38 protein-coding genes and 1 other RNA gene (1 of these 39 running past the window's edge) are annotated in these 45,127 nt (G+C 55.0%); 17 read left to right on the top strand and 22 right to left on the bottom strand.

Annotation, left to right across the window (positions count from 1 at the left end; all coding sequences use genetic code 11):
* The first annotated feature begins 718 nt into the window (after nt 1-718).
* The 4 genes from ACQR3R_RS16900 (at nt 719) to ACQR3R_RS16885 (ending at nt 6,040) form a co-directional block, all read left to right on the top strand.
* Nucleotides 719-2,164, top strand: a complete 1,446-nt coding sequence (locus tag ACQR3R_RS16900) for a SulP family inorganic anion transporter (protein WP_428273419.1) — start codon at nt 719-721, stop codon at nt 2,162-2,164.
* Between the two features lie 188 nt (nt 2,165-2,352).
* Nucleotides 2,353-3,702, top strand: a complete 1,350-nt coding sequence (locus ACQR3R_RS16895) for a GntT/GntP/DsdX family permease (RefSeq protein WP_428273417.1) — start codon at nt 2,353-2,355, stop codon at nt 3,700-3,702.
* Nucleotides 3,703-3,717: 15 nt separating this feature from the next.
* Nucleotides 3,718-4,578: an SIS domain-containing protein gene (locus ACQR3R_RS16890; protein ID WP_428273415.1), complete on the top strand. Its 861-nt coding sequence runs from the start codon at nt 3,718-3,720 to the stop codon at nt 4,576-4,578.
* A gap of 1 nt (nt 4,579) precedes the next feature.
* On the top strand, nt 4,580-6,040 hold the full coding sequence (locus ACQR3R_RS16885) for an amidohydrolase family protein (protein WP_428273413.1): 1,461 nt from the start codon (nt 4,580-4,582) through the stop codon (nt 6,038-6,040).
* A 260-nt stretch (nt 6,041-6,300) separates the two neighbouring features.
* Here the strand turns inward: ACQR3R_RS16885 and ACQR3R_RS16880 are convergent, their stop codons facing one another.
* Nucleotides 6,301-8,220 carry a methyl-accepting chemotaxis protein gene (locus ACQR3R_RS16880; RefSeq protein WP_428273411.1) on the bottom strand — a complete coding sequence of 640 codons (1,920 nt, stop codon included), beginning with the start codon at nt 8,218-8,220 and terminating at the stop codon, nt 6,301-6,303.
* Between the two features lie 264 nt (nt 8,221-8,484).
* Between ACQR3R_RS16880 and ACQR3R_RS16875 the strand changes: the two genes are divergently transcribed.
* Together ACQR3R_RS16875 and ACQR3R_RS16870 are read left to right on the top strand one after the other, a co-directional pair.
* A complete protein-coding gene (locus ACQR3R_RS16875; RefSeq protein WP_428273409.1) occupies nt 8,485-9,156 on the top strand; it encodes a lipopolysaccharide core heptose(II)-phosphate phosphatase PmrG in 672 nt (223 codons plus the stop codon).
* 34 nt (nt 9,157-9,190) lie between these two features.
* A complete protein-coding gene (locus ACQR3R_RS16870) occupies nt 9,191-10,048 on the top strand; it encodes a phosphatase PAP2 family protein (RefSeq protein ID WP_428273407.1) in 858 nt (285 codons plus the stop codon).
* Between the two features lie 513 nt (nt 10,049-10,561).
* Here the strand turns inward: ACQR3R_RS16870 and ACQR3R_RS16865 are convergent.
* The 9 genes from ACQR3R_RS16865 to ACQR3R_RS16825 all read right to left on the bottom strand — a co-directional run bounded on the left by ACQR3R_RS16865 (nt 10,562) and on the right by ACQR3R_RS16825 (nt 21,318).
* A complete protein-coding gene (locus tag ACQR3R_RS16865) occupies nt 10,562-12,001 on the bottom strand; it encodes a glycosyltransferase family 39 protein (RefSeq protein ID WP_428273405.1) in 1,440 nt (479 codons plus the stop codon).
* Between the two features lie 130 nt (nt 12,002-12,131).
* Nucleotides 12,132-13,154: an ATP-binding protein gene (locus ACQR3R_RS16860; protein ID WP_428273403.1), complete on the bottom strand. Its 1,023-nt coding sequence runs from the start codon at nt 13,152-13,154 to the stop codon at nt 12,132-12,134.
* A gap of 6 nt (nt 13,155-13,160) precedes the next feature.
* The gene (locus tag ACQR3R_RS16855; protein ID WP_428273401.1) at nt 13,161-14,621 is read right to left on the bottom strand and encodes an ATPase domain-containing protein; all 1,461 of its coding nucleotides are present in this window, start codon (nt 14,619-14,621) and stop codon (nt 13,161-13,163) included.
* On the bottom strand, nt 14,618-15,250 hold the full coding sequence (locus ACQR3R_RS16850) for a hypothetical protein (RefSeq protein ID WP_428273399.1): 633 nt from the start codon (nt 15,248-15,250) through the stop codon (nt 14,618-14,620). The genes ACQR3R_RS16855 and ACQR3R_RS16850 overlap by 4 nt, the downstream gene beginning before the upstream one ends.
* Nucleotides 15,251-15,303: 53 nt before the next feature.
* A complete protein-coding gene (locus ACQR3R_RS16845; protein ID WP_428273398.1) occupies nt 15,304-17,730 on the bottom strand; it encodes a TonB-dependent siderophore receptor in 2,427 nt (808 codons plus the stop codon).
* Nucleotides 17,731-17,816: 86 nt separating this feature from the next.
* Nucleotides 17,817-18,779, bottom strand: coding sequence for a FecR domain-containing protein (locus tag ACQR3R_RS16840; RefSeq protein WP_428273397.1), 963 nt, complete (start codon nt 18,777-18,779; stop codon nt 17,817-17,819).
* On the bottom strand, nt 18,776-19,297 hold the full coding sequence (locus ACQR3R_RS16835) for a sigma-70 family RNA polymerase sigma factor (RefSeq protein WP_428273396.1): 522 nt from the start codon (nt 19,295-19,297) through the stop codon (nt 18,776-18,778). Before ACQR3R_RS16835 ends, ACQR3R_RS16840 begins: the two co-directional genes overlap by 4 nt.
* A 90-nt stretch (nt 19,298-19,387) precedes the next feature.
* Complete coding sequence (locus ACQR3R_RS16830; RefSeq protein ID WP_428273395.1) at nt 19,388-20,794, bottom strand: DUF2252 family protein; 1,407 nt, start codon at nt 20,792-20,794, stop codon at nt 19,388-19,390.
* 209 nt (nt 20,795-21,003) lie between these two features.
* Complete coding sequence (locus tag ACQR3R_RS16825) at nt 21,004-21,318, bottom strand: DUF2388 domain-containing protein (protein ID WP_428273394.1); 315 nt, start codon at nt 21,316-21,318, stop codon at nt 21,004-21,006.
* A gap of 745 nt (nt 21,319-22,063) precedes the next feature.
* On the opposite strand from ACQR3R_RS16825, the gene dcm reads away from it, so the two are divergent.
* Nucleotides 22,064-23,356 (top strand): DNA (cytosine-5-)-methyltransferase, encoded by a 1,293-nt coding sequence (dcm, locus tag ACQR3R_RS16820; protein ID WP_428273393.1) that lies wholly within the window; start codon nt 22,064-22,066, stop codon nt 23,354-23,356.
* Nucleotides 23,353-23,784 carry a DNA mismatch endonuclease Vsr gene (locus ACQR3R_RS16815; protein WP_428273392.1) on the top strand — a complete coding sequence of 144 codons (432 nt, stop codon included), beginning with the start codon at nt 23,353-23,355 and terminating at the stop codon, nt 23,782-23,784. The genes dcm and ACQR3R_RS16815 overlap by 4 nt, the downstream gene beginning before the upstream one ends.
* On the opposite strand, the gene ACQR3R_RS16810 is transcribed toward ACQR3R_RS16815, so the two are convergent.
* On the bottom strand, nt 23,771-25,150 hold the full coding sequence (locus tag ACQR3R_RS16810; protein ID WP_428273391.1) for a type II restriction endonuclease: 1,380 nt from the start codon (nt 25,148-25,150) through the stop codon (nt 23,771-23,773). The genes ACQR3R_RS16815 and ACQR3R_RS16810 overlap by 14 nt on opposite strands.
* 195 nt (nt 25,151-25,345) lie before the next feature.
* On the opposite strand from ACQR3R_RS16810, the gene ACQR3R_RS16805 reads away from it, so the two are divergent.
* The 4 genes from ACQR3R_RS16805 to ACQR3R_RS16790 are packed head-to-tail and all read left to right on the top strand — an operon-like array spanning nt 25,346 to nt 30,050.
* Nucleotides 25,346-26,974: an ATP-binding protein gene (locus ACQR3R_RS16805; protein ID WP_428273390.1), complete on the top strand. Its 1,629-nt coding sequence runs from the start codon at nt 25,346-25,348 to the stop codon at nt 26,972-26,974.
* A gap of 1 nt (nt 26,975) precedes the next feature.
* Nucleotides 26,976-27,800 carry an HNH endonuclease gene (locus tag ACQR3R_RS16800; RefSeq protein WP_428273389.1) on the top strand — a complete coding sequence of 275 codons (825 nt, stop codon included), beginning with the start codon at nt 26,976-26,978 and terminating at the stop codon, nt 27,798-27,800.
* Nucleotides 27,793-29,613, top strand: coding sequence for an SNF2-related protein (locus ACQR3R_RS16795; protein ID WP_428273388.1), 1,821 nt, complete (start codon nt 27,793-27,795; stop codon nt 29,611-29,613). The genes ACQR3R_RS16800 and ACQR3R_RS16795 overlap by 8 nt, the downstream gene beginning before the upstream one ends.
* The gene (locus ACQR3R_RS16790; RefSeq protein WP_428273387.1) at nt 29,610-30,050 is read left to right on the top strand and encodes an EcoRII N-terminal effector-binding domain-containing protein; all 441 of its coding nucleotides are present in this window, start codon (nt 29,610-29,612) and stop codon (nt 30,048-30,050) included. The genes ACQR3R_RS16795 and ACQR3R_RS16790 overlap by 4 nt, the downstream gene beginning before the upstream one ends.
* A 77-nt stretch (nt 30,051-30,127) precedes the next feature.
* Here ACQR3R_RS16790 and ACQR3R_RS16785 read toward each other — a convergent pair whose 3' ends face one another.
* A complete protein-coding gene (locus ACQR3R_RS16785) occupies nt 30,128-30,376 on the bottom strand; it encodes a hypothetical protein (RefSeq protein ID WP_428273386.1) in 249 nt (82 codons plus the stop codon).
* A gap of 79 nt (nt 30,377-30,455) precedes the next feature.
* A complete protein-coding gene (locus ACQR3R_RS16780) occupies nt 30,456-31,253 on the bottom strand; it encodes a hypothetical protein (RefSeq protein WP_428273385.1) in 798 nt (265 codons plus the stop codon).
* 678 nt (nt 31,254-31,931) lie between these two features.
* Between ACQR3R_RS16780 and ACQR3R_RS16775 the strand changes: the two genes are divergently transcribed.
* Together ACQR3R_RS16775 and ACQR3R_RS16770 are read left to right on the top strand one after the other, a co-directional pair.
* Nucleotides 31,932-34,565, top strand: coding sequence for an AAA family ATPase (locus tag ACQR3R_RS16775; protein ID WP_428273384.1), 2,634 nt, complete (start codon nt 31,932-31,934; stop codon nt 34,563-34,565).
* 536 nt (nt 34,566-35,101) lie between these two features.
* Nucleotides 35,102-35,758: a YagK/YfjJ domain-containing protein gene (locus ACQR3R_RS16770; protein ID WP_428273383.1), complete on the top strand. Its 657-nt coding sequence runs from the start codon at nt 35,102-35,104 to the stop codon at nt 35,756-35,758.
* A gap of 110 nt (nt 35,759-35,868) precedes the next feature.
* On the opposite strand, the gene ACQR3R_RS16765 is transcribed toward ACQR3R_RS16770, so the two are convergent.
* The 3 genes from ACQR3R_RS16765 to ACQR3R_RS16755 form a co-directional block, all read right to left on the bottom strand.
* Nucleotides 35,869-36,348 carry a hypothetical protein gene (locus tag ACQR3R_RS16765; RefSeq protein ID WP_428273382.1) on the bottom strand — a complete coding sequence of 160 codons (480 nt, stop codon included), beginning with the start codon at nt 36,346-36,348 and terminating at the stop codon, nt 35,869-35,871.
* A gap of 155 nt (nt 36,349-36,503) precedes the next feature.
* Nucleotides 36,504-36,653, bottom strand: a complete 150-nt coding sequence (locus ACQR3R_RS16760; protein ID WP_428273381.1) for a hypothetical protein — start codon at nt 36,651-36,653, stop codon at nt 36,504-36,506.
* 49 nt (nt 36,654-36,702) lie between these two features.
* Nucleotides 36,703-37,242 (bottom strand): GYF domain-containing protein, encoded by a 540-nt coding sequence (locus ACQR3R_RS16755; RefSeq protein WP_428273380.1) that lies wholly within the window; start codon nt 37,240-37,242, stop codon nt 36,703-36,705.
* A 136-nt stretch (nt 37,243-37,378) separates the two neighbouring features.
* Between ACQR3R_RS16755 and ACQR3R_RS16750 the strand changes: the two genes are divergently transcribed.
* Nucleotides 37,379-37,723, top strand: coding sequence for a helix-turn-helix domain-containing protein (locus ACQR3R_RS16750; RefSeq protein WP_218175716.1), 345 nt, complete (start codon nt 37,379-37,381; stop codon nt 37,721-37,723).
* A gap of 415 nt (nt 37,724-38,138) precedes the next feature.
* Here the strand turns inward: ACQR3R_RS16750 and ACQR3R_RS16745 are convergent, their stop codons facing one another.
* A complete protein-coding gene (locus ACQR3R_RS16745; RefSeq protein WP_428273379.1) occupies nt 38,139-39,107 on the bottom strand; it encodes a DUF932 domain-containing protein in 969 nt (322 codons plus the stop codon).
* 34 nt (nt 39,108-39,141) lie between these two features.
* Nucleotides 39,142-39,465: a hypothetical protein gene (locus ACQR3R_RS16740; protein WP_428273378.1), complete on the bottom strand. Its 324-nt coding sequence runs from the start codon at nt 39,463-39,465 to the stop codon at nt 39,142-39,144.
* Nucleotides 39,466-40,335: 870 nt separating this feature from the next.
* On the opposite strand from ACQR3R_RS16740, the gene ACQR3R_RS16735 reads away from it, so the two are divergent.
* On the top strand, nt 40,336-40,566 hold the full coding sequence (locus tag ACQR3R_RS16735; protein WP_428273377.1) for an AlpA family phage regulatory protein: 231 nt from the start codon (nt 40,336-40,338) through the stop codon (nt 40,564-40,566).
* 8 nt (nt 40,567-40,574) lie between these two features.
* The gene (locus ACQR3R_RS16730) at nt 40,575-42,074 is read left to right on the top strand and encodes a DUF3987 domain-containing protein (RefSeq protein WP_428273376.1); all 1,500 of its coding nucleotides are present in this window, start codon (nt 40,575-40,577) and stop codon (nt 42,072-42,074) included.
* 61 nt (nt 42,075-42,135) lie between these two features.
* On the opposite strand, the gene ACQR3R_RS16725 is transcribed toward ACQR3R_RS16730, so the two are convergent.
* From ACQR3R_RS16725 to ACQR3R_RS16710, 4 genes are all read right to left on the bottom strand, one after another.
* The gene (locus ACQR3R_RS16725; protein ID WP_428273375.1) at nt 42,136-42,831 is read right to left on the bottom strand and encodes a hypothetical protein; all 696 of its coding nucleotides are present in this window, start codon (nt 42,829-42,831) and stop codon (nt 42,136-42,138) included.
* A gap of 168 nt (nt 42,832-42,999) precedes the next feature.
* Nucleotides 43,000-44,235, bottom strand: a complete 1,236-nt coding sequence (locus ACQR3R_RS16720; protein WP_428273374.1) for an integrase domain-containing protein — start codon at nt 44,233-44,235, stop codon at nt 43,000-43,002.
* A gap of 182 nt (nt 44,236-44,417) precedes the next feature.
* Nucleotides 44,418-44,815: a transfer-messenger RNA gene (ssrA, locus tag ACQR3R_RS16715) on the bottom strand.
* 96 nt (nt 44,816-44,911) lie between these two features.
* Nucleotides 44,912-45,127: the 3' portion of a hypothetical protein gene (locus ACQR3R_RS16710; RefSeq protein WP_428273373.1), read on the bottom strand. Its footprint extends 60 nt past the window's final position; 216 of the gene's 276 nt are visible here — the last part of the coding sequence; its start codon lies off the right edge, out of view; it ends in the stop codon at nt 44,912-44,914.

The raw sequence follows: 45,127 nt of genomic DNA, 5'->3' as shown, positions 1-45,127 counted from the left end.
TGGGGCCTGTTCCAGCCACAGATTCCGTGTGCGCCAGAGATCCCCTGTGGGAGCGAGCCTGCTCGCGATGGCGTTAACTCAGTCAACATCATCGTCGCTATAAGACCGCTATCGCGAGCAGGCTCACTCCCACATTGGGGCCTGTTCCAGCCACAGATTCCGTGTGCGCCAGAGATCCCCTGTGGGAGCGAGCCTGCTCGCGATGGCGTTAACTCAGTCAACATCATCGTCGCTATAAGACCGCTATCGCGAGCAGGCTCACTCCCACATTGGGGCCTGTTCCAGCCACAGATTCCGTGTGCGCCAGAGATCCCCTGTGGGAGCGAGCCTGCTCGCGATGGCGTTAACTCAGTCAACATCATCGTCGCTATAAGACCGCTATCGCGAGCAGGCTCACTCCCACATTGGGGCCTGTTCCAGCCACAGATTCCGTGTGCGCCAGAGATCCCCTGTGGGAGCGAGCCTGCTCGCGATGGCGTTAACTCAGTCAACATCATCGTCGCTGTAATACCGCTATCGCGAGCAGGCTCACTCCCACATTGGGGCCTGTTCCAGTCACAGATTCCGTGTGCCACGTAAATCTCCTGTGGGAGCGAGCCTGCTCGCGATGGCGTTGGACCAGTCAACATCAGTATCCCTGGAGCCGATTGACGATTGGCCGCGTCGGTGCAAATTCCGTAACATCCGCTGTCTTCTTTCCTGCTGTGTCTAATCATCCATGAAACCACAACGCCTGCGCGCCGATGTCCTGGCAGGGCTCACGACTTCTTTTGCCTTGTTACCCGAATGCATCGCTTTTGCGCTGGTGGCTCATCTCAATCCATTGATGGGCCTTTACGGTGCTTTCATCATCTGCACACTGACCGCCCTTTTCGGCGGGCGGCCGGGCATGGTGTCTGGCGCGGCCGGTTCGATGGCGGTGGTGATCGTGGCGTTGGTGGTGCAGCACGGCGTGCAGTATTTGCTGGCGACGGTGTTGCTCGGCGGGCTGATCATGCTGGCGTTCGGCTTGCTGAAACTCGGCAAACTGGTGCGCATGGTGCCGCACCCGGTGATGCTCGGTTTCGTCAACGGCCTGGCGATCATCATCGCGCTGGCTCAGCTCGAACACTTCAAGATTGGCGACACCTGGCTCAGCGGCACGCCGTTGTACGTGATGAGCGGGTTGGTGGTGTTGACCATGGCCATTGTCTATCTGCTGCCGCGCCTGACGCGCACTGTTCCACCGGCGCTGGTGGCGATTCTTGGCGTTGGGCTGGCGGTGTATCTGCTCGGCTTGCCGACGCGCACCTTGGGCGACATGGCGCACATCGCCGGTGGCCTGCCGACACTTGCCCTGCCCGATATTCCATGGAGCCTGGACACATTGCGAATCATTGCGCCCTACGCAATGGTGATGGCGCTGGTTGGTCTGCTCGAAACCCTGTTGACGCTGAACCTCACCGATGAGATCACCGAGAGCCGAGGCTTCCCGGATCGCGAGTGCGTGGCACTGGGTGCGGCGAACATGGTCTCCGGTGTGTTTGGTGGCATGGGCGGTTGCGCGATGATCGGGCAAACCGTGATCAACCTCAGCTCCAGTGGTCGTGGTCGCCTGTCCGGTGTGGTAGCCGGGGTGATGATTTTGCTGTTCGTGCTGTTTCTATCGCCGTTTATCGAGCGCATTCCACTCGCCGCGCTGGTAGGCGTGATGTTCGTGGTGTCGCAGCAGACGTTTGCCTGGGCTTCATTGCGAGTGCTGAACAAAGTCCCGCTCAATGACGTACTGGTCATCGTCGCCGTGACGGTGATTACGGTGTTCACCGACCTGGCGACCGCAGTGCTGTGCGGGATCATCATCGCGGCGCTCAACTTTGCGTGGCAGCAGGCTCGCCAGCTCTATGCCGACAGTCACCTGGAAGCCGACGGCAGCAAACTCTATCGCGTACACGGCACGCTGTTTTTCGCCTCGACCACACCTTTTCTGAATCAGTTCGACCCGGCCAGCGACCCGCCCAACGTGACGCTCGATTGTCGCCACCTGAGTTTCGTCGACTACTCGGCAATCGCTGCGCTGAACGCCCTGCGCGAGCGCTATACCAAGGCAGGCAAGCACCTACGGGTGCTGCATTTGTCTGAACGGTGCAAGAAATTGCTCAAGCGCGCCCGCGTCAATCACGACTGATGCCCGATTGAGGGCAGGCGCGATGTAAATTCGCCTGCCCGATTTTCATATTCCCCGACCGCGCATACCTCCTGGCGACAACTCTTATCCCTGCACGAAAATTACTTTCACCTCGTTTGAAAATCACCTCTCGAAATGATTTATGAGTTTCACAACCCATTCGACGTGACCCTTTCGAGGAGTACCGCATGACCGCCACTTTCGGCTATTGGCTGCTTGTGTATGCCGCCGTCGCCATCATCGCGCTGATCGTTCTGATCGCTCGTTACCGACTTAATCCGTTCATCGTCATCACCCTGATTTCCATCGGCCTGGGCTTGTTGGCCGGGATGCCGGCGTCCGGCGTGGTGGGGGCTTTCGAGGCGGGCGTTGGCAAGACACTTGGCCATATCGCATTGGTGGTCGCGCTGGGCACGATGCTCGGCAAAATGATGGCCGAATCCGGCGGCGCCGAGCAAATGGCCCGTACGCTGATCAATCGCTTCGGTGAGAAGAACGCACATTGGGCGATGGTTTGCATTGCCTTCCTGGTGGGTTTGCCGTTGTTCTTCGAAGTCGGTTTTGTGTTGCTGGTGCCGATTGCCTTTACCGTGGCGCGACGCGTGGGCGTGTCGATTCTGATGGTCGGTTTGCCGATGGTCGCTGGGCTGTCGGTGGTCCATGCGCTGGTGCCACCGCACCCGGCCGCAATGCTGGCGGTGCAGGCTTATCAGGCATCGGTCGGGCAGACGCTGCTGTATGCGATTTTGATCGGCATTCCCACCGCGATCATCGCCGGGCCCTTGTACGCCAAATTCATTGTGCCGCGTATTCATTTGCCGGCTGATAACCCGCTGGAGCGGCAGTTCCTGGACCGCGAGCCGCGTGCGCGTTTGCCGGGGTTTGGCATCACCATTGCCACCATTTTGTTGCCAGTGGTGCTGATGTTGATCGGAGGCTGGGCTAACCTGATTTCCACGCCGGGCAGTGGCTTCAACCAGTTTTTATTGTTCATCGGCAATTCGGTCATTGCCTTGCTGTTGGCCACGCTGCTCAGTTTCTGGACCCTCGGTATCGCCCAGGGTTTCAGCCGTGAATCGATCCTCAAATTCACCAACGAATGCCTGGCGCCGACTGCCAGTATCACCTTGCTGGTCGGCGCGGGTGGCGGCTTGAACCGGATCCTGGTGGACGCCGGCGTCACCGACCAGATCGTCAGCCTGGCCCACGAATTCCACTTGTCACCACTGATCATGGGCTGGCTGTTTGCCGCGTTGATGCGCATTGCTACCGGCTCTGCCACCGTGGCGATGAGCACCGCTTCTGGCATTGTGGCGCCGGTGACCATTGGTCTGGGTTATCCGCATCCGGAGTTGTTGGTACTGGCGACAGGCGCGGGGTCGGTTATCTTTTCCCATGTGAATGACGGTGGCTTCTGGTTGATCAAGGAATACTTCAACATGACCGTTGCCCAGACCTTCAAGACCTGGACGGTACTTGAGACATTGATCTCAGTTGTTGCGTTCGGTCTGACCGTGGGCCTTTCCTACCTGATTTAGCCGGAGCAGACAGCCATGGACATCCTCTACCAGATTCGCGTTCGCCAGGATTCCTTCAGCGCCGGCGAAGGGCGCATCGCTCGGCTGATGCTGGACGACACCGGATTTGCCTCTTCGGCGAGCCTCGACGAGTTGGCGCTGCGAGCCGAAGTCAGCAGTGCCACGCTCTCAAGGTTTGCACGCACAGTGGGTTGCCGCGACTTGCGTGACTTGCGCCTGCAACTGGCTCAGGCCAGTGGCGTCGGCAGCCGCTTTCTCGACCCGACCGGAACGCCCGAGCAATCGGCGTTTTACGGGCAGATTCTCGGGGATATCGAGTCGACGCTGCGCAAGCACCTGTCAGCATTCGATGAGTCACGCTTCGCCGACGCCGTAAAACTGCTGAGCAAATCGCGGATGACCCACGCGTTCGGCATGGGCGGCTGTTCAACCTTGTGCAGCGACGAATTGCAGGTGCGCCTGGTGCGCTTCGGCTACCCGATTGCGGTGTGCCACGACCCGGTGATGATGCGCGTCACCGCCGCCAGCCTCGGTCCGGAAAATGCTGTCATCGCCTGCTCGCTGACCGGCCTGACGCCTGAGTTGCTGGAAGTGGTGACGCTGGCCCGCAACTACGGCGCACGCATTCTGGCGATCACTCGCGCCGACTCGCCGCTGGCGCAATTGGCCGATGTGCTGTTGCCGCTGCAAGGCGTCGAAACCTCGTTCATCTATAAACCCACGGCGGCGCGCTACGGCATGTTGCTGGCCATCGACGTGCTCGCCACCGAGCTTGCACTGGTCAATCCTGAACACAATCAAGAGCGTCTGCGGCGGATCAAACTCGCCCTCGACGATTACCGCGGCGGCGACGATCACTTGCCGCTGGGAGACTGACATGAAGTACGACACGCTGATCCGCAATGCCCTGATCATTGACGGTAGCAACACCCAAGGTTATCGCGCTGACATTGCACTTCTGAACGGGCGCATCGAGCGCATTGGTGATCTGCACGACGCCAGCGGCAGCGATGAAGTCGACGCCGCTGGCCGGGTCTTGGCGCCTGGGTTTATCGACGTTCACACCCACGACGACACAGTGGTCATCCGCCAACCGCAGATGCTTCCCAAGCTCAGCCAAGGGGTCACCACGGTGATCGTCGGCAATTGCGGGATCAGTGCCTCGCCCGTCGAATTGCGTGGCGATCCGCCAGACCCGATGAACCTGCTGGGCACTGCGGCGGCGTTTGTTTACCCGCGCTTCAGTGACTACCGCGCCGCCGTCGAAGCGGCGAATACCACGCTGAATGTGGCCGCACTGGTCGGCCACACCGCGTTGCGCAGCAATCACCTCGACGACCTGTTTCGCACGGCCACGCCGCACGAAATCAGCGCGATGCGCGAGCAATTGCGCGACAGTCTGCAGGCCGGTGCATTGGGGTTATCCACAGGCCTCGCTTACGCCAGCGCTTTCTCGGCTTCCACCGATGAGGTCATGCAATTGACTGAAGAGCTGACGGCATTCGGCGCGGTCTACACCACACATTTGCGCAGTGAGTTCGAGCCGGTGCTGGAGGCCATGGACGAGGCGTTTCAGATCGGGCGTCATGCCAACACCCCGGTGATTATTTCCCACCTCAAATGCGCCGGCGCTGGCAACTGGGGACGCAGTCCGCAACTGTTGGCATCTTTGGAACAGGCCGCGAAAACCCACCCCGTGGGCTGCGACTGCTATCCGTATGCGGCGAGTTCTTCAACGCTGGACCTCAAGCAAGTCACCGACGCGCATCGCATCACCATCACCTGGTCCACGCCGCACCCGCACATGGGCGGTCGGGATCTGATCGACATTGCTGCCGAATGGGGCGTGTCGTTGCTCGATGCGGCCAGCCGATTGCAACCGGCCGGCGCGGTGTATTACGGAATGGACGAAGCGGATGTACGACGGATTCTCGCGCACCCGTTGTCGATGGTCGGCTCTGACGGCTTGCCCGAAGACCCGTTTCCGCATCCACGGTTATGGGGCGCATTCCCCCGGGTACTCGGGCATTTCAGCCGCGATGTCGGGCTGTTTCCGCTGCACACGGCCGTGCACAAAATGACCGGGCTCTCGGCTGCGCGATTTGGCTTGAAGGGCCGTGGTGAAATTCGTCAAGGCAACTGGGCGGATCTGGTGATGTTCAACCCGGCGACCATCCGTGATGTAGCGGATTTCAACAATCCGCAACAGTCGGCCGAAGGCATTGACGGGGTCTGGGTCAACGGTGTGCTGAGCTACAGCCAAGGCCAGGCGAACGGCAAAAGGGCAGGGCGGTTTTTGGCGCGTGAAGGGGATTTGCGCCAAGGGTTTACCCAGTGAACTGTCGAGTACACAACGCTGCTGGCGAGTGCTGAAGCGCAGTGGCGAACAGCGTCGATGGCTGATGCACAGATTGCCGCCATTTGTCGAAGACATGGCGCGCCGATTGCGACCTGCAATGTGCGGGATTTCGAGTTTTCGGGGGTAGAGGTAATCAATCCCTGGGATGCCTGATGTTGTCGGTGAGCTGCTCCAGGTAATCAAAAAGCGTCAGCCCATCGTTCAGAAGGGCTGACGCTAATTTGAAGGGCTTCGACGGTTTATACCCGGAAGTGGCTGACCATCATCTGCAACTGATTGCCCAACCTTGCCAGTTCAACACTGGATTTAGCGGTTTCGTCGCTGGCGGCGGCGGTCTGTTCGGACACATCGCGCACGTTGACGATGCTGCGGCTGATCTCTTCGGCCACAGCGCTTTGCTGCTCGGCGGCAGCAGCGATTTGCTGGTTCATCGACTGGATGTTGGACACCGTACGAGTGATGTTTTCCAGCGACACGCCAGCCTTGCGGGTCAACGCCACGCTGCTGTCGGTGAGGGTGCGGCTGTTGTTCATCACCAGTGACACTTGTTGAGTGCCGTTCTGCAAACCAGCCACCAGGCCTTCGATTTCCTCGGTGGATTTTTGCGTGCGCTGGGCCAGGCCACGGACTTCGTCAGCCACCACCGCAAAGCCACGACCCGCCTCACCCGCGCGAGCCGCTTCAATGGCGGCGTTAAGGGCCAGCAGGTTGGTTTGTTCGGCGACGGCTTTGATCACGTCCATCACGCTACCGATCTTGTCGCTTTCCTGTTGCAACACGCTCATGGCTTCGGTGGACCGCGCCACCTCGCAGGCCAGGCGTTCGATCTGGGCAATGGCTTCGTTGACGACTTTGTCACCCGCGCGAGCTTCGCCGTCGGCGGCAGCTGCAGCCTGGGAGGCCTGTTCGGCATTACGCGCGACTTCTTGCACCGTGGCGGTCATCTCGTGCATTGCGGTGGCAACCTGATCGGTTTCAATCTTCTGGCTGTTCACGCCGGCGCTGGTTTGCTCGGTCACGGCGGACAGCTCTTCGGCAGCGCTGGCGATCTGGGTGACGCCGTCACGAATGCCGCTGATCAAGTCTCGCAGGGTCACGCCCATGCGTGCGATGCCTTGTTGCAATACGCCGAGTTCGTCGCGGCGGGTTACCTGAACGTCCTGGGACAAATCACCACTGGCGATGCGTTCGACTACCGCTAACGTGTCGCGCAGCGGGCGGGTGATTTGACGGGTGATGATCACGGCAGCGATCACGCCCACCAACAAAGCGAGCAAGGTGCTGATCAGTTGCAGTGTGCGGGCCTGGGCACTTTCGGCATCGCGGCGGTCGAGCTGAATCTGATACAGCTGATCGCTCAGGGCAACGATTGTGTTGCCTTGGTCCGTCATTTCCTTGCGCGCCTGCACCGTGTCGTTGCTGGCGGTTTTGTACGCCTGCAGAGCGTTGCGGTAGTTGCTCAGCGCGGTTTCCAACTGGCGCAACGCGTCCAGTTGCGTATCAGCGAATTGGGCATTCAATGGCTTGAGGCTGGCAATTGCCACGTCGAGTTGGCTGGCGGCTCTCTGCTCGGTGTCGGCGTTGGTGTTGGCGGTGTAAGCGCGCACTTCATACCGCGTCAGCATGAACGCTTCCTTGGCGGCGGTAATCGCCTGGAATTGTTCGAAACGCTGATCGCTCGCGGGTGCCTGCTGCACGCGATTGGCGATAGCATCGATCAGCGCGTAGGCCGTATCGGCATTCGTACCCATGGCATCGCGGGCACTGTTGCCGGTGCGATAGGCACTGCGCATCTTGTTTAGCGATGCCTGGTACGCCGCAATGATTGCGCTTTGCTCTTTGAGCAACTTGAGGTTGTCGGGGCTCTTGAAACTCGACAACAACGATTGTTGCTGAGCGGCAAATGCGTCGAGCGTGGTTTGCACGTTTTGGGCAGCGGTTTCGTCGCCATTTGTCAGCATGTACTGCAAGCGAACCACGCGTAATTTGGTCAGGCCGGTGTTGAGCTGGGTGATGTCGCTCATCCAGTTGCTGCGGTCGATCAAACTGCCAAGACTCGTCCAGCCAGTCAGGGCGAGCACGCAGGTCAGTGCCAAAACCAGGCCAAAGCCCAGGCCCAGTTTCATGTTCACGCTGATGTTGCCAAACCAGCTATTCATCAAAATCCTCCAGAAACGTTTTGCTTCTTGATCGTTGGTGGGCTGGAAGATTGTTGTTTTTGATAGCCAGCAAGGTAGGTAGAACGACTGTATCGGCCGCAATCCCTGGAGCTGAAAGGTTTTTGCTGGGGCACTGCCGAGCGCCGCGATCTTTCGGTGGGTCTTAAGCTTTTTTTCACATGCATTTCACTGTTAGCCGACGTCTGCCTCTCTACTCTCTCGGCATCTAATGACAGTGGTACGTGCCGTCGGGGGCGGTTTGATGTGCAATTGAGACTGAGCCTGTTCGGTATAAAACGCTCGATTGATCTGAGCCGTCTGACCCGATATCGCAATGCGGCGGTCATCATTGCGTCGGCGCTGCTGGTGATTCCGTTGACGGTCTGGCTGCTGCAACCCGCCGCCGTACCGGACCTGGCCCACGGCAATGTCGCCGGCGCCAGGGCATTGGTTAACGGTTGGGCGAATGGCGACATGATTGCGCTGGTGCGCCACGTCGAACGTTGCGATCACTCCAAGGCTGTCTGCCTCAAGGGCGACGATGGCATCACCGATCGCTCGCGCAGTGTTGCAGTCAGCGTCGGTGCGCAATTTGAAAAGTTGGGATTGGCCCGTGCCGATGTCTATAACAGTCCGACGTTGCGTACGGAGCAAACCGCCGCTTTCATGTTCAACACCGCAAGCGCGAATGACGATTGGTTGTTTAACTGCAGCGGCACGATATTGCGCGACGCCCTGGCGCACAAAGTGCCTGGGCGTAACCTGATTCTGGTCACTCACAGTGAATGCATGGATGAACTTCAGAAAGAACTGAAGTTGCCCACCTCGGACCTCGGTTATGGCGCCTCGCTGTTTGTGTCTGCCGCCGTAGCTCAAGCCCCGCGCATGCTGGGTTTTGTTGAAGCTTCGGACTGGCGCTCGGTAACAACCGAATGAGCGATGCTCACTTCCCTTTGAATCAGGACACCGCATGCTGACTTCTTCCCGCTACCGCTTTTATTGGGCTAACTTCGGCATACCGCTATTTTGCGCGGCGGTGGTTTTCCTGCTGTTCGACATGACCAAAATCGACATTGCGTTCAGTAATCTGTTTTATGACCCCAGCACACATTCCTTCCCGCTCGACAATGTTTACTTCTTTGAAAGGCTCACCCACAAATGGGCGCGGATCATTCCGAACTGGACGGCTGAAATTGCCCTGATTGGCGCGATGCTGTCGTTTGTCTGGCCATTTATAAACGCGCAGAAACATCCTCGCTTCAGCAACTTTCTGGAGCGGAGCAAAGCAGCCTCGGTGCTTCGATTCGCTTATGAGCATCGTCGGGATTTTCTGTTTGTGGTGTTCGCGTTCGCCATTTGTACCGGCGTTATTCATTTCCTCAAGTCGCACACCAGCGTTTACTGCCCGATTGAAACGACGCTTTACGGTGGGAAAATTGCCCACATGGAGTGGTACAACAACTTCCAGTTATTCCGCGAGGCGGGCGATGGTCGTTGCTGGCCGGGCGGCCACGCTTCTGGCGGTTTCACCATGCTCGCTTTGTATTTCGTCGCGCGTCGTTACCGCTGGCGCTTTTCGAAAGCGGTGATGTACGGCTCGCTGTTGCTCGGTTTTATCTATGGCACCACGCGCGTGCTGCAAGGCTGGCATTACATGTCCCACACGTTCTGGGCCGGAATCTTCGTATGGCTTGCGTGTTTGCTGACGGCGCTGGCGTTTTACGGACGTGCGCGGCTGGATCAGCCGGTGCTGAAAAAGAATGAACAGCCGGTGTTTGTGGCTGAAGTTCAGCAGGTCAGTATTCCAAACGTCTCCACAAATCTGTAGGCGTGCCGGATGGGTCGTGTTTGCGCAAATTCTGTAGGAAACCGGCTTGCCGGTGATGGCGATTCCGAAGACGTCATCGCTGGCAAGCCAGACTCCTACAGGTCTATGCGTGCCGGATGGGTGGCGTTTGCGCAGATCCTGTAGGAAACCGGCTTGCCGGTGATGGCGATTCCGAAGACGTCATCGCTGGCCAGCCAGACTCCTACAGGTCTATGCGTGCCGGATGGGTGGTGTTTGCGCAAATCCTGTAGGAAACCGGCTTGCCGGTGATGGCGATTCCGAAGACGCCATCGCTGGCAAGCCAGACTCCTACAGGTCTATGCGTGCCGGATGGGTGGTGTTTGCGCAAATCCTGTAGGAAACCGGCTTGCCGGTGATGGCGATTCCGAAGACGTCATCGCTGGCAAGCCAGACTCCTACAGGTCTATGCGTGCCGGATGGGTCGTGTTTGCGCAAATTCCGTAGGAAACCGGCTTGCCGGTGATGGCGATTGCGAACATCGATGACGCAACCTCACTCCCCCACAAAGTAATAAGGCTGACGCCCGACCGTCATGGTCTTCAACACTTTCAGTGGTGCAGGTGGTTCAGCGTCGCCTGCCATCACTGCGACGTTGGACGGTGAGGCACTTAGAAACTCATGCAGCTGCGCTTCGGTATCCAGCCCCTTCAGCACACTTTGCGTATAGAACACACTGGCGCCACCCACGCGTTCATTGGCCTGAAACATGGCGACGTGTTTGCCCTCGGCTTGCATCGTTTGAATGTGCGTGGTCAGCGGCAGGAAGGACAATGTGCGGTCCGCGTGCGGCATCGCCCACTGCGCGGCGGCGAGGTAGCTGACAATCACTGCGCCAATCACACCCATGGCCAAGCCTTGGCGATGACGCGCAATGCGGCGCAACACGCTGGAAGCGCCTTCGTAAGCGTTCAACCTTTCGTAAAGCACTCGCGCGTATTCGGCAGCAATCACTGCGGCGGCAGGCGTCATCGACATCAGGTAAACGGTGCGCTTGCTCGACGCCAGCGTCAGCATCACGAATTGCGCGAGTATCCACAGGGTGAAAAACAGCAAGTAACGATTGGCCACCAGGCTTTTGCGAAAGTGCCACAGCCCGAGATAGACCAGGATGTTCCACGGTAGAAAGGCTTGCGGCAGTTTGGCCAGGTAATAATAAAAAGGCTCGTAGTGCCCGGCCTCGACGAACGAACCACTGAAGCGCCCAACGCTGTTGGTCAGCAGCACTTCGGCCAGCGCTTGCATGCCGCCGCGCTGATAAAGCACGGCCAGCCAGATCATCAACGGTATCAAACCCAGCAGCGTCAACAGCCCGGGCCGTAACCAGTCGCGAAGCTTCAGGCGTTTGTCGATCAGGCTCTCGACCAGCAAATACGCAAATATCACCACGCCCGGCATCGCCAGTCCCAGCACGCCTTTACTCAACGTCGCGATGGCGATGCCGGCGACAAACAACATCGCGTTGCCTGCTGTTGAATGTCGCAGCCCTTGAAAAAACGCCAGCAGCGCCAGGGTTACGCCGAGGGCGAGCAAGGCGTCCTCACCCACACCGCGCACATTGCTCCAGTAACTGGCCATGGTTGCCAGCAGGATACCCGCCGTCCAGGCAATGGCTTTTGGCCGACCGAAGCGACGCAGCATCGCGTACAGGATCATCACGCTGAAGAGCCCGGCGAATGCCGACGCCAACCGCACAGCCCACGGCGTGCCACCGAATACACGGATTGCACTGGCGTCGATCCAGAGACTCAGCGGCGGCTTTTCCAGGAACGGTTCGCCGAACAGGCGCGGCGTAACCCAATCGTTGTCCAAGTGCATTTCCATGGCGATGCCGGCGACGCGGGCCTCGGTAGAACCTTGCAGTTGGTGATTGCCCAGCGCGAAGAAAAAAAGCAGGGCGGCAAGCAGAAACAGTGAAGTGGCGGGACGCGACATAGGCTTCTTGCTACCAGCGAAATGGACCGGGAGGCCAGAGCATACGGGGTGAATACTTAACAAATTGTGAACGTTGTGAAAAAAAATTTTGCGCAGTGCGGTGCACAGCAATGGGTGGGTTTTGGAATACTTAAAACGCCAGCGGCAATGTGACGATGAAGGTACTGCCTTCGCCGTCGCCGTCACTCGAACCGACGACCGTGCCGCCATGCGCTTCGACCAATTCGCGAACAACGGTCAAGCCAATTCCCAGGCCCGCGCCGTTGAAACCTACAGCGTGAACGTCCTGCACAAAAGGCTCGAATATGAACGGCAGCGCCTTGGCTGAAATACCGATGCCGGTATCGCGGATGCTTAGCCGCAACAGATCGCCTTCGGTGGTGACCGCCAAAGTGACAGTGCCGCCGGCCGGTGTGTACTTGGCGGCGTTACCCAGTAGGTTGCCGAGAATTTGTGCGAGTCGCACCGGATCGCCATTCACCGATAACTCACACTCAGGCAACTGCGACTTAAACGTCAGCAACTGCGCGCTCATTACCGGACTGCACACGCCGACGGCTTCGCGGATAATACGCACCATGTCGACGATGCTGCAGTCCAGACGCAGTTTGCCAGTGCTGGCGCGAGAGACGTCGAGCAAGTCGTCGACCAGCCGCGCCATGTGTTTCACCTGACCTTCGAGCAGTGCTTGCACGCGGGGCAGATCTTCACTCGGCACCCGCAGCAGGCGCCCGGCAATCATGCTGATCGGCGTCAGTGGGTTGCGCAGTTCGTGGGCAACCAGGGTCAAAATGTTGCGCTGCTGGGCAAGGCTGTGTTCGGCAGAGGCGTGTAAATGCTGGGCATTGAGTGCGGCAAGTACCAATTGTTCGTTGGCCTCACGCATCTCCAGGTAGCGCTGCTGTTCTTCGAATGAACGCTGAGGCTTTTCTGCATCGGACTGCGCCAACAGAATCGCCAGGACCAATTGCTGATTGGCCTCGATCAGTTGCTCTACCTGCTGGCTATCGGCGCGTTGGGTATTAGCATTACTCAGCTCTTTGTTCAGTGCCGTCAGCGCCGCTCGCGCCTCAGCGGTTTTCTGACCGAGCAGGAACAGTTCGCGAGTGGCTGTAGCCACTGCTTGCTCGTTCCTGTTGTCGGCGTCATTCATTTCTGACTATTCATTGTGGTTGTTCATGCGTTGACGGGTGGGACGGCCGCCGAGCAAACCTTCCTGGTCCGGCAGCATTTCGCCGATTTGCAGGCCGTTATCGTCGATGCGATACAGGCGCAGTTCATCGGAGTGGGCGCTGGCTCGAACCTTGACCACCGCCATGATGCGCAGCAAACGGCTTTGCACTTCGATGTATCGCTGGACGATGATCGCATCGGTCAGGAACGCCGTGCCGTAAGGGCTGAACCGCAGGTCGGTGTAGCGGTCTTCCAGCTCTGAGGTCATCAATACGCTGACCCCGGCGCTGGTCAGTGCGGTGACCATGCGCGACAGCGACTCGCGAAAGTCCTCGCGGAACGTCGGCGCCAGGGCCAGTTCGAAACCGGACAAAGAGTCGATGACCACACGAGTTGCGTTTAACCGCTTCACTTCACCCAGCAATAACTGGACGATTTCGTCGATCGACAAATCCGGTGCGCGACTGTCTACCAGTGCAACCTGGCCGCTTTGAATCAGCCCGGCCAGCGTGGCGTTTTGCGAGTGATTAGGTCGCTGTTCAAACACCGCGATAACACCGGTTTCGCCATTGCGCGCGCCTTCAGCGAGGAAAGTTGCCGCCAGAATGCTTTTGCCGGAGCCCGAAGGGCCGGCCACCAGTAACGAATAACCACGCGGCAAGCCGCCACCGAGCATATCGTCAAGCTGCGGCACGCCCATTTTCAGGCGTTTGATGGGGAACTCCAGCGGCGCTTCAACCGGATTGAATGCCGCCGGGGCAAAGACCTTGATCCCTGATGTCGAGATGCGGAAGGTGTGCAGCCCCGGCAATGTGGGCTGGCCGCGCATCTTCATGATTTCCATTTTACGCACCATGGAATTGCGCTGAACGCTCTGGCGCAGCCAGATCAGGCCATCGGCCACGGTGAAAATCGGGTTGGTGTCGGTTTCGGTGAAGTATTCGCCAATCAGGAACGTGGTGGCCTGCCACGTGGTCATCAACATGCCCAGTTGCTGAACGAACTGCGGCAGGTTGTTGTTCGGGTTGTCCTGGGTTTGGCTGGCCAATACCACTGAGCGAAACGAGTCCACAAACACCAGCGCCGGGGAGTGAGCCTCGACCTCGCTGACGATTCGTCGCAAGACCTCGTCGAGATTACCCGCGAGGGTGTCATCGGCCAGGTTGACGTAGCGAATTGACTGGTTGATTGCCTCGCTGTCGAAAAAGTCGAATTGCTGTTGATACCGCAGCATCTTCAGCGGCGGCTCTCCAAGCACGGTGAAGAACAGCGCCGGCCGCTCTGGCGTCGCCAACGCAAACATCATCTGGTGGGCGAGGGTGGTTTTGCCACAGCCCGGAGGGCCCGCGATCATGTTGAACGAAAACTCCGGCAAGCCGCCGCCCAGCACCTCGTCCAGTCCTGGCACGCCGGTGGCCAGGCGGTTGATAGTCACTTTGGTGCTCATGGCGAATTTTCCTGCGAAGGGGTGTCGCTCAAAGAAGGTTCCCACACGTCACGAAGCAAGCGTGCGGTGAGCGAGGGCCCGATCAGCGTGGTCAGCAACTCGTAGAAAGTGGTCAGCAGTACTTCACCGAAAAACAGCGCATCGGTTTCGCTTTGCTCAACGAGTAAATTGTTGAGGGCTGCCAGATCCATGCCGGCAGGCACTTTGTCGAAGGTGCCCGCCAGACTCGGATGAGTAGTGGCGCACAGGTGAAGGCTGCGGCGATAAAGCGCGGCAACCCCTTGTTGGCCGATGATGGGCGTGAGGGCCGCGTCCATAACTTGCAAGGTTGAAGTGATCGCGTGCGCGGTCTTTGCAATGTCAGCGTTGGGGCCAACGCGGTGCGCCAGAGAAGCTACGATCCGGCGGCTCTCTTCGCTAAGCGTAGACATGGCTAACTGATATCCGATGGACAGATAACGATGGTACACCCTACAAGGCATGTAGGACGTGATTTGCATCAAATGAGCGGGGAAGCCCAACAAACAGGCAAAAAAAAGCCCGCGGGAGGGCGGGCAAACCGTAGTTTCTTGAATGAGCGAGGGCAATGTACCGGTTGCCGACACACGATGCAGTGAAGAAAAATTCATCTGTGTCACGCAGCGCCAAGTCGCTGCGTTTGCTCATGGGGATGGCCGCTGTGTCAGAAGTTGTATTTGAAACTTGTCATGACGTTGCGTGGCGCCCCGTAGTTGCCGGACACAGCGGGCGAGCTGTAATACTCGCGATCAAACACGTTATTGAGGTTCACCGATGCACTCAGGTTGCGGCTGATCTCGTAGCGCGCGAGCAGGTTGGTGACCGCGAAGCTGCCTTGGCTGAAGCTGTGCAAGTCGTTACCGGTTTTGCTCTGCCAGTTCACGCCACCGCCCACGGTGATCTTGTCCAGCGGGCCGTGCAGCCGGTAGCTGGTGAACGTCTTGACGCTGTTGCGCGGCAGCATGGTGTTGATGCGGCTGTCATCGATATCGGTTGTGACTGAATACGCATAACCCGCCGACGCCTGCCAACCTTCAGCCAGTTCGCCATTGAGTTCCAGCTCTACGCCTTTGGAGGTGGTGTCTTGTTCTGCGCTATACACGTTGTCGTGTTGCCAGATCGCAAGGTTGTCTTGTTGCAGTTTGAACAACGCCAGGCTGGAGTTCAGCCTGCCGTCCAGGTGCGTTCCCTTCAGACCGATTTCGTAACCTTTGCCTTCCATCGGGTCGAGTGGCTTGTTGTTCTCATCGGTGACCCACGATGCCTGCGGGTTGAAAATGCTGGTGTAGCTGGCGTACGCCGACCAAGTGTCATTAAGGTCGTAGACCACGCCGGCGTAAGGGATGAATACGCCGTTTTCTTCACGCTTGACGTCGGTTTCCGGTGCGTCGTATGGACGGTCCGAGGTGTCGCGTTTCCAATTGATGACCCGGCTACCGAGAATAAGGCTCAGGTCGTCGGTGACGCTGAACCGTGAGGTCAGGTACGCCGCGTATTGGTTTTCATCAATCGAGGCTTTGCCGCTTTCGGTGAACCCCGGGTCGGCGGAGTTGCCGTCCCAATGGAACAGGTTGTCGATGCTGCCTGCCGCAGAGCCGGCGTAGTCGTAACGCCATCCGCCCCAACTGGGCGTGCTCTCTTTGTACTTGGACAAGGTCATGCCGCCGATCAACTCATGCTCGCGGCCGAACAGGCTGAACGGGCCGGTGACATACAGGTCGAGGTTGTTCTGGCGTGGTGTGCCCGAGAAGCGCACCGGCAATTGCGATGTGCCGCTGCCATCCTTGTTGAGGTCGCCCATCACATAGTTGAATTTCTCATCGAATTCATTCTCTGCGTGGGTGAACTCGATCTTGCCGCTCCAGCCGTTGGCAAATTGTTTCTCGATGGAGGTGAAGAAACTGGTCTGCTGGTGATCGTTGTAAGACCAGTCCGGCGCGGAGTTGATGGAACGCTTGAGGTTGCTGCGCTCCCCAGTGCTGAAGCGTGTAGGCAGGCCGGTGCGCAGTGGCGAGTCGACGTCGGTGCGCTGATAGCTGAAACCCATGGTCAGCAAGGTGTCTTCGGTCAGGTCGAATTCCGTGATGCCGTAGACCAGTTGCGATTGCTGATTGAAGCGGTCGATCCAGGCGTTCTGGGTTTTGTAATCGGCAACCAGTCGCCCGCGAATGTTGCCACTCTCGGTCAATGGCCCGGAGACGTCGAAACCGGTGCCGTAACGGTCCCAAGTGCCGGCCTCACCGGTGATGCTGGCTTGCGCTTGCGCCGTGGGCCGTTTGCGAATCAGGTTGATGGTCGCCGACGGGTTGCCCATGCCGCTGATCAAACCCGTGGCGCCACGAACGATTTCAATACGGTCGTACATCGCCATGCTTTGTGAGTAGTTATCCAGGCGAGTGTTGGTGGGAACCCCGTCGACCTCGTAGTTCTGGATGGCAAAGCCGCGTGAAAAGTAACTGTCCGTTTCTGCGCCCACGCCGTCGCGGATCACCGTGATACCGGGTGTGGCTTCCATGGCATCGGTCAGCGTGGTCAGGCGTTGGTCGTCCAGACGCTGGCGGGTCATGACCGTCAGCGATTGCGGCGTTTCCCGTGGCGTGAGGTTCAACCGCGTCGAGCTGCTGGACGAATAAGTGGTGTAGAGGCCGGTGCCTTCAGTGGTCGAGCCCGGCGCTTTACCGGAGATAGACACCGCGCTCAGTTGCAAGGCATCGCCGGAACTGGCCACCAGCGAATAGTTGCCGTTGGCGCCACGCGTGGCCTCGACTCCAGTGCCGGCGAGCAGCATGGCCAAGCCTTGATCCACGTCGTAATGGCCCCTGAGCCCCGGCGTCGTTCGCCCCTCGGTCAGCGGTGTGGAGTACGACAGCAAAATGTGTGCGGTTTGACCGAAACGAGTCAGCGCTGGCGCCAGCGGACCTGCGGGAATATCGAAATCCTGCTGCGACTGCTCGGCGGCATGAGCCCAGCCAGGCGCCATCAGCAACGGTGCGGTCGCGGTCATGCAGGCAATGCCTTGAACGACCGCGCCGGCCAGTTTTTGCTTGAGAGAGAAATGCCAGGTGCGGCCCTTGCGTGCGGTGAAATCCACGAGTTGTTCCCCATTGAATATAAGTGTCTGGGGTTTAAGTCTCGCGAGAATCGAAAACGGACCACCCTATGGCAAATTATTTTTGTTCAGGCCGCTCGGGGTTTCAGCGTGACCCAGTAACGGGTGAACTGCTGGACGTCGAGTTGCAAGGTGTCGGCAACGGCGAAGATCACGCGTTCGGTGTTCGCCAAGGGAAACGTCCCGGAAACAGGCACGTCTGCCAGCCTCGGATCGCACGACAGATGTCCGCGGCGATAGCGGCTCAGTTCTTCCAGGAAGTCTTTGAGTGGTTGGCCTTGGGCGACCAGCATGCCTTGCGACCACGCGGGCGGCGTCAGGGCGACGCTCTGCCGGGCCGTCAGGCCACTCACGTTGAACGTAGCCTGCTCGCCTGCTTTCAGCGTTAGCGGTGCGAGCGATTGCGCTGTCGGGTAAAACGCCAGTGCGCCTTCATACACGCTCACCTGAGTGATACCCGAGCGCTGGCGCACACTGAATCGAGCCATTGCGACGTCTAGACGCCCTTCAACAGTCGCAACCGCCAGCGGGCGACCATCGACGGCGTTATCGCGAGTGACCAGTATTTCCCCGCGCAGCAGTTTGATGCGCCGGGCCTCACGTTCAAACGACACATTGATGGCGCTGTCGGTGTTGAGCTGGACCTGAGTGTTATCGGTGAGGATGATGCGCCGTTGCTCGCCGATTCCGCTGTGATAGTCGGCGGTCAGGCCTTGCACAAGGCTGGCGTCCTTCATGCTCCAGGCACCCGCGCCTGCCGCCAGCAACACGCCCAGTTGCTTGAGCGCCGTACGCCGCGACATCGTCGGTCGTAGCGCTGCAATGGCCAAGGGGCGCTGGCTGGAAGAGCGGATTTCGCTCATGCGCAAAGCAAACGCTTCTGCACGTTGCCATGCGCGTTCGTGCATCGGGTGCGCCTGGCGCCAGTTCATCCAGGCAGCCCGCGTGTCTTCGCTGACCTCGCGCTCCGACATTTCCAGGTGCCAATGCATGGCTTGCTCGGCGATGTCGCCGGGTATAGGCAGGCTCACCGAGGGTCCAGGCTTTCGTCGAGCATGATGCACATGGCACCTGCCTTGGCGATGTAGCGCTTGACGGTGGTGACGGAAATATCGAGCCGCTGGGCGATTTCAGCGTGACTCAAACCGTCCACCTGTGACCACAGAAACGCTTCGCGAACCGGTCGTTCCAGCCCCTCAAGCGCTGCATCGAGGGCAATCAAGGTTTCCAGCAGAATCGCCTGTGTCTCGAGACTCGGCACCGTCAGTTCCGGCATCGCTGCCAGCGCTTCAAGGTAGGCGCGTTCGATTTTTTGCCGACGGTAATGATTGGACAGAACGCTTTGCGCCACCTTCGCCAAAAAAGTGCGCGGGGCATGCAGCTCCGGCACCTGGTCTTTGGCCAACAGCCGCATGAACGTGTCCTGGGCCAGGTCTGCAGCACTGTGTGAGCAATTCAATCGGCGCCGCAGCCAGTTTTGTAACCAGCCGTGCTGTTGTTGATACAGCTCGGCCACATCACAAAAACGGGTTTGGGAGGAGAAAGACATGATGTAAGGGCGCCGGATGAGTAAATATTACAAATGATAATACTTATCATATCGATCGGCTGGGTGTGCCTGCAAGAACAGCGTGCGTGCCTATGGCAAATGATCCGCTGCGAAGTCTGCTTCCGAACGAGCGCGCAAGCGACCCTTGCGACAGGCTTGCTGAAAGCGCTCGAAATCGCGCTCGTTTTGTTCGGTATAACCTTTCGCATATTTGAACAACGCATCGGCCAGTGCGTCGCTCTTGCCGATGTAACCGCTGATCAAAGCAGCACTGCCGGATGCTTTGGCATGTGCACGAGCGAGGGCACGGCCACACAGTCGACCGTAGGCTGAAAACGCCTCTCCATCAAAGCTTTCAAGTTCTGCCGAAACCTTCATGTCGCGCAGCTGGCGCACATAAAAATGCCGACCACTGGGGCCTGTGGTCCAGCCTAGAAACAAGTCGCTGGCCGATTGCATCAACCGCTGGCCATCAACCACGCGCTGGCCGTTATGCCGTACCCGGGATTTGGCTTTCACATAACCGGCCAGCACTGATTGCCTTGCTTCCTTGAACTGCAGGAACAGCGGGAAGTCCTGATCATCCGTCAGCAGCGCCACCAGGCAACGCGTTCCGACGCTGCCGACACCCACCACTTTGAACGCCATGTCCTGAACATTAAACCGTGACAACAGCCCGCGCCGGTCCGCTTGCAGGGTATTGCGATAGTCGTCCATGAGCGTGTCGTACAGCGGTCGCCAGTCCGAGAGTCGCAGCCAGTCATCGTCGGCATCCAGCAATGTGGTGTTTTTGTGCAGGTGGAAAATCTCCGGCAAGTCATCCCGGATGATCAAACGGCCGCTCGCGTCACGCTCACTGATTTTCGGCAGCAATTGTGCGTGGGTGCGCCGCTCGGCTTTTTCGATGGCGCGCTCCACATGATCCAGCGTGGCTTTGCTGGCCTGCTGCCTCAAATCGTCGTAACTGATGGATTCGTACCAGGTTTCCAGCGCACTTTGTTCGGCGCACTCAAGCATGGTTTGCTGGTAGGCCGTGACCACCTCACGGCAGACCGCTTCCTCCACCGTTGCGCCGTGGCGCAAATCGCGGGCCGCCACCATAAAACTCGCCACCAGGCGTTTTACATCCCACTCCCAAGGGCCTGGATGGACTTCATCAAAGTCGTTGACGCTAAACAGCAGGTTGCGTTCTGGGGTGGCAAAACCACCGAAATTCATCAAATGGCAATCGCCACAGATCGTCGAGACCAAACCCATGTTCGGCGTACTCGCCAGGTCGTGCGCCTGCAACAGCGCATTGCCGCGATAAAACGTGAAAGGCGACACCAGCATGCGCCCGTAACGTAATTCGACCAGAGACCTGATGCGGCCTTCACTGGAGCGCTTGATCACTGGCAATGGGTCGCGATCAATTTTCCCCACCAACGCCTGAGAGCCACGCGGACATTTTTCCCGGGCTTCCTTGCCTTGCTTCAAACGGTCGCTGAGTGTGCTCATGAGGGCTCTTTTGATGGATTGTGAGGGCTCGTGAGAAAGGAGTGTAGATGCCCGCCGCCATGCCGACTCTAGAAGAACTCGCGGGGTTGCCTAATTGAACATGAATTCGCTCAAAACCAGCACATCGTCATCCGTAGCGACGCATGACGGCTGCGGATGAGTGTCTGGATGCCTTTGATAAACCAATGTCGCGGGCCTGCGTTCGCCCGTTAATTCGACGCTGCAATCGCTTCGGCCAGTTGCATGTCGTTCATGTGCGGCGCGGGGTATGAGGAGTGATAAGTGCGAACAGCGAGTTCGAACCGTGCACTTCGAATATCGCCATCCGAGCCGATAAACGCCAGGGCATCGCTCTTGGCAGATTTGATCATGTCAATGGGATGGGAGGTGGTGCCCAGCGTGGCAAACGTTGTTACGCCGGTCAGAATGGAGGCTTGGTCAACCGTTCCTGCGTCCTCCTTCGCATTGGCGATGATGGCTGAGGTCGACAGTAGGAGAGTGATTAACAGGCGTTTGTAGAACATCGAGCACTGATTCCCTTTAGTGTGACTGACCGCGCGATGTTATCAGCCCGAGCGCGGCAACACGAAACCCCGGACCTGCCCGCCGCGCAATGCTGTGATCGAGTTGGGGTGACCGCGCCAAAACTATCCATTCGGGCACAAAAAAGGCACTTGCGATAAACGCTAAGTGCCTGATTTGTGTAGCTTGTTTGGTGGGCCGGGGTAATCTGAACTCGTTGCGTAAGCTGTTGATTTCTAACTGTTTTAAGTTTTATATTTTTTGCTTGGAATGCTCTTTGGAATACTGAGCCCCGTTGCAATGCTTAGAGGCGTCATAGCTAGAGCAAATATGGTTCCTCCTGATCTGGAGGACTTGATCGCATCCCTTTAACGTTGGCGTCGATCCATCCCTCCTGTTCTATCCATTCGGCTTTAGGTTGCCCGGCTTGTGGGCGGCTTTATATTTTATTTATGCTACTGATTTATAATGGAATTATATTTTTTACTATTCTTGTCCCCCCATTTATCCCCCACGCGGACCCTGCGTAAGAAGCTGCGCATGGGGACTACGAAACTGAATGTGGAATTGGACTGACGGTCCCGTCCCTCCAAGATAGGAAGCGTGGGGCGGAAGCCGTGCAACGAGCTTCCTCCAATGTTCTCACTCCGGTAACAAAAAAGCATAAGACAAGCATGCCTGCTTGCCAGATTGGTCTCCAATATTCAGAATGCGCAAAATGAGAAAAGTGTTCCCAGAGGATTGCAAATGACCACTCACGAAATTTTCCAGCCCTTTGCTCTATTGCGCGAAAAAGCCGGTATGAGCATTGAAGATGTGATGGAGTTGACTGGAAAATCGAAAAGCAGCGTTTATCGCTGGGAGAAAGGTCAGGTTCCAGCAGAGAAACTGGCTATCAAGGTGATGAATGAGCGTATTGCCCGTGCGAATCGCACGCATGGCGACAGGAGAGAGGCGGCTTTCCGTTTTGTTGATTTGTTCGCCGGTATTGGCGGTATGCGCAAGGCATTCGAGAGTGCTGGTGGCCGCTGTGTATTCACCAGCGAGTGGAACAAGTACGCCCGCATGACCTACCAAGCTAACTTCGACTGCGATCACGATGTGGCTGGCGATATCACGAAGATCGAAGCCTGCGACATTCCTGAGCATGATGTGCTTGTGGCTGGATTTCCCTGCCAGCCTTTCTCGATTGCTGGTGTTTCCAAGAAAAACTCATTGGGGCGTGCCCATGGCTTCCAAGACAAGACCCAAGGTACTTTGTTTTTTGATGTGGCCCGGATTATTGAACATCACCGTCCGGCAGCATTCTTGCTGGAAAACGTGAAGAACCTAAAGGGGCACGACAAAGGGCGGACGTTCCAAACCATCATGGAAACCCTTAAGGACGAGCTTGGTTACAAAGTCCATTTCCGTATTGTGGACGCGCAGCACTGGGTCCCCCAGCATCGTGAACGCATCTTCATTGTGGGCTTCCGCGACGACGTGCCGTTCAACTTCGACCAGCTTGTTTTGCCGGAAAGTCCCCCGGTTCTAGGCGATATCCTTCATCCGGAGAACGGGGATGAAGAGGCTGAATCTCCGTTCACCACAGGCGACCTAGCTGCGGTTGCCGAGAAATATACCCTTACCCCTAAGCTCTGGGATTACCTACAGGCTTACGCGGACAAGCACAAGGCCGCTGGCAACGGTTTCGGTTTCGGCATCAATGGCAGGGATGATGTGACCCGGACCCTTTCGGCTAGATACTACAAAGACGGTTCCGAGATTCTACTGCATCAGCATGGTAAGCGTCCGCGTCGGCTGACTCCTCGCGAGTGCGCCCGGTTGATGGGCTTTGACATGCCAGGAGAGCCCCTATTCGAGATACCAGTTTCGGACACACAATCGTACAAACAGTTTGGTAATGCGGTGGTGGTGCCTAAAGTAAGGGCAATTGCGCAGCTGATGCGCCCGCATGTCGAGGCAATCCTCCAAAGCGCCCGGACGCACGACCCGAAGCTAGCTATTGCGGACTTATTTGAGCAAGAAGCTACTGCATGATAGATATTGTCAGCTCCGAAAAACGGAGCCAGATGATGTCCGGAATTCGGTCGAAAGACACCAAACCCGAGATGCAGGTTCGGCGTTATTTGCATGCGCAAGGCTTTAGGTTCCGGTTGCACGACAAGAGTCTGCCCGGAAAACCTGACCTTGTGTTACCGAAGTGGAAAGCAGCCATTCTTGTGCATGGCTGCTTCTGGCACTGGCACGAGTGCCGATACTTCAAACTTCCCCAAACAAATACCGAGTTCTGGAGGAAGAAGCTCGCCGCTAACAAGCTCCGAGATGAAGCGAGCTGTATTCAGCTCGGAGCTTTGGGGTGGCGTGTGTTCATCGTCTACGAATGTGCCTTGCGGGAAGACGCTGAAAAATCGCTTAAGTCCCTAGCAGCCTCCATTGTCGGCGACACCAAGCTTACGAGTCCTTGAACTGCACCTTGATCCCCTTGTTGAGCCAGATGGTGCGCCGCTTTCTAAGCTCTGTTCTAAAGAAGTCTCGGAAGGTGATCACATTTTCATGGCCTTTGTACTCTGTATATTTGGAGTATTTGGAGTCTTTGAGCTTTTCGGGTACAACCAAAAAGATGCGATTTTCTCGCATTTCTTCGATGGATGCTCCGGTAATACCTTCGTCAACGGTGCCAAGGTACAGGTCGGAAGCCTTGTTTTCGCTTAGCACCTGCTTCCAGCGCTCGCGCAGCAATGTCTTGAGGCTCAGGATGAACGCATCGTCACGGTCTCGATTTGGATCTTTGTAAGTCTTCAGAGATGGGAGGATGAAATCGGGCCGCTGGTTACCGACAAAGCGCTGTTCCTGAAAGGGGATACCGCCATCGGTCAGCATTCGCTTAGCGTGCAGCTCGAATGAATAGCCTGCCCTGCTTTTTGCACGTTGACCAGCACTGACCATCACCTCTTTGTAGATATCATCGAACTTGTTGACCAGCTCCGTGACGATAGTCGTCAGGTCTGGAGGATTCTTGCCTCCCGACAGCATATGAAGCAGTTTTGCCGAGTAGTGGCGAGCTGAATGTTGGCGGAACAAGCGGTACTCGATATCCCTGCTGATCTCCATCAGGGCATCACCGGGGCATTCCAGCTTAAACGGGTTCAAATTACCCGATTTACCCGCTCCGGACTTTCTTAAGAACTCAGTCTGTGCCTGTGCGGCCAGTTCAGCAGATTTCGGAAATGCGCAAGCTGCCCAAAGGCTTTCAATGCGCCCCTCCGCCAAGGCTTGGAGCAACTCCTCGATAAATCCGCGAGAGGCCACGTCTGGGCGGATGGCATGGGCCACATCGATGAGTCTGTACTCGAATGCTGAGTCCAGCTCAAATGTGGTCTCGATATACGTTGAGCCTTCTTCATCTGCGGAATCAATTACTAGGCAGTGGTAGGTCACTCCAGTCGCGTCTTCATACCGGCCTGCGAGGAACCATGAAGCAGGAGCGATACCAGCAAACTCCTTCTTTGGCACGCCTGTCAGGTGGCACTCCGTGCCCTTATTTGAATAATTTACCAGTCGTGACTTCTTTACTTCTCCCGTGCGAACCCAGTATGTCTGGATTCGGCAGTCGTAAATGTGCTCCGCACTTGTGGTTACATTAGAGAGATGCGGAAAAAATGAACCCTCCCGCAGGTCAATGGGGATATATGGACCATTTTGGTGGTTGCTCTTTGGCCCATCGGCCCATTTTCTATCATTATTCGAAAGCTTCTTGATTGCGATCTTCGGGCAATTCTGGAGAATTTGCTCAATCAGGCTTATGGACGACTCCGTAACTAAAACAGACATGCTTCACATCTCCTTGAGTGAGCTTATTCTACCCAGAGGTGCTCCTCGAGATACATCAGGGCATGGTTGAATCGGCGCTCTTCAAGGAAGTCTCCCGGTTGACTACCATGCCCTTATAATCGGGCCTTCGATGGAGGCCAGAGCAATGGGGCCGGCTTTTTCGGCAATGAGCCAGGAATACAGAAGGATTACAGAGTGAGCGATCTGATCAATGAACCTGATGCCCCGCGTCTGATCTTCGGTCTCCGAGATACAGGCTACAACGTCAGGACGGCAGCGGCAGACATCATCGATAACTCGATTGCCGCCAAGGCGGACGTGGTTAATGTCGAGATCATACTTCGAGAGGATGGGCGCAAACTGGTCTATTTTGGCGATAACGGGGAAGGCATGAATGCCGATGGTATTCATCGGGCAATGCGGTACGGGGCTCCCGAACGTGAAAACCTCGAGAGTCTCGGTAAGTTTGGTTTAGGCCTGAAAACCGCGTCTAGCTCCGTCTGCCTCAAGTACTCCCTGATTTCGCGCAAGGCGCCGGATCAAGAACTGGCAAAGCTTACTTGGGATCTCGAGCATGTCGCCCAGAGAAACCAGTGGGAGATGCTTCGAGAGCCGATTACGTCAGATGAGCGTGAGATGTTCGATGAGTTGTGCGGAGACAAAGGCACTCTCGTCATCTGGGAGAAGTGCGACAGGATTTTGACCAAGGATTATGATCCGGGTGGTTCTAAGGAGAAGGCAGCGGTCAACAGGCTTGCTGAAAGCTTGGCCAAGCACCTTTCACTTGTTTATCACCGCTTCCTCGACAAAGCAGATGAGCGCGAGCGTAACGTTGAAATCTTTATCAATCAGACCCCCGTCGAGCCTTGGAACCCTTTCTATCCAAAGCGCTCCGAGCAGGTCCTGTCGCCGATAAAACAAAAACTCCTCGTGGAGTTGCCTGACGGTTCTGAAGAGGTAGCGAACATCCGGGCTTGGATCTTGCCGCATCGCAGTGACATGACTAAAGATGAAGAAAAAACCCATGCGCGTATCTCGAACCGTTCGCAAGGTTTTTACGTCTATCGCGAAGGTCGTCTTATTCAGGATGGCAGTTGGCTAGAGGTTTTCGGTGCCCCTGAGCCTCACACTTCACTGTTGCGCATCGAATTCGACTTCGGCCATAAGCTTGATGATGCATTCCGGATCGATGTAAAGAAGTCACGAATCCTTTTTCATCCCGATCTTGAAGACGGCCTGCGCGAGCTACTACAGCCGATATATCGTGAAGCGGGTAAGCGCTATCGCAGGCAAAGCCGTGAACAGGCAAACACTCACAAAATCGACCATACCAGTGCGAACAAGAACATTGCTGAAACAGGAAACGCCAGCAAGCCGCAGGTTGCCTCTGTCGATCCTGCTGCACAATCCGCGATTGTCTCGAACAACATGGGCTCCAAGATCAAGCTCAAACTGGCCATTCAGAGCAATGTGAGTCCCGAAACTGTCTACGTCGAGGCGGTTGAAGACATTACTACTGGTGAGCTTTGGCAGCCGGCATTCCGTAGTGCCGGCGATAGTGGCCATGTCCCAGCAGTGTTGCTGAATAAACATCACGATTTTTACCAAAAAATCTATAAGCGGGCGGCTGCCAATGGATTCGCAGTCGATGGAATGGACTTGCTTCTGTGGGCCTTCTCCGTAGCTGAGCAAAACAACACAAACGCAGAGATGGAGCCGATATTCGAGGATATTCGGAGCGAAATTTCGAGAAATTTACATAAGCTACTACGTAATTTCCCAGACCCAGAACTGGGTGAGCTGATCGCCGAAGAAGAAGCCTGAGATGATCGCAGGTAAGAAGGATCTGATCCTGAGTGAGCTTGAAGGTGGGACCGGTGCGGCGATTGCCGCAGCGGTTGATCACAGTGGTCTTCGATCTGGACTCAGAATATGGTTTGGAGATCTCGATGAGAAACACGGTCCTGTTGCTGAGCTTCGTCCTTACGGATTGAAGGGGCATCGGGTCAGTCTGTCTTTTGGAAACTTCTCCGGAGAAGTTATCGGGCAGATCAGGAAAGCGTCGCCGGAGGATGTACAGCTGGCTCGCGCTTTAGTGGCGTCTATCCGTTCAGATATCGAGATCGAGGTCCCAGGACAGAGCATTTTGGAGTGGCGTGTTACGACTGGTGCGTTTCAGATGACGGCGAAGATTCGTGATTTGGCGCAACCACATGATGATGCTGAGATCATCGCCACTTGCCGTGACGTGATCGTGCCGATGATGGCCGCTATGGCCGAGCTCATTGGATATGATGTCCTCGAAGATCTCATAGAAGACGAGGTTCCCGCCTTCGAAGGTGCCATCCTGCATTCGGTTATCCAGCGCCGAGAGCGAAACCCTCGAAACAGGCTTCTATGTATCCGTATCCACGGTGAAAAATGTATAGCCTGCGGTCTGCAGCCGAGGCTGGAATATGGTGAGGCCGGTTCGATTATCGAGGTTCACCACCTTGAGCCGCTTGCATTGCTAAAGGAGCCCCGGCCATACGATCCTCTTACCGATCTGGTTCCGCTTTGTCCAAACTGTCATCGCGCGGCCCACACGAGGCGCCCATTGCCCTACAGCATCGAAGATCTCAGGGGTTTCAGAGGGGATATCCATGACTGATGTTTCACGTCTTCCAGAAGCCTTCGAGGAGCTACGGAGCTGCCCACCTAAAGGTTTTACGCTCTCGGAGCGAGTCATTGACCCAGTGATTGTTATTGACAGAGTTGGGCAAAGCATCGTGGCCTGCCTTGCAGGTGTTCGTGTGGTGAGGGGGAGCAGAAGTGTTCATCGTGCGCCCAGTAATTGTCATACATGGGTGGTAGATGGATCCACAATCCGCCCTCTTCCTCGAGATGCTGCGAGCGTATTTGTTGAACTGTTGCGTGGTTTCGCTCCGGACAACCTACCTTATAGTGAGGCCGTCAGGCTGATACGCGATACAGGTGCGGTCATAGCCGCAGAGCCTGACGAGGCGTTTCTCAGGGCCGGGAGAGTTGTGGCCGAGGATCTTGAAGGCGAGATTGCCATCCCCGGACTGACCGCAACGCTTTTTCCCTATCAAGCGCGTGGTGTCCGCTGGATGTGGGAGACCATCAAGCATACGGGCGGGCTAATACTTGCCGACGAGATGGGACTGGGGAAAACCCTCCAGATCATTGCTCTGCTGCTGATGGATCCACCCAAGGCCAGTATCCCAGCCCTAATTGTTTGTCCCACTAGCCTGATTGCCAATTGGGTGCGGGAGTTTGAACGCTTCGCGGTCGGAATGACCTTGATGGTGCATCGCGGCCCCAACAGGGCTGGGATCTATCGAGAGCTTCAAAAGGCAAACGTTGTGATTACGACCTACGACACGATGGTCAATGACATCTCGATTTTTTCCTCTTTCGAATGGTCTTGGGTAATCTGCGATGAGGCTCAGGCCATCAAGAATCCAGACTCGAACCGGCGGCGCGCGATCGCGGCCATTCCGCGTAGGCATGCCATCCCGATGACCGGAACCCCAGTGGAAAACAGCCTTCTGGATCTATGGTCGCTGACAGACTTTGCTATTCCTGGGTTGCTTGGTACGCGATGTGAGTTCGAAGCAGCGTACCCGGACAGCATCGAATCGGCGCAGGCAGTTGGACGCTTCACGGATCCCGTTATTCTCAAGCGTAGAGTGGCTGATGTTGCCGGAGATCTGCCCGAGCGAATTAATATCGATCTGCCTCTCGAACTGGATGACCAGCTTGCTGAACATTACCTGACGGTCCGGGAGACCACACTCGCGAAGTATCCTGTGGCAGGAGCATTAGTGGCCACGCTTCAGCTACAACTGGTTTGCGCACATCCGTGGCTACGTCGTGACGAAGAAAGCGATAGCGACGTTGAGGAGTCGAAGGTTGTGCGTACAAATGCATATCCCCTAATGACCCCGAAAATGGAGCGAGCAGTGGCACTCCTCCAAGAGGCATTCTTTAATCGACGAAAAGTCATTGTTTTTGCCCTCTTCAACCGAATCGGAGATCTGTTGAAAGAAGCATTTTCAGGCTTTCCCGATGCTTTTTGGGGGGCGATCAATGGCTCGACTCCCCAGGAGGGGCGCCAAGCGATCATCGATGATTTCTCGGCCCATAAGGGTCCGGGATGCCTGGTTCTGAACCCCAAAGCCGCCGGTGCCGGTTTGAATATTACCGCAGCGACGGTGGTGATCCATTTCACACCCGTCTGGAACCCGGCGCTGGAGGCGCAGGCCAGTGCTAGGGCTCACCGTCGTGGCCAGACTCAACCTGTCACCGTTTATCGCCTTTTCTATAAGGATACGGTTGAGGAAGTAATGATCGAGCGATCCCTTTGGAAGAGTGAGCTGGCGAATGAAAGTGTTCCAGTTTCGTCTAGGGATGCAACCGACCTCAAGCGAGCACTCGAAATTGCACCGGAGAAAACATGACAAAAAAAACCTTCAGTAAGACCCTGAGTGCCAACGATGTAGGCGCTACCGGCGGCCACCAAGGCGGTATCCTCATACCGAAATCGGAAGTAGAACTACTTTCTTTCCTGCCACCACTTGACCCCTCCATCAAGAACCCCGATGCATGGATAGAATGTGTGGATGAATCTGGGATCCTGCGGCGGTTTCGGTTTGTCTATTACAACAACAAATTCCATGATGCGAAGGGCACCCGTAATGAATACCGCATCACTTACATGACCAGTTATTTTCGGGAAATGGGTGCACTTGAGGGCGAAGCCCTTGAGATTTCAAAGCATAAAGACTCAGGACATTATGCTATTCGGGTCGTACGTCCGGTTGAGGAACCTGCCGATCAAGAAGAGGAGCAGAGCGTCAGGATCAAGATCAACTCAAGCTGGCGCCGGGTTCACTAGTTGGATCAGGTGTAGACCTTCTCCGTCTGGATTAGATGCTGGCGGATATGCGATGGTCGGCGGGCCCCCAAAAAAAATCAGGCGCGTTTAACGCTTCGTTTCTTCGCAGCGTATGCCGCCAATTGCTCAAGTGCGTATTGGATTGCATAGGGCGCGGGTCGGTAGCTGGCCGACTCTTGGCTGCTCAAGTAGTAGCGCATCACCCGGTCAGTGATACCGAGTGCGGTCGCTGCTGCTTCTTGAGTGATGCCTGCCGTCTCCAGAAGTCCACGCAAGTAGGCTGGTGACGGGTCGTGCAAGGAGGCGTCTGGCTTTCGAAGGTACATGTCTTCAGTTCCGTCCCGGATACATACCAAAATTTGTCACCGGTTCTTTCTTTTTACGAGTATGTACAACCGGTGCTTATTACTTAGCTTTCGGGGTGGCGGGGGTAGCCGGGGTCACTGCAAAGTAATACTCGTCATCGGCATGCGGATCAAACTTAGGGCGTGCGATGCGGCCCTGATCCAAGGCGTATTGAAGCACGTCGCGCACTTCCAGCCAGCCGTCTGGCTTGATAATGTTCAGCGCTTCGATGGCCTTGATGATTTCTCTCCAGCCAGTTTTTTCTGGCTTGATGGTGTTCAGCAAGGTGGTCAGGATCAGCTGCTGGCGATCGACTTGATTCATCGTGGTCATTGACTTCACTTCCTCTTCTGCTGATGGCACTTCTTTGGTGACGGCATCGGTGCCGTAGTTGTGAATGAATTCGTAAGCTTCTTCGCGGCTCAGGTCTCCCTTTATGATCTCAACGCGGTCACGCATTGGCTTGTCAAAATGAACGATGGTGACGTCGTATCTACCTCCGCCGACTTGGACAGAAAGCGGTACCCCTGTGCGCTCGCGGGTTTCCCGCACAATGCGAGTCTCTGCAAGCTGTTGCAATTCTGCCTCGGTCACGACATCCCACTCAGGGCGCTCAAATAGATCCGGGTAGACGCGGTGTTTGGTCAAGAAATAGCGCTTGGACAGCTCGATGCAGCTCTCACGGTTGCAGTTAGGCGTTTTGATCACATAAAGGAACGGCGTCTCTAGGTTCTTTTCGCGCCAGTTGTTGCACTTGCGGAGGTTAGAAAACTCGACGGTTTTAAACAGTTCGCCGTTATAGAAAACCTCGAAGCTCAGCAGTGTTTCAGTAGGCTGGGCTTGCTTGTTAGTGGTCATATCGTCCTGCACCTTCACTTTTAAATGTCGCTTCGTTCGGCTTGTCGCCATGTTGGGAACATTGTTCCTATATGGCAAGAGTTTTTTCTCGACCACAAGAAGTCCGCATTTGTGGGCTTGGTGTAGCTGCAGCGGGTGTTCCTCAACAGAGTACTGGTTCACTTTAGCGAATCGAGGAGAGCTTGGAGGCTGGATGGGTTAACCGTAGCGATGCATCAATAATGGTTCGTGTGTGGGAATCAAGCTCGCTCGACCCACATTGCTAAGGATGAAACCCCAGCGAATACTCTGGTAAAGGAGGCTTAAACCGCTCCCATTTCCAGCACTCGCTGATGTCTTGGATTTCCGGCCAAAATCAAAACGGCACCTAGTGCGACGACGCAAACGGAAGCGGTGATGGAGATGTACGTTGCGATAATCCACCGCCCCATCTGTTGTGCCTAGCGATGCGCAATGGATCCCTGGGCACCGGTCAGCGATACGAACGCAATCAGGAACTGCTGAGAGAACAGGGATAGCAGGCCAGATCTGAGCTGACCGAAACCTTTCAGATTAGGCTGAATTTAGTGTGCTGCCCCGTTATTCTCAATTGAAAATAAAATTCAGTTGCAAACAAGCGCGAGGCGGGTATTGATGGCGTCAAGAGAACGGAAGCGCACCCATCAGAGAGGGATACCCATGTCGATATTGCAGGAAATTTTAGACTGGACTCAGGGTTTACCTGAATGGCAGAGCGACGCGGTTGCTCGATTACTGGCAAATCAAACCTTGAGTGCAGATGATCAAGATGACCTGTTCGCACTGCTCAAAGTATCCCATGGTATCCCCGACCCCCAAGGTCGAGTTCCAAAGCCACTGGCAGCCGACCAGATTCCCGCTCCGGTTAAGCTGACAACGCACATCGAATTGCGGGCAATGAAGAGCCTGCAACACGTCAACGCCATTGCCGAGAATCAGCACCTCCCCTTTGGGGCCACGGGAATGACAGTAATTTATGGCGACAACGGTTCGGGTAAGTCCGGGTACTCCCGAGTGCTCAAGCGCGCATGCCGAGCTCGCGATCAGATGGAACCAATTCTTCCTAATGCCAATCTTCCCGCTGGTCAACCAGCTACAGCCGAAGCCTGGTTCGAAATCAGCGTGGACGGCGTTGTTCAGGATGTGCAGTGGATTCATGGCCAACCAGCGCCTGCGTTGTTGTCGTCCTTTACAATTTTTGATACTCGATGCGCGCGCGCATACCTTGATAACGAGGATGACTTTTCCTATGTGCCCTACGGGCTCGATGTATTCGAGGGACTGGCAAAGCTCTGCCGGCAACTGAAAGTCATGGTCGATGCGGAGAGCGCGCAATCTACAGTCGACTTGACCGCCTTTGCCCCGCTGCAAGGTGACACACCAGTTGGCAAACTAATCGCGACACTGTCGGCGAAAACGACAGAGGCACAGATCGAAGCACTGACGACACTGACACCGGAGGATGTGGCCCAGCGTGACGCATGGGACAAAAGCCTGAAGGAGAGTAATCCCAAGGAGAAGGCCACTCAGTTGCGTCAGCTTGCCCGCCGCATCACCACCGTCGCGACAAACGTGACCACTAAGTCAGCGCTGGTTAATCAGGCGGTAGTTACTCAGCTGCACGGCTTAGCGGATACATACCGCACAGCGCAGGTAGCATCTTCGCTGGCAGCCCAGCAGTTCAAAGAAGCAGAGAATTTACTACCCGGCACCGGCGGCGAGGCATGGCGTGAGCTCTTCGACGCGGCGCGCAAATTTTCCATCGAATCACATCCTGATAAAGCGTTTCCTGCGTTAGGGGCTGATTCGGCTTGCCCGTTGTGCCAACAGCCTCTGACTGAGGGCGCTGAGCGCTTGCTGCGCTTTGAGGCCTTCATTCAGCAAGAGGCTGAAAAAACATCACAGCAGCGCCGCCTAGCGCTATACGGCCAGTACAAGCCATTTATTGCACACGTGCTAACGATCGATTTGGATGACGTTACTTATGGCGAAATTGCGGCCCTAGATGTGCAGCTCGCCACAGACACCAGGCTGTTTGCGAAAACACTAGCGGCTCGTCAAGACGCAGTTAAAACGGCTGTAATTTCGCATGATTGGTCCGGCACTGATCAGGAACTGGTGAATCCGGCAGGGCGACTTCAAGCACTAGCCGACAAGCTGAATGCAGATGCTGAAGTCCTAGAAAAGGCCTCAGACGAGAATGCCCGTGCCGAACTCCAAAAGTTGTTCACTGCACTTGATGCTCGGGTGCGACTGAAAGAAATCAAAAGTGCTGTGGTCACGGCCGTAAGCCGGCTTGTGCATCAAGCTCGGCTTGCAAAGTGTTTAGGGGCAATCAAGACCACAAATATTTCTTTGAAAGCATCCGAACTCGCAGAGAAGGTTGTATCCAAAGATTTGGAGGATGCACTCAATCGAGAGTTCAAGACACTGGGAGTTGGTTTGCTGCAGGTTTCCTTAAAAAGCCGTGCCGACAAAGGTAAACCGTTGCATAAGCTCAAGCTGGAGTTGCCCCAAACCCGTAGTCCAGGCGACATCCTGAGTGAAGGTGAACAACGTGCAATTGCTATAGGCTCCTTTCTCGCGGAGGTGAGCCTTGCTGGCGGAAACGGTGGGATCGTCTTTGATGACCCTGTGTCCTCGCTTGATCATCGTCGACGCGAACGCGTAGCTAAGCGCTTGTCGATTGAGGCTGGTCAACGCCAAGTCATCATCTTCACCCACGATATTTACTTTCTTTGCCTTCTAGTCGAAGAGGCGAAACGTGCTGGTGTACCAATTGTCACGCAAAGCCTTACACGCCGAGCCGAAGGCTTTGGAATTGCAGATCCTGAGCTGCCATTCGAAGGCAAAAATGCTAGCAAACGGATAGGCGCATTGAAGGCGCAGCAACAAAAAATCGCAAAGCTATTCAAGGACGGCGAGGAGCAGGAGCATTACAAGCAAACCGTCGACGCCTATTTCCGGTTGCGCATGGCGTGGGAGCGCGCTGTCGAAGAGGTGCTGTTGCGTGAAGTAGTCATACGCTTTCGCAAAGGCGTGGAAACACAACGCCTTGCTGGAGTTGTCGTCGACGACACCGACTATGATCAAGTGAATGCCGGCATGTCGAAGTGCTCCAACTATGCCCACGACAAAGCTGTAATGGGTGGAATCGCGGTTCCCGAGCCAGAAGAATTGCTCGCAGACATCATGGCTTTGGAATCTTGGCGCGAGAAAATCGATACTCGCAGTCTCGCCACCGCTAGGAAACGCAAAGCCGGTCCGGCATCTGCGGCGCCCCTCGCGCATTAACACTTGGGCGGTAGCATTCTTTGCTATCGAGAAGGTGGGAGGCAACGCCAGCTCTAACCGTTGCAATGCATTAGGAGCCAGCAAGCGAAAGCTTTGCTGGCTGCTTACTCCCTTATGTTGGGCATGGCAACCCTGACATTAAGGGTGATTTCTCCAGCTTAAAATACTTGAAAACAATGGTCCTTATAACTCAGGGTTTTAAGGTGAGTTTGCCAACCACTTACCTTCAGTGCTTGAGGTAAGTGGTTATCTTGTCGGATGATTTTTCTCCAGAGTATTTATATCTCTCTGGATATTGATTCGTGCCCGATTTATTAGGCATTGTGTAGAAAACAGATATTTTTAAGTTTCGGTATTGGTAGTATGATTTACTATACTCCGTAAGTGTCCAGATAAGTAAGGCGGACATGTTGTAGGTCAGACCATGAAGTAGTGGTCTTCCACGAAGACCATAGCTGCAATGTCGGTGGCTGATGGGTCTGTAAAAGATTACTCGGTACGGAGATGTGTATGACCTCATACATTGGAGTACCGACATGCTTCGTCATCCGAATAATACGAATCTCCGACTGTACTACGGCCCGGACTTTTTAGGCAAGCCAATACAAGCAGATAAAGGCCCTTTTGTTTATGAGTATTTGAGTCGTCTTAATGAGACGGTTCAACGGACTCTTGATCAGTACTCAAGGGCTTTTGCGTTCAGAGTGGATCTTCGTCTACCAACTAATGTGCAGTTACCTGCCTGTGCTTATACCAACCAAGTGATTGATCGCTTTATAGAGTCCTTTAAAGCCAAAATTCGAAATAATCGTAGGATGGCGCGCCTGAAGAATCCCAAAGCTCATGGTTGCAATGTGAGGTACGTGTGGGCTCGTGAAATTGGTCAGCACGGATTGCCCCATTATCACTTGGTGATCCTGCTAAACAGAGATGCATTTACCGTGCTTGGAAACTTCAAGTCCAATAGCGATAACATATTTCATCGGCTGGAGTCTGCTTGGGCGGGTGCTCTGAGGCTCTCTGTGGAGGCCATTAGCGGGGCTGTTCATATACCTGACAAACCAGTGTATTACCTGGATCGTGGTCAATCTGAGGGCCAGAATGAGCTGTTCAAAAGAGCGAGCTACCTCTGCAAAGCTGCGACCAAGGTCTTTGGTGATGGTCAGCACGGATTTGGCTGTAGCAGGATTTAAGGTATTGAAAGGGCAAAAAAATACCACTAAGTGAGCTGTCTATATAGAGAGGCGCGGTGTCATCCTGCGCCCCTCTATAAGGATGCTGATCGTGCCGTGGCGTAATGCGCCTAAGGCAGCTTGCCTGCACGGCACCAGTCTTCCCACTCACTCGATTGATCGGCAGTGACCATGGCGTCTTCTCCTTCCTCTTGCCTATAGGCGTGCACCCACGCGGCGAGGCACTGATCGGCTTTAATCGGCTGAGCGCTGGCGTTGTTTTTGCCTTGCTGTTCTTTGAGTCTGTTGATTTGGGTCAAGCGGCCAATGAATTGATATTCAAAGCAGGAAAAGTCCCTACAGGTGTTTTGCACTTGAATCTCCCATGTGCTTTGGCTCCGCTCGATGGCCTCTTTAGATTGAGCCGTTTGCCCAGGCATTGCCATAAGCTCAGTCAGCGACTTATCGATGCCTTTCTTGTAAGTCAGTATGGATTGCCGGTAGCAGTCGTTGGTTGCTTGCTGGGTCGCTTTACTGTCGCAATAGCTGGCCGCGTGCGCGGCGATGCTGCTGAACAAAAGCGGTAACATCAGTATTTTGAGCAATTTCATGTTTCATACCTTTGGATAAATAAGTGATTCGTTGCTAGCGCGTATGCGAGGCGACGGTCCCCGTCGCCTTGATGACAAGACGAGTAGTGGGGAACGTATTGGTGTGTGAGGTGGTGCAGGCTGCGATACGCGTGAGTAGGCGCGAAGGTCAGTATTTAATCCATCCCCGCGAGAACGCCCAGCCCGATGATCAGCGCGGTCAGGAGTAATCCGTCTCGGTGGTCTAAGACAATGGTCAACGTCCGCAAAGCAATGCGTTTTACCCAGCCGATCGTGGTAGTTAATCGAGGCATCTGTAATTCCATGGATTGCTTCCACAATGGTAGGAAGCACCGTTGGTTTAGTGAGGCGCTATCAAGCGAATAACGTGATCGCGAAGCTGCCGAGCCAGACGATGAAGTACGCCAGGTTCTGATTCAGCATCTTGGCCCGTTGGTACAGGTAGACCGGCACGATAAACACCCAGCCCTTGAGGCGGCGGGTTTCGTGCCCGGCATTCTTCAAGCGCTTTTCATCGAACAGACTCAAGGCGATGTTCAAGAGCACGGTGAGGTACCAGTAATGGCCCTCACTCAGTGCCCGCTGACCGCCCCCGGTGGCTCCAGCGATAAAGGCTTCCAGCAGGTAACCCAGCAGTGGCGCAAACGCCAGTAGCCAGACCACCGTGTTATTGACGTTAGCGCCGGTGAGGGGCGGCGGTGATGTCGCTTGCAGGTGTTGGAGAAACTCGGTCTTTTCGACCTGAATCCAGTTTTCCAGTCCGGTCTTCCAGATAAGGCAGCCGTAAGTCAGCTTGCCTGAGCGAATCAGTTCGACGATTTGCTGTTCACTGGCCGGCTGGCGCTGGCCTTTTTCTTCGTAAAACCATTGTTGATTGCTTGTTGCTTGCGGCATGGAAAAAGTCCTTGGTTTTTGATTATTGGCACAAACAGATGAATAACAACCTTGTAGGTTGATATTCAACTTTTTGTGTTCTTCATGTCAATGAGGTGATGCCCAACCATCTAGGTTGAGATGGGGAGGTGATGTGATGGATACTGATCAGACGTTTTTGGCGGGTGTGGTAGGCCGTGCAATTGCTAAACAACGCATTCGCAGTGGCTTGACGCAGGAAGAAGTGGCCGAACGCTTAGGGATCGGCAATGAAGCCGTGTCCCGGATCGAGCGAGGTGTGGTGGTGCCCAATATTGAGCGGTTGGTGGCGTTTGCCAGCATCTTTGATTGCGAGGTGGCGGATCTGTTGACCGAAGCCAGTTCACGTCCCGATGATCAGGCGAACCGGATCAGTCGGTTGCTGGCGCAGCTGGATCACGAGGATCGGTTGATGGTGGTGGAGCTGGTTGAGCGCTTGGCGGAGCGGTTGAAGAAGGAGTGATCGCGAGATGACTCTTACAGGTTGTGGGGAGCGCTGCTGGAGTCCTGGTTGAACAGAGCACCGCACGTTAGGCAGAGATAGTCATAGCGCCTGAACTGTTATTTCTGCACGTCTTGGGCAAACGCCACCATCGAGCTGCATCCAGCTATAGCAGCAGAGATGCCGTCACCTAGCAACTCTAAGAACCGTGCCAAATGACTCTCATGCCTTGCTTACGGTCTGATGCCGCCAGCAAGAGGAGAATAGGCTTGGTTCATGCTGCTTAATACGCTATCAATTGTCCCAATGAGCATGACAGCTGTGTTGGCGTTTTCCTTGGAGAGCATTGCTACTGATTCGCAGATAAGGCAGTGGGGAGTCATATCTTCGCTTCCGATTCTGGGTGAGTTAATAGGTTGATCAGCGGCAATCCCCCTCAGGCCACCAATTGCAATGCGCTGTTGAGTGCTCGCTGTTTGATGACCGCACCTTGACCAAACCACGCGGTGTCCATGCGGTATTCATTACTGCGTGCCCGGCGTTCGTGATCGACATACTCGGTAACCGCATTGAGTAGCCCCCAGGCTGTCCCTTTCGCGGCTGCCAACTCCGCGCCTCGGCCCTGGCCCTGATACATGTTCAACACCTTGTTTAAAGCTCGCTCATTCGAGAGCCCCGCATTCTCGGGCTTACCGGTGTGTGCTTCACACAACACACTGCGCAGGTAGTCGTTGGTTTCATGGTCTTTTACGGGGCGTGCGGCGAGTGTGCGCATGCGGTACATAAAATCGTCCCACTGCGACACGGTGATCCCCAATTGCTGTTTGACGGCACGTGGATCGAAGCGCGTGCTGTGCGGCACCTTGATCGCTTGGCGGGCGCCGTCGATGGCAATCGTCAGGGTGTTATTGCAGACCACACGAATGGTGGTCGGCGTTGCGGTGGTGGCGAGCGTGCCATCGCAGGAGGTGGCCAACAGCAGGTAGCCATTCACTACGTCATTGCCTTTGAGCGCGGTCGACTGGCCGGTGCGCGCCAGCGCCCAGAGCTTGCGTCCGCCTTTCAACACGCCAGCAGTTTCCAGCTCATAGCCAGAGCGTTCGGTCAGGTCTCGATAAAATTCCAGCACCTCACGTGGCTGGACCACTTGATAGCGCTGTGAAACGACCGACAGCGGTGCTTTAGTGTCAGAGCGAAACAGCACCTTCTGTTCGGGGAAGGAGTGAATGCTACCCAGTGGACCGACACTGTCAGCTTTGTAATGCACCGGGCTTTCTTGGATCTGCCAGTTCATACCGGCTTCTCGTTGCCACACTTCCAATGGTTGTTTTTCAGTGAGGCGACTGCCCAGGCCATGCCAGGGAGTCGCGCCGACATAAGCCATTTGATCGATAAGATGAGCCATGGTGTAACTCCTAAAGTAATTGCTCTGCGATTGTTTAAAGACTGAACGTGTAGTGGCATTGGGTGCATTGGTAGTTATTCAGTATTCGATCATCAATCTTTTCGCCAATAGCTGCGCCTGCCATACCCCCAGCTCCAGCGCCAACCAGACCTCCGAGAATGGCTCCGGCAATACCGCCCAGCGTAATGCCGAGTGGGCCGCCGGCAATTCCCAGTGCTGCACCAAACTCTGCACCTTTAATGGCACCAGCGACTCCACTGGTTCCCCCGCCAATGACGCCAATAGTTCCGCCGGTTTTCTTGCCAAGGTCTTTTGTTGATACGTGTGTGGAGTGACAGCTTGGGCAATTGATCAACATGATTAAGTCCAATAATAAAGTTAATTAAGAGTGTGCAAAGGCATAGCGCTGGTTATTCAAGTGAATGATTTAGGTCTGAAAATTGTTTGTTTGAAGGCTCCGGTAACGATCCGGTTGTTTAGCTCAGCCAGCGGGGGTAACAACGTTTTGGTGGTGGCTGTCGGAGAGGGGGCGTGTAGGGCTCGCAACGAGCCGGTTTCATCGGATGGCGCTGTAATCCAGGGCAAGGACCTACTGCTACTCCTGCTACTGGTAGCAGGAGTAGCAGCCTGATATGTCCTTGGTAGGTGTGATCTTCTTGGTGATTTTTGCGATGCCGTTTTTAAGATGAAGCGCTGAAGGCCCCGTAACATTGCTCGCTTATCGATTTCGGCGATGTCGAGGGTGTCAAGTTTGCCATACCTGGCGAACGTGGCCTCGAACGTTAGCCCAGCGACTTCCAGTTGGCCGAAGGCCGAAGCGATCAGCCGATACGGGTCAGCGGCAACTTGCTGGCCCTGAGTGCAAACATGTTGATCGAACCATGCGCCGGCTTCAGATGATGGAAGCCCGGAGTGAAGTCACTCACTTGGGGGGGCGGTCGCTGACTTTTCCCGTGCGGCCTCCTGGCCGTCACCACAAAGCGTTGGCGTAACGCGAAGCAAATGTGGTGCCCGATCCCTACTGCTACTCCTGCTATCAGTAGCAGGAGTAGCAGCTCAATATGGTGTCGATTTTCGCAGATGGTGATTTTTTTAAAAAATGGCTACAGGCCAACAAATACTAGGCTTGTAGCCTGCTTTATGACGTCTTTAAACGTGACTTTAAGCACCTGCAGTACAAAAAGTGTAGATCCCGATAAATTGGCCTCGAGCTTTGGAGGCCAGCATCATGAATCACGAGAGCAGCAGTACACCAGCCGTGAGAATCCTCAGGTTGAAACACGTTTTGGACCGAGTGGGCTTGAGTCGTTCGACCATCTACGATCGGTTGGATGAGAAGTCACCTCGATATGACCGCTCTTTCCCCCGCCCTGTCAGCCTCGGAGGAGCAGCTGTCGGATGGTTGGAAGCTGATATATCTGATTGGATTCAATCAAAGCTGAATCATAAAAATTGCTAGTGTTGAAAATGGATAAGGTGATAACAAAGATGTATGGATTTTTAGATATCCCTGCTGCTGATGATAACGTGTTTCCGAGTCTGATTGGATTGCCATTGATTAATGCAGCGGTGGATGAGGTGCGTGCTAATGTAAAGGCACCCATACCGTTAATATTCTCTTCCGCGCTCACCGCGATGTCTGTTGGGTTACAGGGATTATTTGATGTGCGAAAGCCACTAGGAGGCAGTGTTCCCTGTTCATTAATGATTTTGACTATAGCAAACTCGGGGGAGCGTAAATCTACAGTCGAGAATATTTTTCTTGCAGGTGTGCGAAGGTTTCAAAGTCAGATGCTTGAGCGTTATGAGAGCGACCTTTCAGTCTGGAGGAATCAGTTTAAAATTTGGGAGTTAAAAGATAAGGCCATTCAGAAAGCTATTGCTACGCTTGCGGTTAAGGGGATGGTAACAACTGAAGCGGAACAGCGGCTTTGCGAGCATTCAGAAACGGCCCCTAAAAGGCCCAGGAAATTCAAAATGCTCTACGAGGACACTACTTCGCAAGCTCTGTTTCGCGGCTTGCATCAGGACCTTCCAAGTGCGGGGCTGATTTCGGGAGAGGGTCTGGGTGTTTTGAATGGACCTGCCTTAAACGACCTACCTAAGCAGAATTCCTTGTGGAGCGGTGATCCGATTGCAGTGGACCGAGTGACTGCCGAGAGTTTTCAGCTTGACGATGCTCGACTCACTGTGGCGATGATGGTGCAAGAGAGCGGCTTCAAGAGCTATATGCAGGTACGTGGTGAGGCAGCACGAGGTTCGGGTCTATGGGCTCGTTTCCTAGTCTGTCAGCCGAAGTCAACTCAGGGCAGTCGCCAAGTTGAGGGAGTTACGATAAGCCGTGAGCACTCTGAGAAGTTCGCTGATCGCCTTGCGGATTACGTCGAACGGAATGTCGAACTGCTAGATAGAATTAAGCCTCAAAGAGTTATTGTCGATTTTTCACCTGAGGCTGCCCAACGCTGGGTCAGCCTTAGCAATGAAATCGAGAGTCAGATGAGGCCAGATGGACGTTTGAATTCGGCTAGCGATCACGCTTCAAAACTAGCCGACAATATTGCTCGCTTGGCGGCGTTATTTCATTGTTTTGAAAATTTTGAAGGAGATATTTCACTTTCAACATTGAATTTAGCTATTAACGTCGGCAATTGGTATTCGAGTGAGTTCTTGAAACTATTCGATGGAAAAGGAGAGGGAGAGATCGATGCAGACGAGTTATTCGATTGGCTAAAAAAACAGAGTTGTATCAAAGGGCCTTCTATGAGAAAGAATATTGTTAGGCAATATGGCCCAAGTCGAGTGCGAGATAAAAAACGATTAGATAATGCTTTGGAGGTACTTCAGGTTCGTGGTGTCGTTAATAAGACTTATGGGTCGGGAGGGCAAATAATTAATCTGCATCCCGGCAATAGCGGGGGGACTACTGGGTATTTCGGTCAGGGGTGTAGAGGGGGAGTTGGGTTTTGATGGCTAAGGTTATTTTATAAAAAATGCTGCTTTAGGTCGTAATGTTTCTGAGCGCAAGGCATCATCGCTGTCGTTTGTTCGCGTTTTCAAGATAAGATCTTAGAACGTATGCATCGTCGTGAATGCTGGCGGTGATGACCGAATGTACAGATTTAACATCTGCTTTCTTCAAGTCCAATTCATTGTTCAGGAAGTGGTGTAATGGTGGTGTCAGTAACTCTGCGGCGTGGTGCACTCCGCTCCATCCATGGCGTGGTTTATTTGTACTGAGAAGTTCAATTATTTTTTGATTTATTCGAGGCGTTATGGATGCCTTTGTGAGGCCTGCCTTTCTGGCTTTTTCTACCGCTGTGATTCTTCTGTGATGAGAATAACCTGCTGCCCTTCCCGCGTAATATGCTGCTTTTGAAAGCGCTGCCATGGTTCCGACAATGTTACCGTTCGTTTGTTCGATTAAGGTCATAGCGGCATAGTAGCAGGCTTGTTTGTGGGCAGTGTGAGTTTGCTCTTCCCACGATCCTTGATCAGTGACTATAAGTCCGTTAATCGACGCTAGGTCATCTCTTGTTGTGGTGAGCTCTTCAATTTCTTTACATAGCAGGATTAACTTTAGTTTTATTTTTCTTCCTGGGCTTAGTACGTCCTCGATCTCTTGTATTTTATCTAACAGATTGGCTACGGTTTGCTCAACGGTTATATTTTCGAATTCCATTAGTGCGCTCACGGGAGCGGGTGTCCAGTCATCGAGGGGCGGCATGCTTTTCTCCTATGTACTACTGAGTTAGGGATATTTGGGTTCGGCTTTTATAAAGCCGGAGCCGTGGAGGATAAGGTTAAGCAACATGCCGAATCAGCCATCAGCAACCGTCGTTTATCAAGGAAGTCCGTGCGCGAACGCGCTGGTCGACCCCTGTGAGTAAAAGTTTCAATCCTTCCTATCTATGATCGCGGACATCGAAAGGCTTCCTGTGGCAGCTTCGTTGATATGCTCGCTCCACCACTTCATCATCGGGCGCCGGCGCTCTATGTAATCGGCCCGATTGTAAGCGCTGCGCACCTCGTCCTTATCGACGTGAGCAAGCGCAACCTCGACTAGTTCAGGATCCCAGCCGTGCTCGTTGAGGATGGTGCTGGCCATCGAGCGCATCCCATGGCTCACGAGGCGGCCCTCGAACCCCATTCGCTTCAACGCCATGTTGGCAGTTTGGCTGTTGCAATGCGTACGGGGATTCCGGTCTGCTGGAAAGACAAACTCACGGTGCCCGCTGAGCGGCTTTATGGCTTCCAAGAGGCTCAAAGCCTGTTCGGTGAGGGGGATGATATGCGTGCGACGCTTTTTCATCCGCTCGGGCGGTATCGTCCAGATCTGCTTTCCGATATCGATGTCTGCCCAGCGTGCAGTAGCCGCTTCAGCTGGACGGGTCATAGTGTGAAGCTGCCACTCGATCAAGCAGCGTGTTGTCCTTTTTATGCTGGCATTGGCCACCGTAACCATCAGTTCTTTCAGCTCATCGGGTGCGAGTGCCGCCATGTTTTTCTTTTTTGGCTTCTTGAAGACCGAGCGAATGCCGGTGAGTGGATTTGAGTGAATCAAACCGGAATTAACGCCGTAGGTCATGATCTCGTTAAGACGCTGGCTTAGTCGCTTTACGGTCTCGAGACTGCCCTTGGTCTCGAGCGGTCGAAGCAGTTTTATGACGGCCGGAGCCGTGATCGTTGAGATCGGTATCGCACCTAAATCGGGAAAAACATGCAGCGTAAGGGAGCGCCAGATGTCTTCAGCATAAGCAGTAGTAACAGAGTCTTTCTTAAGCTCGAACCATGCGGTAGCTACATTCTTAAAAGTGTGTTCCGTAGTCGCTCTTAAAGTTTGCCGATCCGCGTCACGCTTCTCTTTCGGATCGAACCCTTGCGCCACCAGCTCCCTGGATTCTACTGTCCGTTTCCGAGCTTGAGCCAGGCTCACCTCTGGAAAGGTACCGAGCCCCATGTTGATCCGTTTTTTGGTTACAGGGTGGATGTAGTTAAAATTCCACAGCTTTGAGCCGTTGGCACGCACCCTCATCTGAAGGCCGTCGCCATCAGTGAGGATGTAGTCTTTTTCCTTTGGTTTCGCTGCTTTAACTTTGATGTCTGAAAGCCGCGTGGCTTGGGCACCCATGGTGACCTCCGATGCTGCGTGTATTCCAAAAAATACCAGTCGTGGGCTTGGAATACCACGTGGAATACACGAATTGTAGGATGAGCTCAGATACCATCGGACCCGTTTGGACCTGAAACCCCTGTATTTACTGGATTTCAGGCACAAAAAAAGACGTCCTTGGACGTCTTTAGATGTTGAAGTGGTGGAGCCGGGGGGATTTGAACCCCCGTCCGCCAGTACTCCGCTGTCGGTACTACATGCGTAGCCGTTTCTATTAAGTTAACCCTCAGCGACCCGAAGGGCAGGGTGCTTTGGGCGAGTTGTGTAAGTTTTAGCCGCTTCGTCCACAACGTACTGCACGGCGATTCTGTTCTATATGACAATCATTTTGGGTTTACAGACATCCCCTAATGATTGCTGGACCCGAAGGTACCAGAAGCTCAGGGTCTAAGGCTGCTTACGCAGCGATGGACATTTCCTGGCCGTAGTTTTCGTCATTGGCAACTATAAGTAGTTGCAACAGTGGATTTACGAGTTCTGTTACCAACTCGGCATGCACCTAAAGTTTCGCAACCGGCGTCGAATCCTAAACGGCCCCGAGCCTGTTACTCGTTGAATCATAGTGAGCAACAGGCGTGCGCAGTGTACGCCAACACAGCTCAGAAGGCCAACCCGAAGGTTGGCCCCTCAGGCATCAGTTACGTGTTGGATTGCGAATTTGCATCTTAGTGATCAGGCCATTGGTGATTTCCACGCAGTCCTGATCTTTTCCGGCCGCCTGAGCTGCTTCGGCCTTAGCCTGGGCGTCTTTGACGTTGTCCATTGACGTCTCCGGAATGGAAGGCTGGCTGGTGACGAAGTCTTTTATCGTTTGAAGATTCCCGGCGCAAAGGTCTTTGTCTGCCGCAAA

Source organism: Gordonia sp. IEGM753, from assembly GCF_050321825.1.
Lineage (GTDB): Bacteria > Pseudomonadota > Gammaproteobacteria > Pseudomonadales > Pseudomonadaceae > Aquipseudomonas.
The sequence above is the reverse complement of the archived record's forward strand: the minus strand, read 5'-3'. Positions and strand labels throughout refer to the sequence as shown.

Excerpts from the sequence above, each read along its gene's own strand:
- ACQR3R_RS16900 (WP_428273419.1), top strand. The coding sequence starts at position 719 with ATGAAACCACAACGCCTGCGCGCCGATGTCCTGGCAGGGCTCACGACT.
- ACQR3R_RS16895 (WP_428273417.1), top strand. The coding sequence starts at position 2,353 with ATGACCGCCACTTTCGGCTATTGGCTGCTTGTGTATGCCGCCGTCGCC.
- ACQR3R_RS16890 (WP_428273415.1), top strand. The coding sequence starts at position 3,718 with ATGGACATCCTCTACCAGATTCGCGTTCGCCAGGATTCCTTCAGCGCC.
- ACQR3R_RS16885 (WP_428273413.1), top strand. The coding sequence starts at position 4,580 with ATGAAGTACGACACGCTGATCCGCAATGCCCTGATCATTGACGGTAGC.
- ACQR3R_RS16880 (WP_428273411.1), bottom strand. The coding sequence starts at position 8,220 with ATGAATAGCTGGTTTGGCAACATCAGCGTGAACATGAAACTGGGCCTG.
- ACQR3R_RS16870 (WP_428273407.1), top strand. The coding sequence starts at position 9,191 with ATGCTGACTTCTTCCCGCTACCGCTTTTATTGGGCTAACTTCGGCATA.
- ACQR3R_RS16865 (WP_428273405.1), bottom strand. The coding sequence starts at position 12,001 with ATGTCGCGTCCCGCCACTTCACTGTTTCTGCTTGCCGCCCTGCTTTTT.
- ACQR3R_RS16860 (WP_428273403.1), bottom strand. The coding sequence starts at position 13,154 with ATGAATGACGCCGACAACAGGAACGAGCAAGCAGTGGCTACAGCCACT.
- ACQR3R_RS16855 (WP_428273401.1), bottom strand. The coding sequence starts at position 14,621 with ATGAGCACCAAAGTGACTATCAACCGCCTGGCCACCGGCGTGCCAGGA.
- ACQR3R_RS16850 (WP_428273399.1), bottom strand. The coding sequence starts at position 15,250 with ATGAATTTTTCTTCACTGCATCGTGTGTCGGCAACCGGTACATTGCCC.
- ACQR3R_RS16835 (WP_428273396.1), bottom strand. The coding sequence starts at position 19,297 with ATGTCTTTCTCCTCCCAAACCCGTTTTTGTGATGTGGCCGAGCTGTAT.
- ACQR3R_RS16830 (WP_428273395.1), bottom strand. The coding sequence starts at position 20,794 with ATGAGCACACTCAGCGACCGTTTGAAGCAAGGCAAGGAAGCCCGGGAA.
- ACQR3R_RS16825 (WP_428273394.1), bottom strand. The coding sequence starts at position 21,318 with ATGTTCTACAAACGCCTGTTAATCACTCTCCTACTGTCGACCTCAGCC.
- dcm (WP_428273393.1), top strand. The coding sequence starts at position 22,064 with ATGACCACTCACGAAATTTTCCAGCCCTTTGCTCTATTGCGCGAAAAA.
- ACQR3R_RS16815 (WP_428273392.1), top strand. The coding sequence starts at position 23,353 with ATGATAGATATTGTCAGCTCCGAAAAACGGAGCCAGATGATGTCCGGA.
- ACQR3R_RS16810 (WP_428273391.1), bottom strand. The coding sequence starts at position 25,150 with ATGTCTGTTTTAGTTACGGAGTCGTCCATAAGCCTGATTGAGCAAATT.
- ACQR3R_RS16800 (WP_428273389.1), top strand. The coding sequence starts at position 26,976 with ATGATCGCAGGTAAGAAGGATCTGATCCTGAGTGAGCTTGAAGGTGGG.
- ACQR3R_RS16795 (WP_428273388.1), top strand. The coding sequence starts at position 27,793 with ATGACTGATGTTTCACGTCTTCCAGAAGCCTTCGAGGAGCTACGGAGC.
- ACQR3R_RS16790 (WP_428273387.1), top strand. The coding sequence starts at position 29,610 with ATGACAAAAAAAACCTTCAGTAAGACCCTGAGTGCCAACGATGTAGGC.
- ACQR3R_RS16785 (WP_428273386.1), bottom strand. The coding sequence starts at position 30,376 with ATGTACCTTCGAAAGCCAGACGCCTCCTTGCACGACCCGTCACCAGCC.
- ACQR3R_RS16780 (WP_428273385.1), bottom strand. The coding sequence starts at position 31,253 with ATGACCACTAACAAGCAAGCCCAGCCTACTGAAACACTGCTGAGCTTC.
- ACQR3R_RS16775 (WP_428273384.1), top strand. The coding sequence starts at position 31,932 with ATGTCGATATTGCAGGAAATTTTAGACTGGACTCAGGGTTTACCTGAA.
- ACQR3R_RS16770 (WP_428273383.1), top strand. The coding sequence starts at position 35,102 with ATGCTTCGTCATCCGAATAATACGAATCTCCGACTGTACTACGGCCCG.
- ACQR3R_RS16765 (WP_428273382.1), bottom strand. The coding sequence starts at position 36,348 with ATGAAATTGCTCAAAATACTGATGTTACCGCTTTTGTTCAGCAGCATC.
- ACQR3R_RS16760 (WP_428273381.1), bottom strand. The coding sequence starts at position 36,653 with ATGGAATTACAGATGCCTCGATTAACTACCACGATCGGCTGGGTAAAA.
- ACQR3R_RS16755 (WP_428273380.1), bottom strand. The coding sequence starts at position 37,242 with ATGCCGCAAGCAACAAGCAATCAACAATGGTTTTACGAAGAAAAAGGC.
- ACQR3R_RS16750 (WP_218175716.1), top strand. The coding sequence starts at position 37,379 with ATGGATACTGATCAGACGTTTTTGGCGGGTGTGGTAGGCCGTGCAATT.
- ACQR3R_RS16745 (WP_428273379.1), bottom strand. The coding sequence starts at position 39,107 with ATGGCTCATCTTATCGATCAAATGGCTTATGTCGGCGCGACTCCCTGG.
- ACQR3R_RS16740 (WP_428273378.1), bottom strand. The coding sequence starts at position 39,465 with ATGTTGATCAATTGCCCAAGCTGTCACTCCACACACGTATCAACAAAA.
- ACQR3R_RS16735 (WP_428273377.1), top strand. The coding sequence starts at position 40,336 with ATGAATCACGAGAGCAGCAGTACACCAGCCGTGAGAATCCTCAGGTTG.
- ACQR3R_RS16730 (WP_428273376.1), top strand. The coding sequence starts at position 40,575 with ATGGATAAGGTGATAACAAAGATGTATGGATTTTTAGATATCCCTGCT.
- ACQR3R_RS16725 (WP_428273375.1), bottom strand. The coding sequence starts at position 42,831 with ATGCCGCCCCTCGATGACTGGACACCCGCTCCCGTGAGCGCACTAATG.
- ACQR3R_RS16720 (WP_428273374.1), bottom strand. The coding sequence starts at position 44,235 with ATGGGTGCCCAAGCCACGCGGCTTTCAGACATCAAAGTTAAAGCAGCG.